At 40.5% G+C, this 40,802-nt stretch carries 36 protein-coding genes and 1 other annotated feature (1 of these 37 only partly in view); of the genes, 29 read left to right on the forward strand and 7 right to left on the reverse strand.

Features of this window, described 5'->3' with window-relative positions; all coding sequences use genetic code 11:
• Positions 1–212, forward strand: partial view of a QueT transporter family protein gene (locus tag CSV60_RS09695; protein WP_099636854.1) — the end only. The gene continues 304 nt to the left of window position 1, outside the view; 212 of the gene's 516 nt are visible here — the last part of the coding sequence; its start codon lies off the left edge, out of view; it ends in the stop codon at positions 210–212.
• Between the two features lie 359 nt (positions 213–571).
• Here CSV60_RS09695 and CSV60_RS09705 read toward each other — a convergent pair whose 3' ends face one another.
• On the reverse strand, positions 572–859 hold the full coding sequence (locus CSV60_RS09705) for a hypothetical protein (RefSeq protein WP_369823617.1): 288 nt from the start codon (positions 857–859) through the stop codon (positions 572–574).
• Between the two features lie 94 nt (positions 860–953).
• Here CSV60_RS09705 and CSV60_RS09710 point away from each other — a divergent pair, with 94 nt between their 5' ends.
• From CSV60_RS09710 to CSV60_RS09740, 7 genes are all read left to right on the forward strand, one after another.
• Positions 954–1,481: a D-glycero-alpha-D-manno-heptose-1,7-bisphosphate 7-phosphatase gene (locus CSV60_RS09710; RefSeq protein ID WP_099636855.1), complete on the forward strand. Its 528-nt coding sequence runs from the start codon at positions 954–956 to the stop codon at positions 1,479–1,481.
• A 425-nt stretch (positions 1,482–1,906) separates the two neighbouring features.
• Entirely contained in the window at positions 1,907–5,086 is a 3,180-nt protein-coding gene (locus CSV60_RS09715) for a hypothetical protein (protein ID WP_099636856.1), read from the forward strand.
• Positions 5,087–5,326: 240 nt separating this feature from the next.
• A complete protein-coding gene (locus tag CSV60_RS09720) occupies positions 5,327–7,339 on the forward strand; it encodes an acyltransferase family protein (protein ID WP_099636857.1) in 2,013 nt (670 codons plus the stop codon).
• 85 nt (positions 7,340–7,424) lie between these two features.
• On the forward strand, positions 7,425–7,646 hold the full coding sequence (locus CSV60_RS09725) for a small, acid-soluble spore protein tlp (protein ID WP_099636858.1): 222 nt from the start codon (positions 7,425–7,427) through the stop codon (positions 7,644–7,646).
• A gap of 164 nt (positions 7,647–7,810) precedes the next feature.
• The gene (locus CSV60_RS09730; protein WP_099631480.1) at positions 7,811–8,137 is read left to right on the forward strand and encodes a monothiol bacilliredoxin BrxC family protein; all 327 of its coding nucleotides are present in this window, start codon (positions 7,811–7,813) and stop codon (positions 8,135–8,137) included.
• Between the two features lie 251 nt (positions 8,138–8,388).
• Positions 8,389–9,045 (forward strand): class I SAM-dependent methyltransferase, encoded by a 657-nt coding sequence (locus CSV60_RS09735; RefSeq protein WP_099636859.1) that lies wholly within the window; start codon positions 8,389–8,391, stop codon positions 9,043–9,045.
• On the forward strand, positions 8,981–9,361 hold the full coding sequence (locus tag CSV60_RS09740; RefSeq protein ID WP_099636860.1) for a DUF3887 domain-containing protein: 381 nt from the start codon (positions 8,981–8,983) through the stop codon (positions 9,359–9,361). The genes CSV60_RS09735 and CSV60_RS09740 overlap by 65 nt, the downstream gene beginning before the upstream one ends.
• Before the next feature lie 374 nt (positions 9,362–9,735).
• Here the strand turns inward: CSV60_RS09740 and CSV60_RS09745 are convergent, their stop codons facing one another.
• Complete coding sequence (locus tag CSV60_RS09745) at positions 9,736–10,251, reverse strand: cupin domain-containing protein (protein WP_099636861.1); 516 nt, start codon at positions 10,249–10,251, stop codon at positions 9,736–9,738.
• Between the two features lie 143 nt (positions 10,252–10,394).
• On the opposite strand from CSV60_RS09745, the gene CSV60_RS09750 reads away from it, so the two are divergent.
• The 4 genes from CSV60_RS09750 to CSV60_RS09765 all read left to right on the forward strand — a co-directional run bounded on the left by CSV60_RS09750 (position 10,395) and on the right by CSV60_RS09765 (position 14,290).
• Complete coding sequence (locus CSV60_RS09750; protein WP_099636862.1) at positions 10,395–11,741, forward strand: dihydrolipoyl dehydrogenase family protein; 1,347 nt, start codon at positions 10,395–10,397, stop codon at positions 11,739–11,741.
• A 186-nt stretch (positions 11,742–11,927) separates the two neighbouring features.
• Positions 11,928–12,755 (forward strand): bifunctional hydroxymethylpyrimidine kinase/phosphomethylpyrimidine kinase, encoded by an 828-nt coding sequence (thiD, locus tag CSV60_RS09755; RefSeq protein WP_099636863.1) that lies wholly within the window; start codon positions 11,928–11,930, stop codon positions 12,753–12,755.
• Positions 12,756–12,908: 153 nt separating this feature from the next.
• Positions 12,909–13,268, forward strand: a complete 360-nt coding sequence (locus tag CSV60_RS09760; RefSeq protein WP_099636864.1) for a winged helix-turn-helix transcriptional regulator — start codon at positions 12,909–12,911, stop codon at positions 13,266–13,268.
• Positions 13,269–13,273: 5 nt separating this feature from the next.
• Entirely contained in the window at positions 13,274–14,290 is a 1,017-nt protein-coding gene (locus CSV60_RS09765) for an LLM class flavin-dependent oxidoreductase (RefSeq protein WP_369803172.1), read from the forward strand.
• A gap of 54 nt (positions 14,291–14,344) precedes the next feature.
• Here CSV60_RS09765 and pepF read toward each other — a convergent pair whose 3' ends face one another.
• Both pepF and CSV60_RS09775 read right to left on the reverse strand, forming a co-directional pair.
• Entirely contained in the window at positions 14,345–16,156 is a 1,812-nt protein-coding gene (gene pepF, locus CSV60_RS09770) for an oligoendopeptidase F (protein ID WP_199175266.1), read from the reverse strand.
• Positions 16,157–16,236: 80 nt separating this feature from the next.
• On the reverse strand, positions 16,237–16,689 hold the full coding sequence (locus CSV60_RS09775; RefSeq protein WP_099636865.1) for a hypothetical protein: 453 nt from the start codon (positions 16,687–16,689) through the stop codon (positions 16,237–16,239).
• A gap of 167 nt (positions 16,690–16,856) precedes the next feature.
• Here CSV60_RS09775 and CSV60_RS09780 point away from each other — a divergent pair, with 167 nt between their 5' ends.
• The 10 genes from CSV60_RS09780 to brnQ all read left to right on the forward strand — a co-directional run bounded on the left by CSV60_RS09780 (position 16,857) and on the right by brnQ (position 29,223).
• Positions 16,857–17,336 carry a PaaI family thioesterase gene (locus CSV60_RS09780; RefSeq protein ID WP_099636866.1) on the forward strand — a complete coding sequence of 160 codons (480 nt, stop codon included), beginning with the start codon at positions 16,857–16,859 and terminating at the stop codon, positions 17,334–17,336.
• Between the two features lie 33 nt (positions 17,337–17,369).
• A complete protein-coding gene (locus CSV60_RS09785) occupies positions 17,370–18,581 on the forward strand; it encodes an MFS transporter (RefSeq protein ID WP_099636867.1) in 1,212 nt (403 codons plus the stop codon).
• Positions 18,582–18,623: 42 nt separating this feature from the next.
• Positions 18,624–19,550 (forward strand): cysteine synthase A, encoded by a 927-nt coding sequence (cysK, locus tag CSV60_RS09790; RefSeq protein WP_099636868.1) that lies wholly within the window; start codon positions 18,624–18,626, stop codon positions 19,548–19,550.
• A gap of 250 nt (positions 19,551–19,800) precedes the next feature.
• Positions 19,801–20,643: an ABC transporter ATP-binding protein gene (locus tag CSV60_RS09795; protein ID WP_099636869.1), complete on the forward strand. Its 843-nt coding sequence runs from the start codon at positions 19,801–19,803 to the stop codon at positions 20,641–20,643.
• On the forward strand, positions 20,576–21,331 hold the full coding sequence (locus CSV60_RS09800; protein ID WP_099631493.1) for an ABC transporter permease: 756 nt from the start codon (positions 20,576–20,578) through the stop codon (positions 21,329–21,331). Before CSV60_RS09795 ends, CSV60_RS09800 begins: the two co-directional genes overlap by 68 nt.
• A gap of 27 nt (positions 21,332–21,358) precedes the next feature.
• On the forward strand, positions 21,359–22,363 hold the full coding sequence (locus CSV60_RS09805) for an aliphatic sulfonate ABC transporter substrate-binding protein (RefSeq protein ID WP_099636870.1): 1,005 nt from the start codon (positions 21,359–21,361) through the stop codon (positions 22,361–22,363).
• 126 nt (positions 22,364–22,489) lie between these two features.
• Entirely contained in the window at positions 22,490–23,209 is a 720-nt protein-coding gene (locus tag CSV60_RS09810; RefSeq protein ID WP_099631495.1) for an NAD-dependent deacylase, read from the forward strand.
• A 106-nt stretch (positions 23,210–23,315) separates the two neighbouring features.
• Positions 23,316–24,470: an exonuclease SbcCD subunit D gene (locus CSV60_RS09815; RefSeq protein WP_099636871.1), complete on the forward strand. Its 1,155-nt coding sequence runs from the start codon at positions 23,316–23,318 to the stop codon at positions 24,468–24,470.
• Positions 24,467–27,541 (forward strand): AAA family ATPase, encoded by a 3,075-nt coding sequence (locus CSV60_RS09820; protein ID WP_099636872.1) that lies wholly within the window; start codon positions 24,467–24,469, stop codon positions 27,539–27,541. Before CSV60_RS09815 ends, CSV60_RS09820 begins: the two co-directional genes overlap by 4 nt.
• A gap of 299 nt (positions 27,542–27,840) precedes the next feature.
• Positions 27,841–29,223, forward strand: a complete 1,383-nt coding sequence (gene brnQ / locus CSV60_RS09825; RefSeq protein ID WP_099636873.1) for a branched-chain amino acid transport system II carrier protein — start codon at positions 27,841–27,843, stop codon at positions 29,221–29,223.
• Positions 29,224–29,273: 50 nt separating this feature from the next.
• Here brnQ and CSV60_RS09830 read toward each other — a convergent pair whose 3' ends face one another.
• A complete protein-coding gene (locus CSV60_RS09830; protein WP_099631513.1) occupies positions 29,274–29,939 on the reverse strand; it encodes a GntR family transcriptional regulator in 666 nt (221 codons plus the stop codon).
• Positions 29,940–30,384: 445 nt separating this feature from the next.
• Between CSV60_RS09830 and CSV60_RS09835 the strand changes: the two genes are divergently transcribed.
• From CSV60_RS09835 to CSV60_RS09855, 6 genes are all read left to right on the forward strand, one after another.
• Positions 30,385–30,711, forward strand: a complete 327-nt coding sequence (locus tag CSV60_RS09835; protein ID WP_099631499.1) for a DUF485 domain-containing protein — start codon at positions 30,385–30,387, stop codon at positions 30,709–30,711.
• Between the two features lie 13 nt (positions 30,712–30,724).
• A complete protein-coding gene (locus tag CSV60_RS09840) occupies positions 30,725–32,272 on the forward strand; it encodes a solute symporter family protein (RefSeq protein ID WP_099631500.1) in 1,548 nt (515 codons plus the stop codon).
• 229 nt (positions 32,273–32,501) lie between these two features.
• Entirely contained in the window at positions 32,502–34,430 is a 1,929-nt protein-coding gene (locus tag CSV60_RS09845) for a DUF294 nucleotidyltransferase-like domain-containing protein (protein WP_099636874.1), read from the forward strand.
• A gap of 68 nt (positions 34,431–34,498) precedes the next feature.
• The gene (locus tag CSV60_RS09850) at positions 34,499–35,164 is read left to right on the forward strand and encodes a 3'-5' exonuclease (RefSeq protein WP_099636875.1); all 666 of its coding nucleotides are present in this window, start codon (positions 34,499–34,501) and stop codon (positions 35,162–35,164) included.
• Positions 35,165–35,273: 109 nt separating this feature from the next.
• Positions 35,274–35,417, forward strand: coding sequence for a hypothetical protein (locus CSV60_RS15850; protein ID WP_158233170.1), 144 nt, complete (start codon positions 35,274–35,276; stop codon positions 35,415–35,417).
• 17 nt (positions 35,418–35,434) lie between these two features.
• Positions 35,435–36,160, forward strand: a complete 726-nt coding sequence (locus CSV60_RS09855) for an SDR family NAD(P)-dependent oxidoreductase (RefSeq protein WP_099636876.1) — start codon at positions 35,435–35,437, stop codon at positions 36,158–36,160.
• A gap of 39 nt (positions 36,161–36,199) precedes the next feature.
• On the opposite strand, the gene mnmM is transcribed toward CSV60_RS09855, so the two are convergent.
• Both mnmM and mnmL read right to left on the reverse strand, forming a co-directional pair.
• On the reverse strand, positions 36,200–36,799 hold the full coding sequence (mnmM, locus tag CSV60_RS09860) for a tRNA 5-(aminomethyl)-2-thiouridylate-methyltransferase MnmM (protein ID WP_099636886.1): 600 nt from the start codon (positions 36,797–36,799) through the stop codon (positions 36,200–36,202).
• 10 nt (positions 36,800–36,809) lie between these two features.
• Positions 36,810–37,763, reverse strand: coding sequence for a tRNA modification radical SAM protein MnmL/YtqA (mnmL, locus tag CSV60_RS09865; RefSeq protein WP_099636877.1), 954 nt, complete (start codon positions 37,761–37,763; stop codon positions 36,810–36,812).
• Between the two features lie 146 nt (positions 37,764–37,909).
• Positions 37,910–38,127 (forward strand) — a binding site (T-box leader).
• A gap of 79 nt (positions 38,128–38,206) precedes the next feature.
• Here mnmL and leuS point away from each other — a divergent pair.
• Positions 38,207–40,621: a leucine--tRNA ligase gene (gene leuS, locus CSV60_RS09870; RefSeq protein WP_099636878.1), complete on the forward strand. Its 2,415-nt coding sequence runs from the start codon at positions 38,207–38,209 to the stop codon at positions 40,619–40,621.
• Positions 40,622–40,802 lie beyond the last annotated feature (181 nt).

A 40,802-nucleotide genomic window follows, 5' to 3' on the forward strand; every position in this document is an offset into this window, starting at 1 on the left:
CAAAGAAAATTAAAAATGACATCGTCAAAATGGTGATCACTGCTATTGTGTTTGCATTGTCTATGTGCGCAATTGCTGCTCAATTGACAATTTTGCTTGGTTTCCCATTCTGGGCTACATGGCTGACAGCGGGAATCGGTGAGTTATTATCTATGACAATTGGCGGAGTTATTATATATACATTGAATAAAAAAATAGATTTGTCCAAATAAAAGAGAGCATATTCGCAGATTTTGTGAATATGCTCTCTTTCTATCTTACTCAAAATATGCTTAGTATAACTACCTTTTTCTAATGCCACAATCGTTAGTTGTGTGACTCCTACTTGTCCTGCAAGTGTTCCTTGTGTTATATCCATTCGTGCACGCAATTCTTTTACTCAATTTTTAATCACGTAACTCATCACCTCGTCTAGTACAGATGTATAATAAACTTTACAAAATATCTAGTCGGCTATACATTCATTTAGATAAAAAACGCAGGTATACAAGTTGTATTCTGGATCCAGAACTATGTAAAAAAGGATGTCCCGAGAAGCAATTCCACTTCTTAAGACATCCTTTTCATATAATTATTTTGATGCTTTCCTATTCTGTTGTTGTGGATTTTTAATCAGAAGTGCCAATAGTAGACCAACAATAGATATACAACCTGAAACAAGGAAAGCCGTTCCGAGAGATCCTGAAATTTGTCGGAATGTATTATTCATTGCTGTACCATGAGAAATCAAATGATTCGGTAGCTGATTGAGACCTAGTGTAGTGGAAGGCATCATAATCATCGCAATGCCCAACATTCTTACGGTGTTCAATATAGCTAAATATGTAAGTGAAATTGCTTCGACAATTAATGAACTCAAAATATTTGCATGGAGCCAGTCACACTACGTTTAAAAACATGTAATGGGGACAATATGAAGGTAATACGACCATTTCTTAAGGGGGAAGGCCAACATGAAAAAAGCTGTATTTCTAGATCGAGATGGTGTGATTAATGAAGTGTTAACGAATCGAGTGAAATTTGTGAATGAACCTAGCCAATTATATTTTTTGCCGGGAGTAGCAGAGGCGATTAAACAATTGAATCAATGGTTTGATTATATATTCGTTGTAACGAATCAAGGCGGTGTCGGTCTTGGTTACATGAAAGAATCTACATTGAAATCCATTCATGATCATATGATAGCAGAGCTCGCAAAGGAAGGTGCGGTAGTTGACGAAGTCGCTTATTGTCCGCATAAGCCGAAGTCTGGTTGTGATTGCCGAAAGCCGCACAGTAAACTAATAGAAAATCTCGCTATGAAATATGACGTAAACTTGTCCGCCTCATATATGGTAGGCGATACAGATACAGACATTATTGCCGGAAAGAGAGCAGGTACTAAAACCGTCTTCCTAGGTACAACAGATCCACTAGCCGATGCAGTATATCCCGATCTGCTTCATGCGGTTCCTTGGATCATCGACGATATGGAAAAGTGAATGATAAAGGGGGGATACTTCATCACTAGTAGATCCCGCTTCACATGTTTATTCAGTCAATTGGTAGAGTGATGAATCCCAGTATAATCTACCCAATCACTTCAAGGTCCAACTGACTTCAATTGCACGAGCTCCTGATGCCGGTAGTAAATGCCCCAAAGATATAGACATTTGGGGCACTTCATTTTCTTGCATCACCGACTTCTTCACACATCAGCATAGATAAATTCTGCGTCAGCGTTCAAGCATTTGTTATGATCACTCTATTGAAAAGTGCTAGTGATAAAGTATTATAATATGCTATAATTGTTGGAAATGATAAAAAAGTGGTGCTAATTACTCTTGTTTTTGTACAAAGTAAATAATTGATTAGAACTACTTTAGAGACAATAGAATACATGTGTACTAGTGGACGGGGGCTGCGTATGAAGAGGTTAATAGTGATTGTGATGATTTTGATATTTTTACTCATTGTACCTGTAGGATTATGGTTTTTGAAAGACAATCAACCGATGAAAGTAGCCATTATAGATAAATCAGCAGTAGAAAATTTACATACAAAACATCTTGGGGTTAGTTGGGTATTGAATTATGCAAAAGTAAAGGCTTCGCATAACAAACCATTTGATCCAGCGCGTGACTATTATGGCGGATTCACAGTAGCACAAGGAAAGGGTATTTCTGAGTTAAATCCACTACCACAGGATTATATGGAAAAAGATATCATTTACTTGGCAAATACAGACAGTATCGATGAACGTACAGTAGATACGAAAGATCCTGTGCTTGCAGCCTACGAGGATGATCATGGCGGACTACAAGAAGTAGAATGGCAAAGAATATTGAAAAGACTTAATTCAAAAAAGCCTTCGTTGTTTATAGCGGAGTATAATTCGTTTTCTGCCCCCACTTCAGAAAAAGTACGTACACGTGTTGAAGATCGAATGGGATTAAAGTTTTCTGGTTGGAAAGGTCGTTATATAGAAGAACTTGATCCACAAAAAAATGCAGAGTTGCAAAGCATTCTTTCCGAGCAATCAGCAGAGTGGACATATAGTGGACCTGGTTTTCTGTTAATGAATGATACAACAGGTGAAGTTCTTGCATTGAAAAAAAATGAAGAATTCTCAAATGAAGGTATTCAGCTAACATTTACGGACATCGGCACGGAACGATTAAACTTCACGGGTTCGCATCGTTTTCATTCATGGTTCGATATCGTTACAGCGGAGCAAGGCCAATCATTAGCGGTGTATGATTGGAATCTTACCGCAAAAGGAAAAAAGCTGTTAGATGAAAAAGGAATCCCTACTCAATTCGATGCGGTTATTGGTCATGCATCAGGTGTTTCGGAGAGTATGTATTTTTCTGGAGATTTCAGTAGTGTGAAAAATGTCCCTTCTATATATCAAGTGAAAGGAATAGCGAAAGTTTATGCCACGCTTCAAAGATCTTCTGAGAAAACATTCTTCTGGTCAGCTTATGTACCCATGATGCAAGGAGCCCTAGCAAAGTTCGGTCAGGTAGAGGTAAAGGATGAGAAAGAATCGAAGCATGACGGTGTACAGATGACATCACGAATGAATGGTAAGTATTTGGAGGTTCTATCAGAAGGAAAATGGACTCCGATGATTGTGAAAGGTGTAAATATTGGAATGGGGAAACCGGGAGCATTTCCTGGAGAAGCTGCCATTACAGAAGAAGAATATTATAGATGGTTCGAAGCCATTGGCGAGATGAACGCCAATACTATACGCGTCTACACGCTTCATCCACCTGACTTTTATCACGCATTAAAAGCGTATAACGATGTACACGATACACCTATATATGTCATGCATGGTGTATGGATTAATGAAGAAAAACTGGAAGAGTCCTTGGATGCTTTTGAAAAAGAGAATTTGAAAGACTTCCAAAAAGAAATGATTCAACTTGTCGATGTCATTCACGGAAATGCGACTGTACCGCCATGTCCTGGTCATGCATCTGGTGTGTACGATGCGGATATTTCCCAATGGGTCACAGCATGGATGATTGGAATCGAATGGTATCCATTCATGGTAGAAAACACGAATAAATTACATCCTGATTTAGGAGAATATAGCGGAAAGTATTTTGAAACAAAAGGTGCTGCAGCATTCGAATATTGGCTGGCAGAACAAATGGATATCCTAGTCTCACATGAAGTGAGTAACTACGAGCAAATTCGACCGATGAGCTTCGTCAACTGGGTGACAACGGATTTGTTGACACATCCGTCTGATTCATCTAGTCAGGAAGATATGGTATCCGTTAATCCAAATCTACTCTACACGAAAGGCGAGATGGAGAAGGCGGGTCAATTTGCATCCTATCATGTATATCCATATTATCCGGATTTTTTGAATTACGAGAAAAAGTATCGTGAGTTTATTGATTTCAGAGGTCAGAAGAATAACTACGCTGCCTATTTAAAAGATTTACATGAAGCACATCGAATACCGATTCTGATTTCAGAATTTGGGATTCCTGCTTCGAGAGGAAAAGCACATGAAAATCCATTTGGCTGGAACCAAGGTTTTATATCAGAAGACCAGCAAGGCGAAACATTGACACATTTATATGAAGATATATTGCATGAGAATTTAATGGGTGGACTAGTATTTTCATGGCAAGATGAATGGTTTAAACGAACGTGGAACACAGCAGAATATGATAATCCAGACCGTCGTCCTTACTGGTCTAACACACAGACAAATGAACAAAAATTCGGTCTGCTCAGCTTTGATCCGTTGAAAATAAAATTGGCAGGATATGAAGAGGAATGGACAGGAGAACCGATGTACACGAACAAGCAAGGTACGCTTGAGAAAATGTATGTAGATCATGATGAAACCTTCTTGTACATTCGGATAGATTATGATGAATCCAAAATAGGTGCAACGGACGTCGTAAATATTCTCTTTGATACGATACCAGGGCGTGGAAATACACGCGCTAGTAGAATAGAGGGTATACAATTTACTAATGGACTAGAGTTCATTGCTAAAATTAACGGTTCCAAATCACGAATGTTGATTGATCCTCATTATGATCTGTTCCACCATGACTACGGTAAAGATGTAGGATATATTCCCAAAGAGGAAATGAAAGATCAAACGAATCAATTCATTCCTATGCAGTACGCGTTAAATAAAAAATATTTTGTTGCAAATGAAAAGCGCACGATTCCTTTCAGCTTTTATGAAACGGGAAAACTTCGGGAAGGAAATGGAGATCCCGACTCGACTGATTATGACTCATTAGCAGATTACCATATGCGTGATGGCATGCTGGAGTTACGTATTCCGTGGATGTTGTTACAAGCAAAAGATCCAAGTACAAAAGAGTTTATCGAGACTTTGTTGGCGGATGGTACCAAAACAAGCATTCACATTGAAGAACTATTTATTGGAGCGGTATTAACATCAGAAGATGGTAAAGTACTGGAGTCATTTCCTGCGCTACATGACATGAAGTTGGATTCAATGAAAAGTTATACATGGGATAATTGGCAAGTTCCCATGTATGAAGAACGATTGAAGAAGTCTTATTATTATTTGCAAGATGCATTTACAGCGAAGTGAATGTAGTTCCATATAATGAAAGAGCAGAAGTCTTTATGGAGACTTCTGTTTTTTCGTGTAAATGGGGTGGATTAGTAAAAGGATAGGGGTGTTTTACATGAATTAGTTCTTTTACTAACCCTACTCTAGTACTTATCAAAATTACATAATATGAACTGAAAATAAATGAACGTTTCCATAGTTTTATGATATAGTATGGAATGCATTTAAAATTAAAACAGTATATTAATGGAGGAAATTATGTCGGATCTAAAGTTACCTACTAAAAGATTTAGACCCGAAATAGAAGGGGTACGGACGGTCGCAACGTTATTGATCGCCATTTATCATATATGGTTTGGTAGGGTGTCTGGTGGAATCGATGTGTTCTTCGTTATTTCAGGCTATTTGATGACGTTATCCATCATCACGCGAATAGAACGAACGGGATCAGTGAATTTTGTCGAATATTTTCTGAGTTTAACGAGAAGGCTATTACCTCAAGCTACAGTAGTGTTAATATTCACAGGAATTTTTGCGGTGATTCTTCTGCCGAAGTTTGAATGGGGAGAAATCATCAGGCATATGATAGCTTCCACGTTTTATTTTGAAAACTGGCGGTTAGCATTAGATTCTGTCGACTATTTGGCGCAAAATAATTTACCTAGTCCGTTTCAACATTTTTGGTCACTCAGTGTGCAAGGTCAATTTTATCTCATCTGGCCTATTTTGCTAGCATCTATTTATTATATTGCACGAAAGCTTTTGAAAACACCTGTATATAAGACCTTACTCGGTTCGCTTATCATAGTATGTATAGGTTCACTGGCTTTTTCCGTCTATCAAACACATGTCAACCAGCCATTTGCATACTTCAATACATTCACGAGGATATGGGAATTTAGTATTGGTGGGATTTTTGCTTTACTATCGCCATACCTGTTTTTCAATAAAAGATGGAGTGTGATTTTAGGATGGCTAGGTCTTGCAATAATTGGATTTACTGGATTTTTATTCCCGGTTTCCACTGTATTTCCTGGCTATTTGGCTTTGATTCCTATTAGCGGAGTATTACTAATATTAGTCGCTTCTGAAAGTATAACGATATATGGTGTCAATCGATTTTTAGCGACAAAGCCTCTGATCTATCTCGGTAGTCTTACATATGGTGTGTATTTATGGCATTGGCCGTTGCTGATTTTCTATCGATCTTATATGGAAACAGAAACCGTGCCTATAGAAGATGGGATTTTACTATTGATGGCGACCTTTGTGTTGTCCATGATTTCTACTAAGTTATTAGAAAAACCTGTTCAAAAAATAGATCGAAATCAGAAGAAAGGGAAACTACTTGTCGTATTGTCTGCTATGTTCGTACTTGCATGTAGTTCAATATTTTCTATTTCAGCTTATATTGAAGTGGCAACTGCTAGTTCAAATATTGTCGATGAACAAGAGTACCCCGGTGCTCAATCAGAAGAGTATGATATGAAAAGCGTATCTTATACAGACCTGATCCCTGCACCTTCAGAAATAAAAAATGATCTACCGGCATTTTACAATGATTTGGAATGCCAATCGGCTAACCTAACTGAAGTCAGAAAATGTTCTTACGGTGTATTGGAGGACTTTGACTTCACGTTGGCGCTCGTTGGTGGTTCGCATTCAGGTCATTGGTTTCCAGCTTTAATAGAATTAGCGGAAGAAATGAATTTTAAAATCGATTTATATAGTCATGATGGTTGCCGATTTACTGACGAGGATCCTAAAGGACACTTAACGAAAGCTTGTATTCCTTGGAATCATAATTTAATGGATATGTTACTAGAAGATCCACCTGACGTAGTTTTCACAACAGCGACAGTGAACAAGCGTCCAAAAGTACCTCGGGGATTTATTAATCAGTGGAAAAAGCTTGAAGGCATTACTACCATTTTTGCGATACGGGATAATCCACGTATGCAAGAAATTATTCCAGTCTGCCTTGAACAGTCAGAGGATCCATTGGACTGTTCAGTACCAAGAGATCAAGCTATTGCAAAGGAAACTCCGTGGAAAGTGACAGAAGGAATTCCATCGAATGTGTTTTTTGCAGACTTAACAGACTCATTTTGTGATGAGACAACTTGTTATCCTGTTATCGGGAATATCATTGTCTATCGGGATGATAACCATATTACTGCACAATATGCAAAAACGTTAGCACCCGCATTAAAAGTACCGTTGCAGCAAGCATTTGATAGCTTAGGTAAAAATATACGCAATGATGAGTGATTGGTTTGACTTGAACGTTGTATAGTTCATTTAGATACGGGAAAGCTATCATATAGAAAGAAAACTTCAAAAAGGAGTGTATATGATGGCGAAAAACTATCCGAAACCGAATGATTCTGCTGATAACAAAGTACGACTGAAGAAGACAATCAGTAATATGGAGGCAGCAGAAGATGCGATGAAGTTTGCAGAGGGCAAGGAGTTCGAACAGATTAAGAAGAAAAATGAACGCAGAGCAGAAAGTATCGAGGATTTAAAAGAAGAAATTAGCGAAGAAGACAAGTCACGGATCAATGGTTATTTATAAATAATTTGCTACGACAGAAGGTTGGCCCTCACTTATAGAAGTGAGGGTTTTTGCTGTTGAATGAGGGATATATAAGCAAAAAAGAGGAATCCGTTCAGTACGCTGTATAGAATAGAAGGATCTAGTATATTTCAGGATTTTTGTATACAAGGAGAGAATATAAAATGAAGAGAATAAAAAAGATCGACGAGTGGCGGGAATTACTTGAAAAGTCAGATGAGCAACCGTTTCTGTTGTTTAAATCGAGCATGACATCTATTAGTAGTTTGGCAGCTAAAAAAGAATTGGATGGACTTCGAACGGAATTGCCTATTTATATTGTTATTACACAGGTGAGTAAAAAGCTCTCAACGGCTATTGAATCAGATCTAGGTGTTCCCCACGAAATTCCACAACTTTTGATTTTAAAAGATCAGCGAGCAATTTGGCAAGCCACTCATTATCAAATCAAAGAACAGATAGTACTGGATGCCATACAAGAATATGTCTAAGATACGGAAGAATTTCGAATGTTTCTTTACTAGGACATATGGAAAGGTGCATGGGCATTTTTAATCCATTATGGAAATTGCAAATGCGCAGCCGCCACCTCATCCACGGATTTGAATCAAGATCATCGACGTACCGAGTACTGGCTGTATGATGAACATACCTGTGATATATAGGACTGCTATATAGTCTGGTATTCAGATTACTGTAATGGAACAGTTAGTAATAGAAAATAGTAAAGGGAGTTCCTAAAATGGGAAATGTGTTTCCGAGAATATATGACATAGCCATGAAGCCTCTTGAAGTAACTCGATTTAAAAGGGTTCGAACAGGATTAATCCGTAACGCACAAGGAAATGTACTGGAGATCGGCTCAGGTACTGGTATCAATTTTCCATTTTATCGACAGGCAAAACATGTAACAGCGATCGAACCGAATCCAGAGATGAGTCGCAGAGCTTCGAGAAGAGGACGGAATGCGCATGTTCCCATTACTCTATATGAGGCAAGTGCAGAATCATTACCATTTGCCGATCATACATTTGACACGGTAATCTCGACTTTAGTATTTTGTACAATACCTAATCCACTACGCGCGTTAAAAGAAATTAAACGTGTTAGCAAGCCGAATGCGACTCTATTATTTTTTGAACATGTCAAACTCGAGCAGCCGGGCTTTGCTAAAGCACAAGATCTAGTAAATCCGTTATGGGAAAAGGTTTGCGATGGCTGCCAATTAAACCGAAACACTCTTTCACTAATCATCGATTCAGGTATATGCGTAGAAGAGATTGAATTACTCTATGGAGGCTTGTTTTTATCTATCAATGGAAGGAAGTTAGAGCATGAAAAAACTAGTTATACTAGCCTTGGCAACGGTTTTCCTACTCGCTGCATGTGGGAAAAATAAGGTCGATGAATCTGCCGCCAAAGAGTATATTAAGAAATCGAAAGAGGCGATCACGCTATTCAACGAAGAGAAATTTGATGAAATGCGTACAATGTTCGACGCAACGATGAAAGATGCGTTATCTGTAGAGCAATTACAAGAAGTAGCCGATATTGTAAAGGAATCCGGCGAATTCGTCAGTTTTGAAAAAGAGTCTGTCACTAAAAAAGAGCAATACTTTGTTACAACAATTGCTACGAAATACAAAGAGGACAATAGAGTATACACTATTACATTGGATGAACAGCAACGAGTCGCAGGATTTTTCGTGAAATAAGTACAATAATCGAAGCTCTAACGGAAGTGGGTCACTTCTAGTTAGGGTTTTTCTCTTTCATGGTGCCAAGGATGAAGGGTGTAAATTATGAATTCTATTGATATTTATCAATAAGCTTTGCAATATGCATAGAATAACTTAAAACGTCTAATGATTGTCTGGTTAAAAGAGATGGAGATTGATGAGCTAGAAAATGAGAAAGCTCTGCATTACTTTCTTATACGGATCAGTTAAAAGAAGCAAGAAAAGATGCGGGTTTTGTATGAAGAAAGGTACAAAGTGATCAATGTTTCGGAAGGTATGTCTACTTGGAAAGAACCAGTGGAATGATGAAGGGATAGGCGACGGAATGCTACCGTCGCTTTTGTAAATGCTTACTCTGTTGGTGGGCCTATTAATTGCGTAGGGGAAATATCATTCACAGCGGTTGCCCATTGTTGTTCATTTATTCCATAAGAGTAGGCAAAAACGTCAGTTGGTGTAGCAGTCAGAATATCGGAACCTAAGACGACCTCTGGAGTATTTGCGTTAAATATACCTTGCAGATGCGTATCATCGGTATGTGCAATTTGGTAATGCCACCATCCTTGAGGAATATTAACGACTTGACCTGCTGTAATCGTATAATGTTGAAAAAGTTTCGTGTCAATATTCATAATAGAAATAGTAGCAGAGCCTGAAACGCAGTAGGTCAGCTCGGAAGCATTTGGATGATAATGAGGTTCAATGATGTGATCTTTACTGAGGAAGATATCCAACATCGACAAATCATCCAATGTGTTTAGTTGCTTGCTGCTTAGAATATTAATAAAGTTCTTTTCATTTTTCTTGAAAAAGGGACTAATATTCAAATCCGCTGCGTAATGGGGATTATTTGAAATCATTTTCATCCGACCTTTCCTGTTTGCTGTTATATAGTATGTACGTAGGAACGTAACGTGAATTGAATTGTATACTGGTTTCCAAGTGTGATAAAGGTCAATAAAGGGTAATTGATTATAGAATGAGCAAGAATAGGTGGAGGAGATAAAGTATGGTCAAAGAATATGATTTGCTTGTGATTGGAACAGGCAGTGCGGGTTCCATTACAGCAACAAAATGTAGGAAAGAAGGCTGGAGCGTCGCAATTATCGATGATCGACCATTGGGTGGGACATGTTCTCAACGGGGGTGCGATCCGAAGAAAGTATTGGTAGAGGCTGCTGAACTGATTGATTGGAATGAACGGATGCGTGGAAAAGGAATTGAAGGAGACAGCAAAATCGATTGGCCTACATTAATGGAATTCAAACGCACATTTACTCAGTCGATACCTGAAGATACCGAAGAGAAATATGAGAAATTAGGAATTGATATGTATCATGGCAAGGCAGTCTTCCAAAGTGAAAACGAGTTGAAGGTCTGTTCGGAAGTATTGAAAGGGAAATATATTTTAATTGCTTCAGGTGCAGAACCTATAAAGATGGGTATTGAAGGTGAGGAATATTTGACGCAGAGTGATGACTTCATGGAATTGGAGTCACTACCTAAAAAGATTATCTTTATAGGTGGCGGATTTATTTCCTTCGAATTTGCGCATCTTGCCGCAAGGGCAGGCTCAGAAGTGCATATTTTGCATAGAAGTGAAAACGCCCTAAAGAAATTTGACCAAGATTTAGTGAAAATGCTGATTAAACGTACGGAAGAAATGGGTGTTCATGTGCATTTGAACACACCAGTAAATGGAATTGAAAAATGTGGCCATTCATTTGTGGTCAAAGGGGAACAAGAGGATCGCCAAGTAGAATGGAAAGCGGATCTTGTTGTACATGGAGCAGGACGCACACCGGCATTGGATATTGATTTAGAAAAAGGAAATGTACAGCGTGATAAGCAAGGCGTATGTGTCAATGAATACATGCAAAGCGTAAGTAATCCACATGTATATGCAGCTGGAGATGTCGCTTCAAGTGACGCGCCTCCATTGACACCCGTCGCAACAACTGAATCACATGTTGTCGCTTCTAATCTTCTAAAAGGGAATAACAAAACGGCAGATTATCCAGTCATTCCATCTGTTGTATACACCGTTCCTAAATTATCATCCGTTGGAATGAGCGAACAAGAGGCAAAAAACTCTGGTTTAAAAATATATGTAAAGTCACAAGATATCACCGAGTGGTTCACATATAAACAGACAAATCAAGGGGCCGCGGCATTTAAAGTAATTATCGACCAAGAGAAAGACGTCGTACTTGGTGCTCATTTCTTGGGTAGTGGAGCCGATGAACTGATTAATCTATTTGCGATGGCTATTCGATTCCAAATTCCTCTTATAGAATTAAAGAAAATGCCATTCGCGTATCCAACGATAGCTTCCGATATTTCTTATATGGTGTAAAAAAATCATTGCAACTCTCTATCCTGTAAGTGGATAGAGGGTTTTTAGTTACTAGTAAAAAGGAAAGTATTCTGTACACTACTATGAAATTGACTCTTCAAACCTCGCTACGTTATCCTGAAGAATGAGGCTATTATAGTGTAAATAAACCGATGAAGTACATAGTAAATAGGAGGAAAAGAGACGATGATCAAGCGAGCATTAACTATCGCCGGTTCCGCTGCACGTGGGGGAGCAGGAATCCAAGCAGATTTGAAAACATTCCAAGAATTTGATGTGTTTGGCACCACAGCGGTCACAGCGATTGTTGCAAGAAATCCACGTACTGGACAAGGTATATACCCTCAGTCTTGGGAAGCGATTGAAGCGCAATTGGTGACGATAGAAGAAGATATCGGTATCGATGCCATGAAGACTGGCATGTTGTTTACAAAAGAAATTATTGTCAACGTAACGAAATGGATTCAGCAGTCTGACGTTCAAAATATTGTAGTAGATCCCGTGATGATCGGAAAGATGGGCTCTGCGTTATTGAAAGACGATGCAATGGAGGCGATGCAAAAGCAATTAATTCCTCTTGCGACAGTCATTACGCCGAACATGCCTGAAGCATCTTACTTATTGGGCGGTATGGACTTGAGATCTGTAGGGGATTTAAAGGAAGCTGCACGTCGTTTGTTTGAATTTGGACCGAAGTTCGTATTAGTGAAAGGTGGAAGATTGGAAGGGCCGGCAGTAGATGTGCTGTATGATGGTGAACAGTTTTATCTACTTGAAGCTCCCAGAATGGACACGGTGAATACGAATGGTGCGGGTTGTAGTTACTCTGCTGCTATCGCGGCAGGCTTGGCAAAAGGACAAACGGTACAAGATGCCGTGGTGGAAGCGAAGAAATTCATCACAGCAGGCATTCGCCATTCCTTGACCTTCAAACAAGGTGTGGGGCCGATCTATCACGCAGCGTATGGTAAGTACGATGAAGTGAGCTGTAGTGTAACTATTGAGCAAGTATGAAAAAAGGATGTCTTAGAAGGAGTAACACTCCTAAGACATCCTCTTTTGCGTAACCTACTAAAAGTGAGTTCTTTACAAGGTTACTATTAGTAAGCTTGTTTATCAAACTTAGGTATGATAAAGTAAAAAAAGTAGAGGATTGGGGTTTTGCTAATGAAGAAAAATGAAGAGTTTGTTCAATCAGTAAATCCTAAAGGTCAAAAAAGTTGCGATAGTTTCCACAACACGATCGAGTTTATCGGTAAGCGTTGGATGGGAATTATCATTTATCATTTATTAGACGGACCGAAAAGGTTCTTTGAATTATCGTCGGAGATCGAAGGGATATCAAATCGTCTTTTAACGGAGAGATTGCGTGATTTAGAAGCACATGGCTTGGTCATTAAAAATCAGTCCGATCCAAAGATCAGAAAAGTCGAGTACGAACTTACGCCGAAAGGGAAAGAATTGGAAGACATTATTCAGGCCATTTTTGAGTGGGTAAAGAAAAATGGTTGTTGTTATGAGGAGTGAATGCATTGATAAGAGAACAGGCAAAACATTTTAGCGGAATTCCGTTATCGATATTAGACTTAGCAATGATCAATGAAGGAAGTCATGCGGGTCAGTCATTTAAGAATAGTGTAGATCTTGCACAGCATGCAGAAGATTGGGGTTTCAATCGCTACTGGCTGGCGGAGCATCATAATATGCCCGGTGTTGCGAGTTCCGCGACATCTATCATCATTGGACATGTAGCGCAGATGACGAAAGATATTCGAGTGGGCTCTGGCGGTGTCATGTTGCCAAACCACGCACCGCTAGTTATTGCGGAACAGTTCGGTACACTCGATGCTATGTATCCAGGTCGTATTGACTTAGGGCTAGGCCGTGCACCTGGAAGTGACCAGGCGACAGCGTATGCACTTCGCCGGACATTACAAAGCGGTGGAGAAGATTTCCCACAACAACTAGAAGAATTACGTATGTATTTTGCGGGCAATCCGACTGATCGTGTTCGAGCATTTCCTGGAGCAGGACAGGACGTTCCGATTTGGTTGCTTGGTTCAAGCGGCTTTAGTGCGCAGTTATCTGCGGAACTCGGCTTACCGTTTTCGTTCGCCAGTCACTTTGCACCGCAGTTTATGATGCAGGCTCTGCAAATTTATCATCAAAGTTTCCGACCGTCGAAAGATCTTCAGAAGCCCTATGTAATGATGGGAGTTAATTTAATTGCAGCGGATACGGATGAAAAGGCACAATACTTAGCTACATCCATGCAGCAGCAGTTTCTAAATATCCGACAAGGTAAGATGACGCAATTTACTCCTCCAATTGAAGATATTCATGCGGCATGGTCACCATTTGAGCAAGAAGCGGTTGCACAGCAAAGCCAAGCACCGTCTGTCATCATTGGAAGTCCGGAAACCGTGAAACGGGAGCTAGAAGAGTTCGTGGAAATGACGAAAGCGGATGAGCTGATTATCAGTTCAGGAATCTTCAATCATGAAGAGCGACTTCGTTCATATGAAATCCTAAGTGAAATAATGAAGTAAAAGAAAAAGCATCCGCCTTGCAGGAAGAAACTGCTTGGCGGATGTTTTTTGTTCTTACTGTGTATCAATCTCTTCAGTCAGTCTTTCAATTTCATCGATTAACTCACCGATATAGGAGATCGTATCGCGCAACGGTTTGTCTGTTGTGATATCGATTCCTGCCATTTTCGCGAGATCGGCTGGTTTTTTTGAACCACCTGCGCGAAGAGTATTGAGCCAATCTTCAACAGCTGGTTCTCCTTCCTTCAATACGCGTTTTGCCATTTCAGTAGAAATTGTCAATCCAGCACTATATGTGTATGGATATAAGCCCATGTAATAGTGTGGTTGACGCATCCATGTCAATTCTGCACCATCATTCATCTTCACGCTATCGCCCCAGAATTCTTCGAGTACACCGCGCTTCAAATCGTTTAAAATAGTCGCATTGACATGGCCACCTGCATCCACTCGTTCATACACTTTGCGCTGGAACGCCGCTTCAAGTAAATGCGTCACGAAGTTATGGTAATATGTTCGTGCGACGATGGAAGATAGTACCCAACGCTTAAATTTAGGGTCAGCGGAATTTTTCAATAAGTGATTGGCCATCAGCATCTCATTCATCGTAGAAGGCGCTTCAATGAAGTACAGTGACGATTCCGAATTGAACAGGTTTTGCGCCTCATGGGCATAGTTGAAATGTCCGGCATGACCTAATTCATGCGCTAAGACAAAGACATCTTCCATGCTACCTGTCCAAGAAATCAAGATAAATGAGCCTTGACCATAAGGACTTGCACAAAATGCACCTGTTGATTTACCTTCATTTTGAGCAAAATCAATCCAGCGTTCCGAATAGGCACGGTTCACCATGTCAAGATAGTGATCGCCCATAACAGCAAGCGCATCATTCATATATTTCTTCGACTCCTCCACTGTAATGGAAGGCTCATATAACGGATCGATTGGCATTTTTAAGTCCGCAAACGTTATTTCGTCGAGACTATATATTTTCTGAAGAAGTTTTGCGTACTTTCGCATATGTGGTGCGAGTTCTTCCATAATCACATCGATTTGGCGATTGTACATAGAACGATCTACATCTTGGTCCATCAATAAATAGTCAATAACGGAGTCATACCCACGTAAGTCAGAGATCGTTTTCTCCATTTGTATATGCATGTCATATGTTTTGGCTGTAGTGTGTTGATATTTACGCAACGTATCGCTGAATGTTTGAAACGCTGCACGTCTTACCGATGTTTTTGGTTCAGACTCCCATTTACCTTCAAATGAAACATAGCTCAGTGGATAGGTTTTTCCATCTGTAGTGAAGTCAGGGAAGTCGATATCTGCCATTTTCGTTGTATTATACATCGAATAGGGTGCTTGGAAAGAAGCAGAGAATGCAGCGAGTGTCTTCTCCACTTCAGGATGTAATTGATGCGGTTTTTCCCGAATGATTTTATCGAATACAGTTGCATACTCCCGAGACTGTTTACTTGCTTGTTGTAAAGTCTGCTCGGAAAGCGCAGTCAATTCACTCATCATGAAAGAAGTTTGACTACCGATTTTGGCAGCGATTGAACCAAATCTGCTCTCTCTCATTTGGGCAGCATCATTTGTTAAATCAACACTTGCCGTCAGCTCAGCATAACTAGCGATCTTGACCAGTTTCTCTTGTAAGTTACGATAGGCATCCAACGCTTGAATAGCTGAAGTTGAATCTATAATCGTACCTTTATAGTTTTTCAGAAAAGCAGTCGCTTCCGTTTCAGTATCTTTTACTGCGTTCTCATAGTCCTGTTCATTTTTAAATAAGGTTTGTAAATTCCAGGTTTCTTGTTCGTTAACTTGTGCACGTTTAGGTAAGCTTTTCACCAATGTGAATCTCTCCTTCAAATCGATTATTCGGTTGTCGAATTAAATAACAGTATAATACAATGAATGTTCACAGTACAAAATTATGGTTTATTGGAAAGTATAAATTCCGTTAGCCAATCAACCTGTAAGGGGCCATTGACAACCTTATAATACAGACGGTCATTGTGGATTAATATCCCTTCCTCAATCAATATAGTCATACGATTTCCTTCTTCATCGTGTAGATCGATTGTGAAGAGCGGTTGGTCATCAAACAATTGTAATGTATCCGGATCTATCCGCTCATAATCATATGTTTGGAGAAATTGAAGTAGGCGGTCAACTTCTTCACCTTGATCTACTCGCCACGTAACGGCTTGCTGGTTTTGCAGACCAGGTTGCCGAAAAGTAATGAATGAATAGGGAGATAAACCGTTCAGTTGTTGTTCTTGCAATCGCTCAAAGGGATGGGAGGCAGCTTCGTCGATTGACTGAATCATGACATAAAATCCTCCAGCCACTAATAATGCCAAGATAACTCCACGTATCTTCATACTATCCCCCTCCTTCCATAAAGTATCGTTTCTCACTAGTATATGAATGTAATCAAGAAGATACGCATAGAACTGTCCATACTCTAAACGATATTTTGTTTTAGGTCGATATTTTAATATTCAGAATGTATAATAGAGGGTATTCATCTGAAAGGGAGGCGATCAATATGAAAGAATATGTGACACATGCTATTCAGGATAATTATGCGGATGACTTTTCATGGTGTTATGGTTGCGGACGGCTCAACGAGGAAGGGAACCATTTCCGAACTGGTTGGGAAGGAGAGCAAACCGTTACGTATTCATTACCACCTGAAAAATATACGGCAATTCCGGGATTTGTGTATGGTGGATTTCTTGCTTCATTTATGGATTGCCACGGCACAGGATCTTGTGCACTTGCCCTACATCGAAAGGACGGTCATGAACCTAGTGACGGGACTGTACCGCCGCGTTTTGTGACAGCTTCCTTGCAGATTACCTACAGTAAACCGACTCCTCAAGGAAAAGTATTGAAAGCGATTGGAAACGTTACGGAAATTCATCCGAAGAAGTGGAAAGTAGCTATAGAAATTTACGCTGAGGATGAATTATGCGCTTCTGGGGAAGTGATTGGAGTTGTAATGCCTACTACATTCACCAAGTAAAATAGACAACTAGATGAGGTGTGAACAGAAAGTATGAGTAAATCTTCACAAACTGCCGTAGCGAATCCGGTATTTCCCATAATGATTGCGATTGCGGTCTGTCATTTATTTAACGACACGCTACAGGCAGTGATTCCAGCTATGTTGCCAATTCTGGAAAAAGAATATCAATTTAGTTATAAACAATTAGGGTATATTGTTTTTGCTCTAAATATTGTAGCTTCTCTACTTCAACCAGTTGTAGGATATTTAAGTGATCGCAAACCCAAGCCGTTTGCTTTGCCGATTGGCATGACATGTTCTTTAATTGGAATGGTAGGGCTAGCATTAGCACCAAGCTATTGGCTGATCATTGTATCTGTTATGCTGCTAGGATTGGGGTCAGCCATTTTTCACCCTGAAGGTTCTCGCGTGTCATTTTTGGCGGCGGGAGACAAGCGTGGACTTTCACAGTCTATCTATCAAGTAGGAGGTAACTCGGGACAAGCACTCGCACCTTTGATCAGCGCTTTCGTCCTCGTTCCTCTCGGCCAAATAGGAGCAGCTGTTTTTGTATTAGTAGCTGCTGCTGGGATTGCTTTACTTACTCGAATCTCGATCTGGTATAAGAAACAGCTGAATGAAGAGCGTTTAGGTACGCGGAAGAAAGTATTATTAACGACATTGGAAAGTTTGTCAAAAAGACAAATCACGATCGCGCTGACTTTATTAATGATTATTATATTTGCGCGTTCATTCTATGTGACGAATATTACGAGCTTCTATATTTTCTATTTGATAGAATACTATGGCATGACGATTCAGCATGGCCAGTTGTACATTTTCTTATTCTTGGCCCTGGGTGCTGTCGGGACATTTTTCGGTGGACCCATGGCTGACAGAATAGGACGAAAAAAAGTGATCGTCTTATCGCTTATTGTGCCTTTACCACTTAGTTTGTTACTGCCGTATGCACCCGTACCTGGAATCATTTTATTATTATTAGCGATCGGATTCTTTATTATGCTTAGTTTTTCCGTCACGGTAATCTATGCCCAAGAACTCGTACCTTCCAAAATTGGTACCATGGCGGGACTAACAGTAGGATTAGCGTTCGGAATGGGGGCAATCGGTGCAGTTGCCATTGGAACACTTATCGACTCGATCGGTATTTATCAAACGATGATCATCACGTCATTCTTGCCGTTCATTGGTCTAGTCGGATTAGCTTTACCTAGTGATCAAAAGATTACATCAGCTACATAATCAGATTATTAGTGATATCATCATGAAGAGAAGGTGTACAGAATGAAAATAGTCAATAATATGGCGGAATTAATCGGTGAGACTCCGCTTGTAAAAGTACGAACGCTCGGTGAAACTACTGGCGCTGAGGTGTATGTGAAATTGGAGTATTTCAATCCAAGCCGTAGTGTAAAAGATCGCGCGGCTTATCAAATGCTTGTAGAAGCCGAGAAAACGGGGGTACTAAAACCCGGTGCCACGATTATTGAGCCGACGTCAGGCAACACGGGAATTGGCTTGGCCATGAATGCTGCAGCAAAAGGATACCCAGCCATTTTTGTTATGCCGGATAACTCTACGATTGAACGTATTAACTTAATGAAAGCCTATGGAGCGAAAGTTGTATTGACACCTAGCTCAGAGCGTATGCCAGGTGCGATCTCTAAAGCGAATGAAATTTCACAGTCCATTGAGAATAGTTTTATTCCGATGCAGTTTGAAAATGAAGCGAACCCTGATAGTCATCGCCATACGACGGCTGTAGAAATTATAGAAGCCATTCAATCCATCAATCGTAAATTAACAGCATTTGTCTGTACTTCAGGAACAGGTGGTACCGTAACAGGAACAGGTGAATCATTAAAAGAGCATGACCCGGCTATTACAGTGCATGTGGTTGAACCTGCAGGGTCACCGGTATTATCAGGTGGCAAACCAGGCAAACATAAACTGGTAGGTACCAGTCCTGGATTTATTCCAACTGTATTAAATACCCATGTCTATGATGAGATTTTCCGAATTGAAGATGACGACGCATATACTACCGTCAGACAATTCGCAAGACAAGAAGGAGTTTTGCTCGGGCCGTCAGGTGGTGCATCACTGTATGCAGCATTGCAAGTGGCGAAACGTTTAACTCCTGAAGATACAGTCGTTTGTATTGCGCCCGATTCTGGTGAAAGATATTTATCGAGTGATTTATTTCAATAATACCCACAAGCAAAAACCTCTTCCCACGTCGGGTAGAGGTTTTTTAGCGTAGAATTTCGGAATAAAAATGATAGAAAGCTATTACCTATAGCATTTAATCACATGTTTTTAAATAGATTGAAAAAATAATCAGAAATCCTATTGACAAAACCTACGTAAATGGTAGATTATATATATATACAAAACATATAAAGTTAGTAGGAATTAAAAAAACGGAGTGACACAAAAATATTTATGAGGGGGAATCAACATGTATTTGAAAATTGAAGGCATTGAAAAGAGCTTTCCCCACAAAGAAAAGGGAACGGTCAAAGTACTAGATCACATCAACCTTGAAATAGAAAAAGGACAGTTTGTTTCTATAGTAGGTCCGTCAGGTTGCGGAAAGTCCACTATGTTGTATTTAATTGCGGGACTCGAAAAAGCTGAGCAAGGGAAAATTAGTATTAACGGAAAAGAAGTAAAAGGGTCGGGTTCAGATCGAGTGGTCGTTTTTCAAGAAGCGGGGTTGTTCCCCTGGCTGACAGTACTCGATAACGTTACATACGGTTTACTATTAAAGAAGATGTCGAAGAAAGAAGCGGAACAAAAAGCGATTGAAATGTTGAAAATGGTCCACTTGGGGAATTACATTAATTCCTATCCGCATGAATTATCAGGGGGGATGAAGCAACGCGTATCCATCGCGCGTGCGCTTGTAATGGAGCCGGATATCCTATTAATGGATGAACCATTCGCGGCATTGGATGAACAAACGCGCATGGTACTTCATAAAGAGTTATTGGATATTTGGAGAAAAACGAAAGTAACCGTTCTCTTCATTACACATAATATTCGTGAAGCGGTATTACTTTCACAAAAGATTGTCGTGTTTGCGACACGTCCTGGGAAAATTAAAGCGACCTTCAAATCCAATGATACAAAAGATGGCGTCATGCCGAATGACGTGACGTTGCAACTCGAAAAGCAGATTTTGGCTGAACTTCAAGAAGAAATAGAGAAAGTGTTGAAGGAGGAGATGGGCGATGACTACAGCTTTAAGACGAATAGTGTTTCTCGGGATACTAGTGGCGATATGGGAAGTCACATCTAGGCTATCGGATTTACCCGATTTTATGTTCCCGAGTTTCACACAAGTCATGTCGACTTTAATTTCTGGACTCATCTCCGGTCAAATCCTCATTGCAATCGGTGCAAGCCTTAGCAGATTGTTAATTGGATTCACGATTGCTTCTGTACTTGGACTGGTGCTTGGTTATTTGATTTGGCGATACAAAATAGTGGAAGACACACTTGGTTTTCTAGTGACAGCTTTACAGTCTATTCCAAGTATTGTCTGGTTTCCACTTGCGATTATCTGGTTCGGTCTCAATGATTTTGCTATTTTATTTATCGTTACATTAGGGGCTACTTGGACGATGATCGTTAACGCAACAAGCGGCTTTAAAAACGTACCAGTATTATATCAGCGTGTTGCCAAGTCACTAGGATCTAGCGGTTTTCACTTTTTGCGGACCGTGATCTTGCCAGCATCCGTACCACAATTAATTTCTGGATTACGCATCGCGTGGGCATTCTCATGGCGTGCACTCATGGCAGGGGAATTACTAGGTGCCGGCGTCGGTCTCGGTCAACTACTAGAATCAGGACGCGCACTTGGTCAAATGGATTTAGTTATTTCTGTCATGATTATCATCGGGGTTATTGGAACTATTATGGATAATGTATTATTTTTGCGTTTGGAACGCAGTGTTGAAAGAAAATGGGGAATTCGGGCGTGACACGCTCTAAGAAAAGGGGATCATCATATGAATAAGAAACTATTGGGTGTATTGCTTTCAGTATTAGCAATTGTGGGGATTTTGTCGGGATGTGGGAAAACAGAGGTAGACAGCGCGGATAAAAAAGAAGTAAAGATTGGATATTTCCCGAACTTAACACATATCGCAACAATCGTTGGACTCGAAAATAATTATTTCGCGGAAGAGTTCGGTGAAGACATTAAGATTACGACGAAGACAGTTAGTAACGGTGGGTTATTCATGGAAGCAATGGCTTCTAATTCGATAGACATCGGAACAGTTGGACCTGGACCTGTAATCAACTATTATGTAAAAGATCCAAAGTATCATATTGTTTCTGGAGCAGTAAATGGCGGTGCGGTATTAGTAGCCAACGGTAAAAGTGGAATTAATGTATTAGCTGATCTTGATGGTAAGAGAATTGCAATTCCTGTAATCGGCAGTACGCAAGATGTAATGCTACGTAAAGCGTTGAAAGACGTGGACCTAAAAGCAAAAGCTAACGGAGGAACAGTGGAGTTTTTCGCATCTGCACCAGCGGATACAGCAACATTATTCATTCAAGATTCAGTTGACGGCGCAGCAACACAAGAACCATGGGGGTATATTTTACAAAATCAGGCGAATGGTAAACTGATTCTTGACTGGGAAGACTTTGCTTGGGGTAAAGAATCTACGAACACAGTTGTCGCAACAAGCGATGCGTTTTTGAAAAACGAAAAACTATCGACTGCTTATTTGACAGCTCACGCCAAAGCAGTTCAATTCATTCGTGATGAGCCAGAAAAAGCACAAGAACTAGTGGTGAAGCACATCAAAGATCTGACTGGTAAAGAAATAGCCAGTGATGAATTGGAAGCAGCCTTCACACGAATCGAAGTGACAACAGATGTAAATGAGGACGTATTGCAAGAGATGGCTGATATCAGTCAAGAAGCAGATTATATCAAAACGAATGAAATCGATGGATTGATTGATCTAGAAGCCATTAAAAAAATTACAGCAAACTAATACTAAGCGAGTATCCATTGTGGATGCTCGTTTTTCTATTTTCGTATCGTTTGATAAATAGCAATAAAACAGGATATGCTAGAATGTAGGTAGAACATAATTTCGCTAGTTGAAAGGATGAGGACAGTGCTGGCAGATTTATTGAACGAATCAAAACGTACTATTGTCTATACTGGAGCAGGAATGTCGACAGAAAGCGGGCTACCAGATTTTCGTTCTGCTAAAACGGGCATGTGGGAAACAGAAGATCCTGCTAAAGTGGCGAGCGTAACTGCTCTCAATCAACAAGTAGAACAGTTTTTCCAGTTTTATAAACAACGCGTCATAGCAGCAAAAGAAACAGGACCGCATAAAGGACATGATATTTTAGCTAAGTGGGAAAAAGATGGCCTGATCGATGGAATTATTACGCAAAACGTCGATGGTTTCCATACGATGGCGGGGTCAAAAAACGTCATGGAACTTCATGGGACACTTCGTCATGTCCATTGTGAAACGTGTGGAAAAGTATACGGTAACGAACGCTACGAACAAGAGGAATTTTACTGCGATTGTGGCGGTAAGTTGCGTCCATCTGTTGTCTTATTTGGAGAAATGCTGCCAGAAGAAGCATTTATTCAAGCGATATTTGAAAGTGAGAAAGCAGACCTCTTCATTGTCTTAGGTTCATCATTAACCGTTACACCTGCGAATCAATTTCCGCTGATCGCAAAAGAGCAAGGCGCGAAGTTAGTCATTATCAATATGGAGCCTACAGAAATGGATCACTTTGCCGATCTCGTTATCAATGAACGCAAAATCGGAGAAATATTGAATGAGGCGGATCAAAAAGTGGATAGTAAGTAATTTGAGATAGAAGAATGAGCGTAGTAAACGGAGGATTTTCATATCACTCTTTTGTTACGCTGTTCTTCTTGTCTCTATTTTTAAAGATGAAAAGAGGGGAATCGATTTGAAAATTTTTCATACCGCAGACTGGCATCTCGGTAAACTCGTCCAAGGAATCTATATGACAGAGGATCAGCGTTATATATTGCAAGCTTTTATAGAAGAGATAAAGAGAGAACAACCGGATGTGGTCATTATAGCGGGAGATCTGTATGATCGCGCAATTCCACCAACTGAAGCGGTAGGTTTATTGAATGAAGTTCTACAGGAAATTGTTATCGATTTGAAAATACCTGTCATCGCTATTGCAGGAAATCACGATAGCCCTAGCCGTCTTCACTTTGGTAGTACGTTCATGAAAGATCAAGGGTTATACATAACAGGAGAGTTGTCTTCGCACTTGTCACCAGTAAAGCTCCAAGACCAATATGGTGATGTTTATTTTCATTTAATACCATATACGGATCCTTCGGTTGTCCGTCACTTGCTTGAAGATGAGTCGATTTCCAGTCATCAACAAGCTATGAAGAAAATTATCGAGCGTATAGAGAAGTCTATGGATCAGGATGCTCGACATGTTTTCGTTGGTCACGCATTCATCACTACGCATGGTGAGAAAGAGGAGAATACAAGTGACGCGGAACGACCCTTATCGATTGGTGGGGCTGAATATGTTTCTTCAGATTTGTTTGAGCCGTTTCATTATACGGCGCTTGGTCACTTACATCAGGCGCATTTCGTAGGCAATGAAACGATTCGTTACTCAGGTTCACCATTAAAGTATTCAATATCGGAAGAGAATCATCAAAAAGGGTATCTCATTGTGGAGCTCGGAAGAAATGGCAAAGTGGAAATTGAGAAAAGATTACTCACTCCTCTTCATGATATGAGAACGGTTGAAGGAACGATGGACGATCTATTAATGATGTCTCACAATGAAGATTATGTGTTCGTCAAGTTGCTTGATACGGTACCAGTCATACAACCGATGGAGAAAATCCGTTCTGTCTTTCCGAATGCCATGCATGTAGAACGTAAACTTTTTGCTTCTTCTACAGACAGTCTAGGCGGAACAGTGAATGTTGAGAAAAAAGAAGACGATCAAGCAATGTTTGCTTCCTTCTTTAAAGAACTTCAAGGCGAAAAAGTAGACGAAGAAACGAAAGAGTTATTTGCTGAAGTTTTGTGGGACGTTATGAAGGAGGAAGAACGTGCATGAAACCCATTATATTAACGATGACAGCATTTGGACCGTATAGAGATAAAGAAGTTATTGATTTTCGTGATTTGAAAGATCATCGTTTATTTGTCATTTCCGGAAAAACGGGTGCTGGCAAAACTACAATCTTTGACGGCATCTGTTTCGCATTATATGGACAGGCAAGTGGAGAGGATCGTACTGACACAAAAGCGTTGCGCAGTCAGTTTGCGCATGATGACATGCAGACGACTGTAGAGTTAACTTTTGATATCCATAAGCGGAGATTTCGTGTCGTGCGTCAGATTCCTTACAGAAAAAAAGGGAATAAATCAGAAACGTTAGGCCGCTGCGAATTATTTGAAAAAAAAGACGAGCAATTCGTTCCGGCGGTAGATCGCCAAATTGTTACGGAGGTAAATGAAAAGATCGAACAGTTGCTAGGCTTTACGCACGCACAGTTTAGTCAAATCATGATGTTGCCTCAGGGGGAATTTCGCAAATTCTTAACATCCGATACGGCAAATAAGGAAGCCATCATGCGGAAAATCTTTAAAACGGAACCGTACCAGAAGATCGTAGAACAGTTAAAAGTAAAAAAAGAAGAAGCGAATGCGGAATATCTTCGTGAAAAACAATTGGGTGACACGATTCTTCATCAAATACCAGCGAAGTTACCCACGCGCGACTCTTTATTATTTACAGAAATACAATCAAAGTACCCCAACTACCATCAGCTTCTAGTAGGTCTTCAACAAGAACATGCCTATTATGAGATACAATCTAAAGAAACTCATAAAGAATATACTAGACTCTATAAAGTTCATAACGAAAAACAACAAGAAATACATGAAGCTCGTTTAATTAATGAACAATTTGCCCAGTTGCTGCAACGCCAAAAAGAATTAGATGGATTGCAGGCGAAACAACCAGAGATGAAAAGTCTCGAACAGCAATTGCAGCAAGCAGAACGGGCCGCGAGATTAGAAGATTTAGAACAACAAGTGAAGTCTAATGTAATGGAATGGCAGAAAAAAGATCGAAGTTATTCTGAAACTGTCACGTTTCTTGCTGATGCGGAGAGAAAGCTATTGTCGGCAAAGGCTTCTTATGAACAGGAACTAGCTAAGGAATCTGAGCGAAATGAAGTAAAAGAACAGTTACTTACACTAAAAAATTTACTTCCAATCGTATCCGGACTCGCAGAACAACGTCAAGTGTTAGAGGAACTTACGAACACGGTAGATCGAGTAGAGAAATCTTTGCTAGGAAATCAGCAAGCAGCAAAGCAACAAAAAGAAGCCATGACCGTGCAGAAAAATGAAATTAGTGAATTGGAAACTTCATTAGAAGACTACGAACAGTTGGTGGATCAACTTTCAACTAGCAAAGCCGTCGCAAAGCAAGTGGCTTTATACAAGCAACAGCTTACACAACAACACGAACTGGAAACAAATTTTACAACCGCTAAGCAACAAGTAGAGCAGTATACAGTTGTCTATCAAGCTCTTGAAAATCGTTGGATTAGTAATCAGGCGGTAGCCCTTGCTGCTTCACTTCATGACGGAGAGTCTTGCCCAGTTTGCGGTAGTGTCGACCATCCAGCTAAAGCAGAAGTTGCAGAAGCCGAGCACATATCGAAGCAACAATTAGACACAGCTAAACTAGAGTTAACGAATAAAGTACAGACTTTCCATACTAAGCAGGCGGAATTGCAACAACTTAAGCAACGTATTGAATTAAGTAAAGCTGAATTGGATGAGCAACAAGTAGATTTGAATCGTGATCATCAAAAAGAACAGGCTGATTTGACGGAAAAAGTAGCTGTCCTTAGAAATAAGCGAGAGTCGTTGAAACAAAAGAAAGACCAACAAAACCAAGCGCAGAAGGCCATGGATGAACTCACTAAAGAACTGAATACATTGGAACAGCAGCGCAATGAATCAAAAGCAGAGCTTGAAACGAAACGAGCCCTCTATAACTATGCACTAACGAAGGTTCCTGAAAATCTACAGGAACTATCCGCATTGCAACAACAAATTACATCTAAAGAAACAATAAGTCAACAACTTGAAAGTGCTTGGAAAACAATTCAACAGAAATTACAAGACGCCTCAACTGAGAAAATAAAATGGGAATCCCGAGAGGTTTTGGAGAAGAAGTCCTTAGCAGATATGAAAGCAAAGGTAGACCATAGTTCAGCTTCCTTTACAAAACGGCTGACAGAAGAAGGCTTTACCTCGGAAGAGAATTATAGGCAAGTGAAACTGCCGACTTCAAAGCGTCAGGCTATTCAGCAACAACTTCAAGTGTTCGCCCAAACGCTTCATACATTACAATCATCCGTAGAAGAACTCAAGAAGTCTGTAGATGGCAAACAGCGAACGGATATGGCAGTGATGGAGCACGAGGTTGAAACAATGAAAACGCAATATGAAGAGGCGTTTGCTCTATGCAATCAATCAAAAGCACGGGAACAAGCAGCGCAGGATCTATACAATGAATTAAAAAATAGCAAATCTAAGGAAGCCGAGCTAGAAAAGACATATGGAAAAATTGTGAATCTCTACGATCTAATCCGTGGTCAAAACCATTTGAAAATTTCCTTTGAGCGCTATATTCAAATCGAGTATTTGGAGCGCATCATTCAAGCTGCGAATATTCGCCTGCGTGATCTTTCAAATGGACAATATGAACTCGTCCGTAGTGACCGTCAAGAAACTAGAGGGAAACAAAGTGGCTTAGGTATAGATGTTCATGACGCATATACAGGGCAGACACGAGACGTTAAAACGCTATCAGGCGGTGAAAAATTTAATGCCTCTTTATGTTTGGCACTGGGTATGGCAGATGTCATTCAAAGCTTCCAAGGCGCTGTACGTATGGAGACGATGTTTATTGATGAAGGATTCGGCGCATTGGATGAAGAGGCTATAGCAAAAGCTATAGATACACTCATCGCGCTTCAGCAGTCAGGGAGAATGATCGGTATCATTTCCCATATCGATGAAATGAAAGAGGCTATTCCTGCTACATTGCAAGTAACTAAATGGAGAGAAGGTTACAGCAAAACGAAATTTGTACTGAGTTGATTAGCGGGGGGAGTAAGACGTAGCTAATCGACTTTGAAATGGAATTCACAAACTATCCAATACACGACTTTTCATTTAATCATCTTATCAATCCAAACTGATCTCTACGGAGGTCAGTTTTTTCTACTTTTAAAAAATCCATGGTGGGTCCTGGCGAATAGTCTGTAAGTTGACAATATAGACAAAAGTTAAATGATTTGACTGGCTGTTGATTTTCCAAATTGAGAAGAGTAATATAAGGGAACGCGATATATTGCATACAAATTAAAGCTTTTGATATTGGGAGGATTTTTATACATATGGAGAACAAACTATCATTTTCATCAAGTCTTGTTATTGGGGTTATGCTATTTGCCTTATTTTTTGGTGCAGGTAATTTAATTTTTCCTGCCGAGCTTGGACAGCTGGCTGGAGATCAAACGTGGAAAGCTATGGCTGGCTTTTTATTTACTGGAGTAGGTTTGCCTTTTTTAGGTATTTTGGCTATTGGTTTTTCTGGCAAGAAAGATTTGCAAGACTTGGCAAGTCGAATTCACCCAGTCTACGCTGTTCTATTTACAGCAATACTTTACTTGACGATTGGCCCGTTTTTTGCAGCACCACGAACAGGGGCTGTGGCATTTGATATTGGTGTTGCTCCATTTTTACATGGTTTCCCTATTGATATTGCCCGTTTTTTATTTACACTCGTGTTCTTTGGTATTAGCATGTGGCTATCATTGAATCCTGCAAAGATCGTTGATCGAGTCGGTAAATATTTGTCACCACTCATCATTATTATATTGATTGGCTTAATTGGTATGACGCTTCTTAATCCAATGGGAAGTGCGCAAGTTTCGCAAGCCCCTTATAATGAAACACCATTCTTTACAGGTTTTCTTAAGGGATACAATACGATGGATGCACTAGCCTCTCTAGTTTTTGGAATCATCGTCATCAACGCATTGCGTGCGATGGGCATTACTAGTAAAAAACAAATATTGACTTCAACGGCTAAGACAGGATTTGTGGCAGCCGGATTTTTAGCCATTATATACATAGGTATTGCGTATTTAGGTGCTACATCGGTTGATTTATTTGGCTATCTGGATGGCGGGGGTTCCGTGTTGAGCGAAACTTCTTCTTATTTATTCGGTACGACAGGACTATTGTTACTCGGAGTTGTGATTATGCTTGCCTGTCTAACAACAGCTATTGGGCTTTTAACTGCATGTGGCGAGTACTTTCATGCAATCATCCCAAAAGTTAGCTATAAACTTTTTGTAGTATTCTTTTCACTATTCTGTTTGGTCGTAGCGAATTTCGGTCTAGCGAATATTATCAATTACTCAATTCCTGTACTGGTTCTACTGTATCCACTGGCCATGGTATTAATCCTGCTAACATTCACCGGCCCTTTATTCCATCAATCCAGCTTGGTATATCGAACAGCGACTGTAACGGCTTTTCTCGTCAGTTTCGTTGAAGCGCTTGTGAAGTTCTACTCACTAGTAGAGAAGGACATGCCGAATTGGCTTGAGACTGTAGAGGAGGCATATACAGCGTACATTCCATATTATACAGAAGGTGTCGGCTGGTTAGTTCCTGTATTGATTGTGACTGTCGTAACAGCTATTGTGGCGGTGGTACACAATAAAAGAGGGCAAGGTGTCCAAAATATCTTTACTAAAGAAAAAGCATAAAATTAAAACAGGATCCGATTTAGGTCGAATCCTGTTTTCTACTCTATTTATCAATCAACTTTTTCAATCGAACGAAACTCCTCGATCGCGCGCAACCAATTTTCCCTCATAACTTTAGTAACTTGCTCACCATTACGCTTACTCATTAAATCTATGATCTGGTCATGTTCTTCAATCGATTTTTCCGTTAGTATAATGGAATTATGAAAGAAAAGTCTACGCACATGAGCTTGTAATGAGACAAGCATGGAAGAAATATATGGATTATTAGCTGTGTCCACAATGATTTGGTGAAATTTTTCATCGGTTTTCAAAGCTTGAAAATAATCTTCCTTTTCAACTGCTAGCGCGAATTTCTTATTCGTTTCCCGCAATTTCCTAATAATACTTTCGGTTAGGTTTGGTATGGAAAGTTCAGCTGATAATGCTTGCAGCGCTGCGAGTGGCGGGAGTAAGTCCGAAATAGATTCCCGATCTACGTCTGTCACTTGTGTTGCTTTACCTGGAAACATTTGAACAAATCCTTGAACTTCTAATAATTGTAGTGACTCACGTATAGGCGTGCGACTCACTCCAAGTGCTTCTGCTAATTCAACGTCATTTAGTTTTTCGCCGGGCTGTAAAGTTCCATCGATAATCCATTTCTGCAGTTGACTAAATGCACTCTCTTTAGCAGTCTTTCGTATGGGTTGTGCGTGGTTAGTTGGTATAGGCAATTTTACACACCATCTTTCTCCAAAAAGTAGTCTTCCCACCATGTTTATTTCACTCATAACCAATATACAGTATACTACAACTTATTCCTGTTGTTTAACAGTATTTTGCACATTGTAGTGAAATAATTAGGAATTGTTATAAGATTTGGATTATTAAAAGTGTATGATAAATGCAAAAAGTTCTTGTAGTTTCTGCTTATATTTGATAGATTAATGTCTATACATGATTTGCTTTCTCAGTAGATTTAATTTTACGAATCTTTAAAAATGTTATTGCAAATCTAGTAAATGTTTGGTATCGTTTACATGTGTACTATAACAAATTTATATCCGAATACGCTGTAACATATTATCATTTCAACTTGATGATGAAAGCGGTTTCAGTGAGATGGGGGGAATAGGAACTAATTTACTACGCTATATAAAATAGAAAGGGGATTAACTAATGACTAATCAAGTGGCACGTGGGAAATCCACGATGGATTATGAAAAACTTGTTCAAACAGAAGACTTTAAGGGTCTTGTAAAAAGAAAAAAGAACTTCGCTACACCTTTTGTTATTTTCTTCTTCGCAGCGTACTTTATTCTTCCACTATTAACTGGTTATACAAAAATTTTAGAAACACCTGCAATTGGTGCAATGACATGGACCTGGGTCTATGCATTTTCCATGTTCATTATGGTATGGGTATTCACGTCCATATACATGAATAAAGCAAAACACTTTGATGTTGAAGTGGACAAGATTATAGAGAAAAACGTTTTAAAATAAGGGGGTTGTGTTCATGAGTTGGATTTCATATGTTATATTCTTCGCTGTAATCGCGCTGACACTCTACATTACATATTGGGCGGCAAAGCAGACGACTACAGCAAGTGACTTTTATACTGCCGGTGGTTCATTAACAGGTTGGCAAAATGGTATGGCGATTGCTGGTGACTACTTATCCGCAGCATCTTTCCTAGGGATCGCGGGTGCAATTTCACTAAACGGATTTGACGGTTTCTACTATAGTATTGGCTGGTTAACAGCTTATCTAGTTGTTTTATTCTTAATTGCTGAACCACTACGTAACTTGGGTAAGTTTACGATGGCAGATATGATCGGTGCACGTTTCGGCGCTAAGAAAGTGCGTGGAGCAGCAGCATTGAACACAATTACTATCGTAATGTTCTACATGCTTGCACAATTAGTAGGTGCGGGTGCTCTTATTAAATTATTATTCGGTATCGAGTATTGGATGGCAGTTCTAATCGTTGGAACGATGATGTTAATCTACGTTCTATTCGGTGGAATGACTGCGACAAGCTGGGTACAAATTGTTAAGGCAATTCTTCTGATGATGGGTACAATCATTATCTCCTTCTTGGTACTTATGAAGTTTAACTTCAACTTTATTAGTATGTTTGAGGTCATGAAAACGGCTACTCCACATGGTGAAGCGTTCCTTCACTCAGGGGTTGTGTATAAAGACACAATTGGACTTATTTCAGTATTAATCGCATTGGTTTTAGGTACTGCTGGTCTTCCACACATCTTAATGCGTTTCTTCACAGTTAAAGATGCGAAAACAGCACGTTCTTCCGTTATTTATTCTGTATGGATTATTGGTATCTTCTATGTATTGACAATCTTCCTTGGATTTGGCGCAGCTAAATTCGTTGGAGCGGATGCAATCATCGCAGAAAACGCTGCAGGGAACATGGCAGCACCAATGTTGGCTGGAGTTCTTGGTGGAGACGCACTAGAATCCTTCGTTGCAGCTGTTGCATTTGCGACAATCCTAGCAGTTGTTGCAGGACTTGTACTATCTGGTGCTTCTGCAATCGCTCACGATATTTACGGACAAATCTTTAAAAATGGTAATGTAACTGAGAAACAACAAGTTGCAGCTGCTCGTTGGGCTTCTATCGCAATTGGTGTTGCTTCTATCCTTCTTGCACTTGGTTCTGAAAAGCTGAACGTTGCGTTCTTAGTATCACTGGCATTCTGTGTTGCTGCATCCGCAAACGTACCAACTATTCTATTAACTATTTATTGGAAGAGGTTCAATACAACAGGTGCTGTTGCTTCAATGTTGACTGGTCTAATCGTTGCACTAGTTCTTGTTGCAATCAGCCCATCAGTAATGAACCCAGTTGAGGGAGCTACTCTTATTACTGGTAATCCAATCTTCCCATATGCTAACCCGGCTATCGTTTCCGTACCAGCAGGTTTCCTTGCTGCTTGGATTGGTACACTTGTTAGCTCTAAGCGACATGAGAAAGATGAAGTTTCTTATGCAGAAGTTCGTTTCAAAGCGGAAACTGGCTACAAAGAGCTTGATCTTTAATAATTAGCCTGATATTCAACCAATGGTTCCCTCTTCTACAAGCACGACAGAAGAGGGAATCATTTTTTATTTAAAGGATAAATTGTGTAGTTAGATAAGGCATTGATCTTTTGTTGATAGTTCTTGCGTAAAGACTATTGAATGTAAGTAGATAGGTGCTGATGACATTTGGATTTGAATAATATGAAGTGAGATCTCGTGATGGTCAATATGAATAGGAGGTTTTGAAATGCTGAAGATGGTAAAAGATCAGGAATGGTATGATAAAATTCATAGAAATCCGTTGTTTATGAACACGTCAGAAAAGGAATTTGATCAGCTATTACTGGAATGTAAGCTCAAGATGTATGAAGAAGCGGAGAGATCTAACTATTTCAAAACACCTCAGGAAGGTTTACTCATCGTGTTGAAGGGATCCGCAGAGGTTCAAATAGAGGGGCAAGCTGGTAGCTCAGTCACACTAGAATTTATTCAAGAAAATGAAGTCATTGGCTTTTCCAATTTTGCTTACTACTTAGGGGAAATGGACCGGCCGCTTGATAAACATCATATTGATATGGTCGTGGCCGAAGGCTCCGTTTGTCTCCAAGTTCCGTATGAAGTGATTAAGCACCGGATGGACGATCAACATGTGCGGGACTATATCTTGCGTAAAATGTCGATTCGTTTGGCGAATGTCTATACCTCGTTAGGAGAACAAGTACGTTTGGCTGATGAATATGGTGAGAGTGAACCGTATGTCCGTCGTGTACAGGATTTCATGAGCAGTCCAGTCGTGACAATTCATGCGGAGGCAGAAACGAGGGAAGTAGCTGAGTTGATGATTAAACACTCCATTAGCTCTGTTATTGTTACAGATCAGTCGGGCAAGTTGCTTGGAATCGTGACGGAAAAAGATCTAGTCGAACGAGTGATAGCGGGCGGCGGTTCCGCAATCGGACTAAAGGCGAAAGATGTCATGACGAAAAAGCCGCATACGGTCAAAGTAACCGATTATTATTATGAGGTCTTGACTAAATTCTATAAACATGGAATCAAGCATTTGCCAGTAGTCAAAGCAGGGAAGCCTGTAGGTATTGTGACATTTGCTACGTTGATGACGAAACGCGATCGTAATTCCATGAATATCTTAAAAACGATAGAAGAAGCTTCCTTTGAAAATTTGCCTGTCGTTAAAGCAGCAATTTACGATGTCCTATCCAATTTAATTCAGGATGAAATTTCAACCATCCATACATTAGAAATCATTACAAAGTTCTATGATCGTCTAGCGAAGCATTGCGTTATGCTGGCCGTGCAGTCACTTGAAGATCAAGGGAAAGGGACTCCGCCTGTCGCGTTTGCTTGGTACCAGATGGGCAGTGGCGCACGTGGAGAGCAGTTTATGCTGACTGATCAGGATCACTTTCTGGTTTATGAAGATGTATCGAGAGAGGAATCCGAGCAAGTCGAGAACTATTTCGACCTTCTCGGCAACGAAATTGTCGTTCACCTTGAACAAGCGGGCTATACTAGGTGTATCGGATTCATGATGGCTAGTGAATCGCAGTGGCGCGGCACTATGGCAATTTGGCACGAACGTATTCGCCAATGGGCGCTGCGGTCTACACCTGAACAGATCTTGCTCGGATACAACTTCCTATCATTCCGATTCCTTTATGGTGAAACGGCTGTCAACGAGCGCTTTATCTTAATGGTTCAAGATTTGTTGAGAAAATCAGCTACATTTATTTACTATATGGCACAACAGGAAAAAGAGAAACCAATACCACAATTGCAACAAAACTTTTTGACTATTTTCAGGGGACGCAGTAAAGCAGATGTGATTGATATTAAGAAACATGCTCTATTCCCGCTTCATCATTGTTTGCAAATTTTAGGAGTCAGCAATGGTATCATTAACGCAACACCTCTTGAGATTATCTCCGCTTTGCAGAAAAAGAGAAAAATCACGAAAGACTTTGCGGAGGAAATTCGTCATGCATATGAAATATCTTTAAGTATGAGAATTTCCATGTCGTGGGAGAAACACTTACGAGATGAGAAAATTTCTACAGAAATCGACTTGCGCAAACTAAGAAGATGGGAGTTAAACGAATTGCGTACAACGCTAGATACAGTCAGAGCACTTCAAACACATTTATTATCAAAACTTTAAGAAAGTATAGATAAAGGTCCCTGTACAAAATTCACGCATATTGTACTATATAGGTAGGGGGCGATATCATGTTTTGGAAGAAGAAAAAATTAACGTATGAATTACAACAATCAATACAGCTAAATACGCCGCTGCAAGATATGAATTTCACAGTGTTTGATACAGAGACTACTGGTTTTGCAATTGGTGCAGACGATCGAATGATTGAGATAGGTGCCGTACAAGTTGAAGGATTTGAGGTTACGGATCATGTATTTCAAACATTTGTGAATCCGTCAAGAGATATTCCTCCTATCATCAGCAAGCTGACCACTATACAGCAGTCACAAGTGGACCATGCCCCTATGCCTCTTCCAGCTATTGAAGAATATTTTGCCTTTATAGAAAAACATAAAAGTGCGGGCTGGGTTGGACATCATGTCAGTTTTGATGAAATGGTGATTAAGAAAGAATTAAGCCGTCAGAAATGTACATTTCAAACCCCTACATCATTCGATACGATGCATTTGATTAATTATTTGGATCCTACAGGTGAGCAACAGGACTTGGAAGATTATGCACTTCTATTCGGCACAGAAGTGTTCGAACGACATCGTGCATTAGGCGATGCGTTGACAACGGCATATGTATTCACGGCACTACTTAGAAAACTTGATCGTCAAGGCGTGAAGACATTGGCGGATTTACTACGAATTAAAAATGGTGGAGCACAAAAATTTGTTTCTCAAACGTAAATTCAGTTATCGGCTTCGCCATTCAATGAAACTTGAGTGGCGGGCTTATTTCGTTGTTGTGGTATAGTAGAAATTACAGAGTTGCACAATGGGTGGAGGACGTGGAGTTATGAATAAACGTCAAGCGATTTTATTGATCGTCATTATATTGGCTATTGCAGTGTATTGCTGGATATTGTTTGTTGAATTACCGAATAAGACTGTGGAAGAAGCAACGACATACATAGTGTCTTTAATTAGCTACATTGTATAGAAAGGGAGTAGATACATATGGATATCATCATCATTACAGGTGCATCTAAAGGAATCGGTCAACAATTACTTAGCCAATTTACAGAAACAGGGGCAACCGTCTATGGTTTGGCACGGACGAATCCAGATCAGCTACACACGATGTATGAAGTAGATCTCATGGACTGTGAAAAAGCGACTGCCATTCTTGGGGGCATAGTTAGTCAACATCTGGAGGATGCTAGTTCTTTCACGCTGATCAACAACGCCGGTATTGTGGATCCGATTAGTTTGGTAGGTTCATTGGACACTCAAAAAGTGGAGCAAGCCATTAAAGTGAATTTAACGGCACCGATTCAATTAATGAATGTATTTATCGATTCATTGAAAGACTTCGAGGGAACGAAAAAGATCATGAATATCTCTTCCGGAGCAGGCCGCAGTGCGTATGAAGGATGGGGAATTTATTGTACGACGAAAGCTGGACTCGATCAGTTTTCACGTGTCATTGCATTGGAGCAAAAGATGGCAGACTACCCAACAGGGATTGTTTCCATCGCGCCAGGAATTATCGATACGGGTATGCAGGAGACGATTCGTTCCTCATCTGAACAACAATTTCCACACCTGAAAAGGTTCGAGGCATATAAGAGGGAAGGGCAGTTAAGTTCAGCCTCTGAAACGGCAGAAAAACTCGTGCGATTTGTGAACGAAGTGGACTTCCTGGAAATCGACCCTATTGCAGATATTCGTCAATTTGATTGATGAAAACCCGTCGCCACTTTTACTTGTGGCGACGGGTTTTTATGATTCTCCGGCTTCTAACTTTCGCACTTCCGTAAAATCTTTCATTTTCTCGAGTGCAAGTAGAAACGGAGGGTTTCTTCTCTGATTTAGCAATTCGTAGCGGATCGCATGCACATCACCTTGGTGCAATGTCGAAACATAATCAAGCAGTGCATCACGTTCTTCACTGCCACCTTCATGTCCATCATAGACAGTGATTGTGATGATTCCGGATTTTTTCAGCAAACTTAGTAACGCATCGATTGCTGCAATTGTAGAAGATGGCGTCGTGATGATACTAGGATCTTCACTGTAAGGTAAATATCCTAAGTTGAACATAGCACCGCTGATCTCGCCCTGCACGTATTGGGGGACATTCGCGTGGCTGTCATGAATGAGTGTAGCGCGATTAGCTAGCTCACCAAGATGTTGCTCCGTTGTCTCTAGTGCTTGCTGCTGAATATCAAATGCGAAAACACGACCTTCGTCCCCAACTAAGTTCGCTAAGAAAAGGGTGTCGTTGCCATTCCCGGCTGTCGCATCGACAACTGTATCTCCAGGCTGCACGCGTTCAGTAATTAGCCGTTTTGCAATCGGCAGTACACGGTGCAGTAATATATTTGTCACATTATTTCACCTCTTGCAGATGTTTTTTCCCTTGCCAACTATTACGTCTTTCCAATTCTTCATCAATTCCATTCAGGACTTCCCATTTCGTGACGCTCCACATCGGTCCAATTAATAAATCGATTGGGCCGTCACCTGTAATACGATGCACAATCATTTCGGGAGGCATGATTTCGAGTTGATCAACTACCAAATTGATGTACGCTTCTTTCGTTAAAAATTCCAGTTTGCCTTTTTCGTATTGCTTTACCATAGGTGTTCCTTTTAATAAATGCAGTAAATGAATTTTGATCCCTTGGACATCCAGTTCAGCAACTGCTTGAGCGGTTTCCATCATCATTTCCTCAGTTTCACCAGGCAAACCATTGATGATATGGCTGCAAATATTAATATTGTGTTTACGTAACTTATCGACACCTTCTTTATAGCATTGGAAATCATGCGCACGGTTGACGAGTTTTGCAGTCGATTCATGTACGGTCTGCAAGCCTAGTTCTACCCATAGATAGGTGCGTTCATTGAGTTCGGCTAAATACTCGACTACGTCGTCGGGTAGACAGTCGGGACGCGTAGCGATTGATAATGCCACAACGCCTTCTTGTGCCAACGCCGCTTCAAACTTTTCTTTTAGAACAGGAAGAGGGGCGTGTGTATTCGTATAGGCTTGGAAATAGGCCATGTATTTCGCATCTTTCCATTTACGCTGGGAACGTTCTTTGATTTCAGCGAATTGAACTTCAATTGCATCTACGCGATCTCCTGCAAAATCACCTGATCCCGCCACGCTACAAAACGTACAGCCACCATGTGCAACAGTACCGTCACGATTCGGGCAGTCAAACCCTGCGTCAAGCGCTACTTTGGCGATTTTGCAACCGAATGTATCCTTCAAATGTCTTGACCATGTATGGTATCGTTTCCCTTCACTTGGAAACGGAAGATTGATTTCATTCATTCTGTACAGCTCCTTTACATCAGACATTGTACCATGGAATATACAGTGATATCACATAACAAATCGCAGGAACGATTGTGTTTACGACAAAAAGCAACAGGGAAGGCTTGTATTCAGCGTGCGTTTCGGGTAAACTGAATAAAATAATGAAGGCAATGATGAGGAATAGTACTTCTTACGCTACTTTTTAGAGAGCAGACGGCTAGTGCAAGTCTGTAGTAGTGGGGAACGAACTCGCCTTTGAGCCTGTATTGGTGAATACTTGTAACTAATACCGTACTCCGCGTTAAGGAATCAAGTTGGACGGCGTAGACCGTCAATTTGGGTGGTACCGCGGGAAACTATATAGACTCTCGTCCCTTTATAGAGGGACGGGAGTCTTTTTTTATCTGTACGCACCAATACAAGTAAAGAAATCGAATCATAGTGGAGGAGTTTTTGACATGAGTTATAAGCACACGCAAATTGAAGAGAAGTGGCAAAAGTATTGGAAAGATCACGATACATACAAAATGGTTGACGATCCATCCAAGCCTAAATTTTACGCATTGGATATGTTTCCCTATCCGTCAGGCGCGGGTCTGCACGTTGGGCATCCACTTGGCTATATCGCGACAGATATTTTAAGTGCATTCAAACGTAAGCAAGGATATAACGTATTGCACCCTATGGGATGGGATGCATTCGGATTGCCTGCTGAGCAGTATGCGATTGATACAGGAAATGATCCAGCTGAATTTACAGCGAAGAACATTGCAACATTTAAACGCCAAATGCAAGATCTTGGATTTTCTTATGATTGGTCTCGTGAAATCAATACAACGGATCCAAGCTATTATAAATGGACGCAGTGGATTTTCATTCAACTATATAAACGTGGTCTGGCGTATATTGATGAAGTAGCAGTTAACTGGTGCCCAGCGCTAGGAACGGTACTGGCGAATGAAGAAGTGATCGACGGTTTGTCTGAGCGTGGAAATCATCCAGTTGAAAGACGTCCAATGCGCCAATGGGTGTTGCGGATTACGGAATACGCAGATCGTCTGTTAGAAGACTTGGATGATTTGGACTGGCCTGAAAGCCTAAAAGATATGCAACGCAACTGGATCGGTCGTTCTGAAGGCGCACAATTAACGTTTGAAATTGCAGACACTGAGCATTCATTCGAAGCATTTACTACACGTCCGGATACGATTTTTGGTGCGACGTATGCAGTGTTGGCTCCTGAACATAAATTAGTCAGTGCCATCACTACCGATGCACAGCGTGAAGCAGTAGAAAAATATATTGAATCCGTAAAATCAAAAAGTGATCTTGAGCGTACAGATTTGGCAAAAGACAAATCGGGCGTATTTACCGGAGCATACGCAATCAACCCTGCAAGCGGTGCAAAAATGCCGATCTGGATTGCAGACTATGTATTGGCTACGTATGGCACAGGTGCAATCATGGCGGTTCCTGCACATGATGAGCGTGACTATGAGTTTGCGGAAAAATTCGATTTACCGATTGTGGAAGTTGTTGCGGGCGGAAACATTGAAGAAGAAGCATATGCAGGAGAAGGCGAACACGTGAATTCGGACTTCCTAAATGGATTAGGGAAAGAAGAAGCTATTGCAAAGTCCATTGAATGGTTCGAAGAGAATGGTACGGGCGAACGCAAAATTACGTATCGTCTGCGCGATTGGTTATTCTCTCGTCAGCGTTATTGGGGCGAACCGATTCCTGTCATTCATTGGGAAGATGGCACGATGACTACAGTCGATGAATCTGAATTGCCGTTGATGTTGCCGGTGACCGATAATATTAAGCCAAGCGGAACAGGTGAATCACCACTTGCAAATATTACGGAGTGGGTTAATGTCGTCGATCCAGAAACAGGTATGAAAGGTCGTCGCGAAACGAACACGATGCCACAATGGGCAGGAAGTTGCTGGTATTACTTGCGTTATATCGATCCGAATAATGATGACATGATAATTGACCCGAAATTGGCTGAACGTTGGTTGCCTGTTGATATCTACGTAGGGGGAGCGGAGCACGCAGTTCTGCATTTATTGTATGCTCGTTTCTGGCATAAAGTATTGTACGATATTGGAGTTGTACAAACGAAAGAGCCATTCCAAAAGCTCTTCAACCAAGGGATGATCTTAGGTGAAGGACATGTGAAAATGTCTAAGTCGCTAGGTAACGTCATCAATCCGGATGATATCGTTCATTCACACGGTGCAGACACATTGCGTATTTATGAAATGTTCATGGGACCACTGGATGCATCAAAAGAATGGTCTACAAATGGACTAGACGGATCTCGCCGTTTCCTTGATCGCATTTGGCGTCTGCTCGTCAATGAAGATGATACATTGACAGATAAATTGACGGATGAAACCGGCGGACCGCTAGAGAAAGTCTATAATCAGACAGTCAAAAAAGTTACAGAAGATTACGAAGCCATGCGCAATAATACAGCGATTTCTCAATTGATGGTATTTATTAATGAAAGCTATAAAGCAGAGAAGTTGCCAAAAGCTTATATTGAAGGATTCCTTCTGTTAATTTCACCTATCACGCCACACTTGGCTGAAGAATTGTGGTCGAAACTAGGTCACACGGACACGATTGCCTATGCACAGTGGCCGACATTTGATGAAGCAAAATTATCGGATGACACAGTGGAAGTAGCGGTACAGATCAACGGTAAGATTCGTGCGAAAATTACTGTAGCCAAAGATAGCTCGAAAGAAGAGCTAGAGCAAGTGGCTTTGGCAAACGAAGACGTGAAGCAATGGATGGAAGGTAAGGAATTGAAGAAGATTATTGCGATTCCTGGACGCCTTGTAAATATTGTAGCGGGTTAATGAAATGTAGAAAGCCGGTTGGAGATTTTCTCCAACCGGCTTTTTCGATGTGCGCCCAGCATGGGTGTAGTCTATAGGGTGCAAGTCCCGAACTGTGAAGGCAGAAGTAACAGTTAGCTCAACGCAAGGGTGTCCATGGTGACGTGGAATCTGAAGGAAGCGAGCGGCAAACCTCCGGTCT

This window comes from Sporosarcina sp. P7, from assembly GCF_002743425.1.
In the GTDB taxonomy this organism is placed as follows: Bacteria; Bacillota; Bacilli; order Bacillales_A; family Planococcaceae; genus Sporosarcina.

Coding starts and splice junctions, on each gene's coding strand:
- CSV60_RS09720 (WP_099636857.1), top strand. CDS start 5,327: ATGTCGGATCTAAAGTTACCTACTAAAAGATTTAGACCCGAAATAGAA.
- brnQ (WP_099636873.1), top strand. CDS start 27,841: ATGGAGAACAAACTATCATTTTCATCAAGTCTTGTTATTGGGGTTATG.
- CSV60_RS09775 (WP_099636865.1), bottom strand. CDS start 16,689: ATGAAGATACGTGGAGTTATCTTGGCATTATTAGTGGCTGGAGGATTT.
- CSV60_RS09800 (WP_099631493.1), top strand. CDS start 20,576: ATGACTACAGCTTTAAGACGAATAGTGTTTCTCGGGATACTAGTGGCG.
- CSV60_RS09835 (WP_099631499.1), top strand. CDS start 30,385: ATGACTAATCAAGTGGCACGTGGGAAATCCACGATGGATTATGAAAAA.
- CSV60_RS09715 (WP_099636856.1), top strand. CDS start 1,907: ATGAAGAGGTTAATAGTGATTGTGATGATTTTGATATTTTTACTCATT.
- CSV60_RS09710 (WP_099636855.1), top strand. CDS start 954: ATGAAAAAAGCTGTATTTCTAGATCGAGATGGTGTGATTAATGAAGTG.
- CSV60_RS09785 (WP_099636867.1), top strand. CDS start 17,370: ATGAGTAAATCTTCACAAACTGCCGTAGCGAATCCGGTATTTCCCATA.
- CSV60_RS09735 (WP_099636859.1), top strand. CDS start 8,389: ATGGGAAATGTGTTTCCGAGAATATATGACATAGCCATGAAGCCTCTT.
- CSV60_RS09820 (WP_099636872.1), top strand. CDS start 24,467: ATGAAACCCATTATATTAACGATGACAGCATTTGGACCGTATAGAGAT.
- CSV60_RS09845 (WP_099636874.1), top strand. CDS start 32,502: ATGCTGAAGATGGTAAAAGATCAGGAATGGTATGATAAAATTCATAGA.
- thiD (WP_099636863.1), top strand. CDS start 11,928: ATGATCAAGCGAGCATTAACTATCGCCGGTTCCGCTGCACGTGGGGGA.
- CSV60_RS09805 (WP_099636870.1), top strand. CDS start 21,359: ATGAATAAGAAACTATTGGGTGTATTGCTTTCAGTATTAGCAATTGTG.
- mnmL (WP_099636877.1), bottom strand. CDS start 37,763: ATGAATGAAATCAATCTTCCGTTTCCAAGTGAAGGGAAACGATACCAT.
- cysK (WP_099636868.1), top strand. CDS start 18,624: ATGAAAATAGTCAATAATATGGCGGAATTAATCGGTGAGACTCCGCTT.
- CSV60_RS09745 (WP_099636861.1), bottom strand. CDS start 10,251: ATGAAAATGATTTCAAATAATCCCCATTACGCAGCGGATTTGAATATT.
- CSV60_RS09850 (WP_099636875.1), top strand. CDS start 34,499: ATGTTTTGGAAGAAGAAAAAATTAACGTATGAATTACAACAATCAATA.
- CSV60_RS09725 (WP_099636858.1), top strand. CDS start 7,425: ATGGCGAAAAACTATCCGAAACCGAATGATTCTGCTGATAACAAAGTA.
- CSV60_RS09780 (WP_099636866.1), top strand. CDS start 16,857: ATGAAAGAATATGTGACACATGCTATTCAGGATAATTATGCGGATGAC.
- CSV60_RS09795 (WP_099636869.1), top strand. CDS start 19,801: ATGTATTTGAAAATTGAAGGCATTGAAAAGAGCTTTCCCCACAAAGAA.
- CSV60_RS09730 (WP_099631480.1), top strand. CDS start 7,811: ATGAAGAGAATAAAAAAGATCGACGAGTGGCGGGAATTACTTGAAAAG.
- CSV60_RS09840 (WP_099631500.1), top strand. CDS start 30,725: ATGAGTTGGATTTCATATGTTATATTCTTCGCTGTAATCGCGCTGACA.
- CSV60_RS09760 (WP_099636864.1), top strand. CDS start 12,909: ATGAAGAAAAATGAAGAGTTTGTTCAATCAGTAAATCCTAAAGGTCAA.
- CSV60_RS09855 (WP_099636876.1), top strand. CDS start 35,435: ATGGATATCATCATCATTACAGGTGCATCTAAAGGAATCGGTCAACAA.
- CSV60_RS09740 (WP_099636860.1), top strand. CDS start 8,981: ATGAAAAAACTAGTTATACTAGCCTTGGCAACGGTTTTCCTACTCGCT.
- CSV60_RS09750 (WP_099636862.1), top strand. CDS start 10,395: ATGGTCAAAGAATATGATTTGCTTGTGATTGGAACAGGCAGTGCGGGT.
- CSV60_RS15850 (WP_158233170.1), top strand. CDS start 35,274: ATGAATAAACGTCAAGCGATTTTATTGATCGTCATTATATTGGCTATT.
- leuS (WP_099636878.1), top strand. CDS start 38,207: ATGAGTTATAAGCACACGCAAATTGAAGAGAAGTGGCAAAAGTATTGG.